At 40.5% G+C, this 57,671-nt stretch carries 53 protein-coding genes, 2 pseudogenes and 1 riboswitch (1 of these 56 running past the window's edge); of the genes and pseudogenes, 28 read left to right on the top strand and 27 right to left on the bottom strand.

Features of this window, described 5'->3' with window-relative positions; all coding sequences use genetic code 11:
• The 9 genes from FQ085_RS15970 to FQ085_RS15930 form a co-directional block, all read left to right on the top strand.
• Window positions 1-237: the final stretch of an FAD-dependent oxidoreductase gene (locus FQ085_RS15970; RefSeq protein ID WP_149457131.1), read on the top strand. It extends 1,647 nt beyond the left edge of the window; 237 of the gene's 1,884 nt are visible here — the last part of the coding sequence; its start codon lies beyond the left edge, outside the window; its stop codon occupies window positions 235-237.
• Window positions 234-893 (top strand): TVP38/TMEM64 family protein, encoded by a 660-nt coding sequence (locus tag FQ085_RS15965; protein WP_071153380.1) that lies wholly within the window; start codon window positions 234-236, stop codon window positions 891-893. Before FQ085_RS15970 ends, FQ085_RS15965 begins: the two co-directional genes overlap by 4 nt.
• Before the next feature lie 36 nt (window positions 894-929).
• Window positions 930-2,177 carry an ABC transporter substrate-binding protein gene (locus tag FQ085_RS15960; protein WP_058385382.1) on the top strand — a complete coding sequence of 416 codons (1,248 nt, stop codon included), beginning with the start codon at window positions 930-932 and terminating at the stop codon, window positions 2,175-2,177.
• Window positions 2,161-3,045: an ABC transporter permease gene (locus FQ085_RS15955; RefSeq protein ID WP_149457130.1), complete on the top strand. Its 885-nt coding sequence runs from the start codon at window positions 2,161-2,163 to the stop codon at window positions 3,043-3,045. The genes FQ085_RS15960 and FQ085_RS15955 overlap by 17 nt, the downstream gene beginning before the upstream one ends.
• Window positions 3,045-3,860, top strand: a complete 816-nt coding sequence (locus FQ085_RS15950; protein WP_149457129.1) for an ABC transporter permease — start codon at window positions 3,045-3,047, stop codon at window positions 3,858-3,860. The genes FQ085_RS15955 and FQ085_RS15950 overlap by 1 nt, the downstream gene beginning before the upstream one ends.
• Window positions 3,861-3,872: 12 nt before the next feature.
• Complete coding sequence (locus FQ085_RS15945) at window positions 3,873-4,949, top strand: ABC transporter ATP-binding protein (protein WP_149457128.1); 1,077 nt, start codon at window positions 3,873-3,875, stop codon at window positions 4,947-4,949.
• A 323-nt stretch (window positions 4,950-5,272) separates the two neighbouring features.
• Window positions 5,273-5,620, top strand: a complete 348-nt coding sequence (locus tag FQ085_RS15940) for an ArsR/SmtB family transcription factor (RefSeq protein WP_058385378.1) — start codon at window positions 5,273-5,275, stop codon at window positions 5,618-5,620.
• A 53-nt stretch (window positions 5,621-5,673) separates the two neighbouring features.
• Complete coding sequence (gene arsC / locus FQ085_RS15935) at window positions 5,674-6,090, top strand: arsenate reductase (thioredoxin) (RefSeq protein ID WP_262499827.1); 417 nt, start codon at window positions 5,674-5,676, stop codon at window positions 6,088-6,090.
• A 161-nt stretch (window positions 6,091-6,251) separates the two neighbouring features.
• The gene (locus FQ085_RS15930; RefSeq protein ID WP_149457127.1) at window positions 6,252-7,847 is read left to right on the top strand and encodes a long-chain-fatty-acid--CoA ligase; all 1,596 of its coding nucleotides are present in this window, start codon (window positions 6,252-6,254) and stop codon (window positions 7,845-7,847) included.
• Window positions 7,848-8,096: 249 nt separating this feature from the next.
• On the opposite strand, the gene FQ085_RS15925 is transcribed toward FQ085_RS15930, so the two are convergent.
• Both FQ085_RS15925 and FQ085_RS18500 read right to left on the bottom strand, forming a co-directional pair.
• Window positions 8,097-8,303 carry a DUF1572 family protein gene (locus FQ085_RS15925; RefSeq protein WP_149457126.1) on the bottom strand — a complete coding sequence of 69 codons (207 nt, stop codon included), beginning with the start codon at window positions 8,301-8,303 and terminating at the stop codon, window positions 8,097-8,099.
• Window positions 8,275-8,361 carry a DUF1572 family protein gene (locus FQ085_RS18500; RefSeq protein ID WP_410477414.1) on the bottom strand — a complete coding sequence of 29 codons (87 nt, stop codon included), beginning with the start codon at window positions 8,359-8,361 and terminating at the stop codon, window positions 8,275-8,277. Before FQ085_RS18500 ends, FQ085_RS15925 begins: the two co-directional genes overlap by 29 nt.
• Window positions 8,362-9,275: 914 nt before the next feature.
• On the opposite strand from FQ085_RS18500, the gene FQ085_RS15915 reads away from it, so the two are divergent.
• The 9 genes and pseudogenes from FQ085_RS15915 (at window position 9,276) to FQ085_RS15875 (ending at window position 18,690) form a co-directional block, all read left to right on the top strand.
• Window positions 9,276-9,524, top strand: coding sequence for an acyl carrier protein (locus FQ085_RS15915; protein WP_149457125.1), 249 nt, complete (start codon window positions 9,276-9,278; stop codon window positions 9,522-9,524).
• Window positions 9,517-10,911 carry an AMP-binding protein gene (locus FQ085_RS15910; protein WP_149457124.1) on the top strand — a complete coding sequence of 465 codons (1,395 nt, stop codon included), beginning with the start codon at window positions 9,517-9,519 and terminating at the stop codon, window positions 10,909-10,911. Before FQ085_RS15915 ends, FQ085_RS15910 begins: the two co-directional genes overlap by 8 nt.
• Window positions 10,912-11,055: 144 nt before the next feature.
• On the top strand, window positions 11,056-12,507 hold the full coding sequence (locus FQ085_RS15905; RefSeq protein WP_262499826.1) for an MBOAT family O-acyltransferase: 1,452 nt from the start codon (window positions 11,056-11,058) through the stop codon (window positions 12,505-12,507).
• Between the two features lie 60 nt (window positions 12,508-12,567).
• The gene (locus FQ085_RS15900; protein ID WP_262499825.1) at window positions 12,568-13,494 is read left to right on the top strand and encodes a hypothetical protein; all 927 of its coding nucleotides are present in this window, start codon (window positions 12,568-12,570) and stop codon (window positions 13,492-13,494) included.
• Between the two features lie 234 nt (window positions 13,495-13,728).
• Window positions 13,729-14,646, top strand: coding sequence for a DMT family transporter (locus tag FQ085_RS15895; protein ID WP_149457123.1), 918 nt, complete (start codon window positions 13,729-13,731; stop codon window positions 14,644-14,646).
• Window positions 14,647-14,687: 41 nt separating this feature from the next.
• Window positions 14,688-14,873 (top strand): annotated as a pseudogene (locus tag FQ085_RS15890) (shikimate kinase); the annotation flags it as partial.
• A gap of 62 nt (window positions 14,874-14,935) precedes the next feature.
• Window positions 14,936-15,397: an NUDIX domain-containing protein gene (locus FQ085_RS15885; protein WP_149457122.1), complete on the top strand. Its 462-nt coding sequence runs from the start codon at window positions 14,936-14,938 to the stop codon at window positions 15,395-15,397.
• A gap of 277 nt (window positions 15,398-15,674) precedes the next feature.
• On the top strand, window positions 15,675-16,883 hold the full coding sequence (locus tag FQ085_RS15880; RefSeq protein WP_149457121.1) for a Bcr/CflA family efflux MFS transporter: 1,209 nt from the start codon (window positions 15,675-15,677) through the stop codon (window positions 16,881-16,883).
• A 205-nt stretch (window positions 16,884-17,088) separates the two neighbouring features.
• Window positions 17,089-18,690, top strand: a complete 1,602-nt coding sequence (locus tag FQ085_RS15875) for a pyruvate oxidase (RefSeq protein WP_149457120.1) — start codon at window positions 17,089-17,091, stop codon at window positions 18,688-18,690.
• A 51-nt stretch (window positions 18,691-18,741) separates the two neighbouring features.
• Here FQ085_RS15875 and FQ085_RS15870 read toward each other — a convergent pair whose 3' ends face one another.
• Entirely contained in the window at window positions 18,742-20,844 is a 2,103-nt protein-coding gene (locus tag FQ085_RS15870; protein ID WP_149457119.1) for a sensor domain-containing protein, read from the bottom strand.
• 150 nt (window positions 20,845-20,994) lie between these two features.
• Complete coding sequence (locus FQ085_RS15865; protein WP_149457118.1) at window positions 20,995-21,786, bottom strand: helix-turn-helix domain-containing protein; 792 nt, start codon at window positions 21,784-21,786, stop codon at window positions 20,995-20,997.
• A 237-nt stretch (window positions 21,787-22,023) separates the two neighbouring features.
• Between FQ085_RS15865 and FQ085_RS15860 the strand changes: the two genes are divergently transcribed.
• Window positions 22,024-22,446, top strand: a complete 423-nt coding sequence (locus FQ085_RS15860) for a VOC family protein (protein WP_316834777.1) — start codon at window positions 22,024-22,026, stop codon at window positions 22,444-22,446.
• Window positions 22,447-23,190: 744 nt separating this feature from the next.
• Here the strand turns inward: FQ085_RS15860 and FQ085_RS15855 are convergent.
• The 5 genes from FQ085_RS15855 to FQ085_RS15835 all read right to left on the bottom strand — a co-directional run bounded on the left by FQ085_RS15855 (window position 23,191) and on the right by FQ085_RS15835 (window position 28,176).
• On the bottom strand, window positions 23,191-25,194 hold the full coding sequence (locus FQ085_RS15855) for an ABC1 kinase family protein (protein WP_149457117.1): 2,004 nt from the start codon (window positions 25,192-25,194) through the stop codon (window positions 23,191-23,193).
• A gap of 102 nt (window positions 25,195-25,296) precedes the next feature.
• Complete coding sequence (locus FQ085_RS18165; RefSeq protein ID WP_188074768.1) at window positions 25,297-26,556, bottom strand: MBL fold metallo-hydrolase; 1,260 nt, start codon at window positions 26,554-26,556, stop codon at window positions 25,297-25,299.
• Window positions 26,557-26,746: 190 nt separating this feature from the next.
• Complete coding sequence (locus FQ085_RS15845; RefSeq protein WP_149457116.1) at window positions 26,747-27,262, bottom strand: AAA family ATPase; 516 nt, start codon at window positions 27,260-27,262, stop codon at window positions 26,747-26,749.
• Complete coding sequence (locus tag FQ085_RS15840; RefSeq protein WP_149457115.1) at window positions 27,259-27,708, bottom strand: SRPBCC family protein; 450 nt, start codon at window positions 27,706-27,708, stop codon at window positions 27,259-27,261. Before FQ085_RS15840 ends, FQ085_RS15845 begins: the two co-directional genes overlap by 4 nt.
• A gap of 15 nt (window positions 27,709-27,723) precedes the next feature.
• Window positions 27,724-28,176 (bottom strand): SRPBCC family protein, encoded by a 453-nt coding sequence (locus FQ085_RS15835; RefSeq protein ID WP_058385365.1) that lies wholly within the window; start codon window positions 28,174-28,176, stop codon window positions 27,724-27,726.
• A 149-nt stretch (window positions 28,177-28,325) separates the two neighbouring features.
• On the opposite strand from FQ085_RS15835, the gene FQ085_RS15830 reads away from it, so the two are divergent.
• A complete protein-coding gene (locus FQ085_RS15830; protein ID WP_058385364.1) occupies window positions 28,326-28,508 on the top strand; it encodes a hypothetical protein in 183 nt (60 codons plus the stop codon).
• Between the two features lie 37 nt (window positions 28,509-28,545).
• Here the strand turns inward: FQ085_RS15830 and FQ085_RS15825 are convergent, their stop codons facing one another.
• The 6 genes from FQ085_RS15825 to FQ085_RS15800 all read right to left on the bottom strand — a co-directional run bounded on the left by FQ085_RS15825 (window position 28,546) and on the right by FQ085_RS15800 (window position 34,186).
• Entirely contained in the window at window positions 28,546-29,133 is a 588-nt protein-coding gene (locus FQ085_RS15825) for a histidine phosphatase family protein (RefSeq protein WP_058385363.1), read from the bottom strand.
• Between the two features lie 96 nt (window positions 29,134-29,229).
• The gene (locus FQ085_RS15820; protein WP_149457114.1) at window positions 29,230-29,562 is read right to left on the bottom strand and encodes a hypothetical protein; all 333 of its coding nucleotides are present in this window, start codon (window positions 29,560-29,562) and stop codon (window positions 29,230-29,232) included.
• Between the two features lie 468 nt (window positions 29,563-30,030).
• Complete coding sequence (locus FQ085_RS15815) at window positions 30,031-30,390, bottom strand: nuclear transport factor 2 family protein (RefSeq protein WP_058385361.1); 360 nt, start codon at window positions 30,388-30,390, stop codon at window positions 30,031-30,033.
• 207 nt (window positions 30,391-30,597) lie between these two features.
• A complete protein-coding gene (locus FQ085_RS15810) occupies window positions 30,598-32,508 on the bottom strand; it encodes a PTS fructose transporter subunit IIABC (protein WP_149457113.1) in 1,911 nt (636 codons plus the stop codon).
• Complete coding sequence (gene pfkB / locus FQ085_RS15805; protein ID WP_058385359.1) at window positions 32,505-33,437, bottom strand: 1-phosphofructokinase; 933 nt, start codon at window positions 33,435-33,437, stop codon at window positions 32,505-32,507. Before pfkB ends, FQ085_RS15810 begins: the two co-directional genes overlap by 4 nt.
• Complete coding sequence (locus tag FQ085_RS15800; protein WP_149457112.1) at window positions 33,434-34,186, bottom strand: DeoR/GlpR family DNA-binding transcription regulator; 753 nt, start codon at window positions 34,184-34,186, stop codon at window positions 33,434-33,436. Before FQ085_RS15800 ends, pfkB begins: the two co-directional genes overlap by 4 nt.
• A gap of 188 nt (window positions 34,187-34,374) precedes the next feature.
• Here FQ085_RS15800 and FQ085_RS15795 point away from each other — a divergent pair, with 188 nt between their 5' ends.
• Window positions 34,375-34,644 (top strand): phosphocarrier protein HPr, encoded by a 270-nt coding sequence (locus FQ085_RS15795; protein ID WP_058385357.1) that lies wholly within the window; start codon window positions 34,375-34,377, stop codon window positions 34,642-34,644.
• Window positions 34,641-36,359, top strand: coding sequence for a phosphoenolpyruvate--protein phosphotransferase (ptsP, locus tag FQ085_RS15790; RefSeq protein ID WP_058385356.1), 1,719 nt, complete (start codon window positions 34,641-34,643; stop codon window positions 36,357-36,359). The genes FQ085_RS15795 and ptsP overlap by 4 nt, the downstream gene beginning before the upstream one ends.
• Before the next feature lie 41 nt (window positions 36,360-36,400).
• Here ptsP and FQ085_RS15785 read toward each other — a convergent pair whose 3' ends face one another.
• Complete coding sequence (locus tag FQ085_RS15785; protein ID WP_058385355.1) at window positions 36,401-37,120, bottom strand: 3-ketoacyl-ACP reductase; 720 nt, start codon at window positions 37,118-37,120, stop codon at window positions 36,401-36,403.
• Window positions 37,121-37,455: 335 nt separating this feature from the next.
• Window positions 37,456-38,409, bottom strand: a complete 954-nt coding sequence (locus FQ085_RS15780; protein WP_058385354.1) for an MBL fold metallo-hydrolase — start codon at window positions 38,407-38,409, stop codon at window positions 37,456-37,458.
• A 215-nt stretch (window positions 38,410-38,624) separates the two neighbouring features.
• On the opposite strand from FQ085_RS15780, the gene FQ085_RS15775 reads away from it, so the two are divergent.
• Window positions 38,625-39,479, top strand: a complete 855-nt coding sequence (locus tag FQ085_RS15775; RefSeq protein ID WP_149457111.1) for an NAD(P)H-hydrate dehydratase — start codon at window positions 38,625-38,627, stop codon at window positions 39,477-39,479.
• A gap of 42 nt (window positions 39,480-39,521) precedes the next feature.
• Here the strand turns inward: FQ085_RS15775 and FQ085_RS15770 are convergent, their stop codons facing one another.
• The 3 genes from FQ085_RS15770 to FQ085_RS15760 form a co-directional block, all read right to left on the bottom strand.
• A complete protein-coding gene (locus tag FQ085_RS15770) occupies window positions 39,522-39,986 on the bottom strand; it encodes a low molecular weight protein-tyrosine-phosphatase (RefSeq protein WP_058385352.1) in 465 nt (154 codons plus the stop codon).
• Between the two features lie 526 nt (window positions 39,987-40,512).
• Window positions 40,513-41,943 (bottom strand): carbon starvation CstA family protein, encoded by a 1,431-nt coding sequence (locus FQ085_RS15765; protein ID WP_058385351.1) that lies wholly within the window; start codon window positions 41,941-41,943, stop codon window positions 40,513-40,515.
• 312 nt (window positions 41,944-42,255) lie between these two features.
• Window positions 42,256-42,717, bottom strand: a complete 462-nt coding sequence (locus tag FQ085_RS15760) for a putative immunity protein (protein ID WP_058385350.1) — start codon at window positions 42,715-42,717, stop codon at window positions 42,256-42,258.
• Window positions 42,718-42,942: 225 nt separating this feature from the next.
• On the opposite strand from FQ085_RS15760, the gene FQ085_RS15755 reads away from it, so the two are divergent.
• The 3 genes from FQ085_RS15755 to FQ085_RS15745 all read left to right on the top strand — a co-directional run bounded on the left by FQ085_RS15755 (window position 42,943) and on the right by FQ085_RS15745 (window position 46,759).
• Entirely contained in the window at window positions 42,943-43,944 is a 1,002-nt protein-coding gene (locus FQ085_RS15755) for a potassium channel family protein (RefSeq protein ID WP_058385349.1), read from the top strand.
• Window positions 43,945-44,246: 302 nt separating this feature from the next.
• Window positions 44,247-45,917 (top strand): DUF2207 domain-containing protein, encoded by a 1,671-nt coding sequence (locus tag FQ085_RS15750; RefSeq protein ID WP_058385348.1) that lies wholly within the window; start codon window positions 44,247-44,249, stop codon window positions 45,915-45,917.
• 107 nt (window positions 45,918-46,024) lie between these two features.
• Window positions 46,025-46,759, top strand: a complete 735-nt coding sequence (locus tag FQ085_RS15745; protein ID WP_058385347.1) for a YqcI/YcgG family protein — start codon at window positions 46,025-46,027, stop codon at window positions 46,757-46,759.
• 128 nt (window positions 46,760-46,887) lie between these two features.
• Here FQ085_RS15745 and FQ085_RS15740 read toward each other — a convergent pair whose 3' ends face one another.
• Window positions 46,888-47,904, bottom strand: coding sequence for a LacI family DNA-binding transcriptional regulator (locus FQ085_RS15740; RefSeq protein ID WP_262499833.1), 1,017 nt, complete (start codon window positions 47,902-47,904; stop codon window positions 46,888-46,890).
• Between the two features lie 160 nt (window positions 47,905-48,064).
• Between FQ085_RS15740 and FQ085_RS15735 the strand changes: the two genes are divergently transcribed.
• Window positions 48,065-48,823: an arylamine N-acetyltransferase family protein gene (locus tag FQ085_RS15735; RefSeq protein WP_262499824.1), complete on the top strand. Its 759-nt coding sequence runs from the start codon at window positions 48,065-48,067 to the stop codon at window positions 48,821-48,823.
• Between the two features lie 70 nt (window positions 48,824-48,893).
• On the opposite strand, the gene FQ085_RS15730 is transcribed toward FQ085_RS15735, so the two are convergent.
• The 6 genes and pseudogenes from FQ085_RS15730 to FQ085_RS15705 form a co-directional block, all read right to left on the bottom strand.
• Window positions 48,894-49,838, bottom strand: coding sequence for an ABC transporter substrate-binding protein (locus FQ085_RS15730; RefSeq protein WP_058385346.1), 945 nt, complete (start codon window positions 49,836-49,838; stop codon window positions 48,894-48,896).
• The gene (locus FQ085_RS15725; RefSeq protein ID WP_149457110.1) at window positions 49,835-50,383 is read right to left on the bottom strand and encodes an ATP:cob(I)alamin adenosyltransferase; all 549 of its coding nucleotides are present in this window, start codon (window positions 50,381-50,383) and stop codon (window positions 49,835-49,837) included. The genes FQ085_RS15730 and FQ085_RS15725 overlap by 4 nt, the downstream gene beginning before the upstream one ends.
• A gap of 163 nt (window positions 50,384-50,546) precedes the next feature.
• Window positions 50,547-50,740, bottom strand: a riboswitch (cobalamin riboswitch).
• Window positions 50,741-50,795: 55 nt separating this feature from the next.
• Window positions 50,796-51,749, bottom strand: a complete 954-nt coding sequence (locus tag FQ085_RS15720; protein ID WP_149457109.1) for an HNH endonuclease — start codon at window positions 51,747-51,749, stop codon at window positions 50,796-50,798.
• 296 nt (window positions 51,750-52,045) lie between these two features.
• Window positions 52,046-53,161 carry a GGDEF domain-containing protein gene (locus tag FQ085_RS15715; protein ID WP_149457108.1) on the bottom strand — a complete coding sequence of 372 codons (1,116 nt, stop codon included), beginning with the start codon at window positions 53,159-53,161 and terminating at the stop codon, window positions 52,046-52,048.
• Window positions 53,162-53,365: 204 nt separating this feature from the next.
• Entirely contained in the window at window positions 53,366-53,860 is a 495-nt protein-coding gene (locus FQ085_RS15710; protein ID WP_237150149.1) for a GNAT family N-acetyltransferase, read from the bottom strand.
• Window positions 53,861-53,885: 25 nt separating this feature from the next.
• Window positions 53,886-55,136 (bottom strand): annotated as a pseudogene (locus FQ085_RS15705) (MDR family MFS transporter).
• A 97-nt stretch (window positions 55,137-55,233) separates the two neighbouring features.
• On the opposite strand from FQ085_RS15705, the gene FQ085_RS15700 reads away from it, so the two are divergent.
• Window positions 55,234-56,892, top strand: a complete 1,659-nt coding sequence (locus FQ085_RS15700) for an ABC transporter substrate-binding protein (RefSeq protein WP_149457107.1) — start codon at window positions 55,234-55,236, stop codon at window positions 56,890-56,892.
• The last annotated feature ends 779 nt before the right edge of the window (window positions 56,893-57,671 follow it).

Genomic DNA, 57,671 nt, shown 5'->3' with positions numbered 1-57,671 from the left:
GGTTATGAAGGTGCAGAAATTCGACAAAATGATGAAAATTACGTTTACGTTGTTGTTACGTCTAAAGCGCTTAAATTTAAAGATGATATTGAATTCTTGTTTAACGATGCTACTCAGCGAATTGAGTTCCGATCTGCTTCACGTGTAGGCTACTCAGATTGGGGCGTCAACCGAAAACGGTACGATGATATGAGAAATCGCTACTATAGCATCTCGACCCATCGCCTTAACTCATGAGTAAGAGTAGAGCGTTACAAATAGCTAAGTGGCTACTGATTGCTGTTGCAGTGGGACTGGTGATTTGGCTTAGCCGTTCTGTATTTCAAGTAGATGCCAACGACCTCCGTAAATGGATCCTGTCATTTGGATTGTGGTCACCGGTAATCTATATCTTAATCTATACAGTTCGACCATTGATCTTTTTTCCGGCATCGATCTTGTCAATCGCCGGCGGCTTAGCCTTTGGCGCCTGGCTGGGAACGCTTTATACCATTATCGGCGCGACACTCGGCGCGATGCTGTCATTTTATGTTGCCAAAACACTAGGCAACAAGCTAGTTCGCAAAACTTGGACTGGAAACGTTAGAAAAATTCAATCTCAAATGGAACAGAATGGCTTTTTTTACGTGTTGCTGTTTCGTTTTATTCCAGTCATTAATTTTGATTTGATTAGCTATGTTGCCGCATTTGCAAAGGTTCGTTTCACTTCCTTTGCTCTGGCTACTTTTATTGGTATCATTCCGGGCACTTTCGCTTACAATTTTTTAGGAAGTAGTTTTGTTAGCGGAAACCCGAAAATTATCATTCTCGCCGTTGTCGTTTTCGTTATTATGACAGTAGTGCCGATTACGTTGCGAAATCGCTGGAACAAAAAACAGCTGCTCGATAAATAATCACAAATTCATCAACGGATTTAGGAAGTGAAAATCATGAAGAACTACTTAGTGGTGACCTCAGGGATACTCGCTCTGTCTTTAGCTGCATGTGCTCAACAAGATCCAACTAGTAATGCAGAAGACGCGGATAACTTACTGGTAGACGACTGGCAACAAGTTTCGGAACTGGCCGCTGGACAAAAAGTCAACATTTACATGTGGGGAGGTAGCGAAAACATCAATCGCTACCTTGACGAGTGGGTCGCTCCTCGTTTGAAAGAAGACCATAATGTTGAGTTGAATCGTGTACCGATGAGTGATTCACAGGACATCATCAATCAGTTGCTTGATGAAAAATCAGCCGCTAAAACCGCAGGCAGTATGGACATTATTTGGATCAATGGCGAAAACTTTAAAACCGCTAAAGACAACGATTTGTTGTGGCAAGAATTTAGTGGGCAATTGCCGAATTTTAATGATTATGTCGACCAAAATGCACCTGATATTGCCAGTGATTTTGGTGAACCTGTAGAGGGATTAGAAGCACCGTGGGGCAAAGCGCAATTTGTTTTTGTTCACGATAAAAATAAGTCGGAAAATCCTCCGAAATCGATGGAAGAACTGGCCCAGTGGGTAGAAGCTAATCCCGGACAGTTTACGTATCCTGCGTTACCTGACTTCACAGGAAGTGCATTCGTCCGTCACGTGTTATACGAAACGACTGGCGGATATGAGCAATACCAAAAACCTGCTGCCGATATTGATGATTTAGCTACTCAATTAGAGCCAATGTGGGATTACTTAAACGCGCTTGAGCCGTATTTATGGCGTGAAGGCGAAACGTATCCAGAAAGTTTAGTTAAACAAGATCAATTGTTTGCAACTGGTGAAATCGGGATGACCATGAGCTACGATCCGATACTTGCTGCGAGCGAAGTATTGAAGGGGCGTTTTCCTGAATCGACACGAACATTCGTGTTAGATGCAGGCACGCTTGCTAATACACATTTTTTATCCATTCCATTTAATTCTTCTGCAAAAGCAGGGGCTATGGTCGCCATCAATGAAATGATGTCACCTGAAGCTCAAACTGCTAAATTGTCTCCTGAAAACTGGGGCAATTTAACAGCACTCGACTTAGATAAATTGTCTGCTGAGCAGCAACAAGCCATGAACGATGTCGAGTTAGGTGCGGCAACATTGTCACTTGATGAGTTGGAAGAACATCAAATTCCAGAACTGTCAGCGGATTATATCGAAATTATCGAAAAAGGATGGATGGAAAATGTGGCAAAAGAATAAACCCTATCTTTTGTTGCTGCCAGCCATCAGTGTCATTGTCCTCCTTTTTTTTGGAGGACTTTTTGACGGCTTGTTGAAAAGCTTCGGCTATTTTCCTGCAATCGGAGAAACGCGCTTTACACTGACCGCCTATACTGTGTTGCTGCGGTCGTCTGAATTTTGGGAATCACTTGAATTGACGCTACGTGTTGCTACGCTGTCTTCACTTTTAGCTGCAATATTAGGTGCTGGCATTGCCATTTCTTTATTCATGTTGAATAAATCAGCGAATTCTGGTGGTACGCAAATTTGGCACCGTCTGTTTCAATTGCCGTTAACGATTCCACATCTCGTGGGTGGTTATATTATCGTGTTGTTGTTTATGCAAAGTGGCTTTATTTCGAGGATTTTTGCGAATCTTGGCATGATTGATGCCATAACAGAGTTCCCGGTGCTGGTGAACGATTCGTTTGGCTGGGGCATCATTTTGACTTATGCATGGAAAGAAGCGCCTTTTGTGTCATTACTGATTTATCCAGTGCTGTCGCGTATTCATAGGTCTTGGCGCGACGTTGCTCGTGTTTTTGGAGCAAGCAACTGGAATTTCATTCGTGAAATTGTCCTGCCGGTTATCTTGCCAGCGTGGACTATTGCAACGTTTATCGTCTTTGTTTTCACCTTTTCGGCATTTGAAGTACCATTTTTACTAGGCGTTACATATCCTACTGTGTTGCCCGTGTATTCGTATCAACTTTATACCAGCGGCACATTAGCTGATCGACCAGAAGCGCTTGCCGTCAACATCGTGTTAGCTGTGTTAACCGTTTTACTCGGACTGGTCGTCTATTATTTCAGCAAACGCTGGAATGTCTTAAAGGGGTGGGATTGATGAAAAAGCCCCGCTCGTTAATGAAGCCTATTGCATATAGTTTATTGTTCATTTTTATCGTTCTGCCTTTTATTCCTTTACTATTATCGAGTGTTTCTTTCGGATGGCAGTGGCCCGCTATTGTGCCAGAATCAGTTAATCTTCGCGCGTGGGAATATGTGGTTAATGGGAATTCTGGTACTTGGCAAGCGGTCGGCGTTAGTCTAGTGATTGCGTTTATCGTCACAGCTGTGAATGTTCTGTTGGCAGTTCCTGCAGCAAATGCATTGGTGCGTTATCCGCTCCGCGGCAAGTGGCTCTTCGAAGCAATTATTCTTGCGCCGATTGTGATTCCACCTTTTGTCGCCGTGATGGGCATTCATTTGACGTTTTTGCGGCTTGGTTTGACTGAAACTATTTTCGGCGTCGTGTTAGCGCATATTGCACCGACTTTGCCGTACATGGTGCGCGCGGTTATGATCAGCTATCATACCTTATCAACCGACTGGGAAGATCAAGCGCGAATGCTGGGTGCGGGATCTGTTTCTCGCTTTACTTTTGTGGTGATTCCTCATTTATTGCCAGGCATTGCAGCAGGGGCGAGCTTGAGTATCTTGATTTCACTAAGTCAATACTTAATCACGTTCATTATCGGTTCAGGGCAAGTCGTAACCTTGCCCATTCTATTATTTCCGTTTATAAGCGGAGGTGACCCAGCTGTTGCATCTGCGTATTCCTTACTGTTCGCAGGAGTCGCCATTTTGACGTTGTTCGGTATGGACCTAGCCTTAAAGCGCTATTATCAAAACAAGAAAAATACTGCAGGGAAAATTTAAAGGAGTGTAACGATGGGTGATTTGCACATTGTAAATATCGAAAAGCATTACACATACAGTCATCAGAAAAGTGAGTCGGTCTTTTCCCTGCAACCCATTCAACTGACAATCCATGAGGGGGAATTCTTCTCGTTACTGGGTCCTTCCGGTTGTGGCAAGACGACGCTGTTAAAGTTAGTAGCGGGGTTATTGCCTGCAGATAACGGGGAGATTTGGATAGGAGATAACAATTTAACGACCGTTCCATCAGAAGCACGAAAGTTTGCCATGGTGTTTCAACAATCGTTGTTGTTTCCTCATATGACCGTAGAAGACAATGTGGCGTTCGGTTTAAAAATGCAAAAAGTTGGTAAAAAGATTCGGTTAGACCAGGCACGAAACATGTTAGCGCATGTCGGCTTAGCAGGTTATGGCAGTCGTTTTCCGAACGAACTCAGCGGTGGCCAGCAACAGCGAGTGGCATTAGCGAGAGCTCTTGTAGCTAATCCTCACGTGTTGTTAATGGATGAGCCGTTTAGTGCGTTAGATCCGAGCCTGCGAGAAGAAATGAGAGAATTGCTCCTGCAGATTCAGCAACAATTCCGAGTGACGGTGTTGTTTGTGACGCATGACCGGGAAGAAGCTTTCTATTTATCCGATCGAATTGGTGTTATAAGCGAGGGAACTTTGCTTCAAGTTGGCAAAGCCAAGGACTTGTATGAACGTCCTGAAAACGCAAAAGTCGCTTCGTTTTTAGGATTAAAAAATATCATTGAAGGCAAAATTTCAGGTGGACGTTTTTATTCAATTGCCTATAGTGGAATCGAATTCTCTGTGAATAGTACGGAAGTAGGCCCATGTTTTCTGATTCTGCGTCCAGAAGTACTGCAACTTGCAACAAAAAACATTCACTTGGCCTCAGACGCCATTCAGTTTACTGGGAAGGTCGATGGGCTTAGATTTAATCATGGGTTTTATTCAGCTAATATACAAGTAGGTAATTATTTAGTAGACTGTGCAGTCTCAAGTCAACAAGCTGACACAATAGCGGTTGGTGATGTGGTTGAATTGTTTGTGAATAATGAAGACTTGTGGTTTGTAAAGGAGTAATATAATATTCAAGATATGCGAGTCTGCATGAGTGTTGAATTTTTATTTTTTGAATAAAATATATCATTCAAAAGTTATTCACTCATTCGCCGGGTGCCTATTATGAATATATACAATATTTAGTCATTCACATTTTATTCATTCACTCATAATTCATATGAAGGGTGTTATTTTATTATTCATAATTTAACACTTTGCGTGCCTGAAACTTTGAGTTGATCGCTATGGAGTCTGAAACCCATTGTTAATCTGAAGAGCACGTTTATAAGCTTTGACTTATATAACGAAATTGTAATACACTAATTACAAAGGAGTGGGTTTTAGTGGAGACGTTAGCAAAACAAACGGCTGCTGAGGTCACAGCCTGCTTGAAAGCTGTCAGTGATCCAACACGCCTCATGATGATGAAATTGATGGAGACGAATGAATATTGTGTCTGTCAGTTTGTTGAGATGTTTGGTATGAGCCAGCCGGCCATTAGTCAGCATTTACGCAAGCTAAAACAAGTAGGACTGGTAAAAGAAAGTAGAAGAGGACAGTGGCGATTTTCTTCTATGAATCATGAATCAGTTCATGCTTCTTTGCTACTAAGTATAGTAAGTCACATCGGAGATACTGATGTGCGCCTTCAAGATTTGCGTGCTAAAGAAAAACCAGTAGATTGCTGTTAAATAAGCACAAATTGGATGAATTCGCGATGTTTTGTCGCAAAGGAGAACTGACTGTGAAAAAAACCATTTACTTTTTATGTACCGGAAATTCTTGCCGAAGCCAAATGGCTGAAGGCTGGGCAAAACAACATTTAGCAGCAGAGTGGGATGTTTACAGCGCTGGAATTGAAGCGCATGGGTTGAATCCGAATGCTGTGAAAGCAATGGAAGAAGTGGCAATAGATATTTCCACTCAAACATCAGATGTTATTGACGAAGATTTACTTCATCGTGCGGATTTTATCGTAACTTTATGTGGTGATGCAGCGGATAAATGTCCGGTCACACCTAGTCATATCCGACGTGAACATTGGGGCTTTGAAGACCCAGCAAAAGCACAAGGAACAGAAGAAGAAAAGTGGGCTGTGTTCCAAACGGTTCGTGACGCTATTGGAACACGCATCGAATCATTTGCGAAAACGGGCATTTAATAAAAGTACTTTTACAAAAACCACAAGCAGATCAAAAGCTTGTGGTTTTTCATTACTCTGAAATGTTGAACGATTCCAAAAACTGTATTGACACAGTTCAAGGGGCTATTTATACTTGCTATACAACAGTTCAGCTATCTTCACATGAGAGGGGTTCTATTATGCTGGCAACGTTAACACCACTTGATTGGAAACGACGTGCGGTCAAATACTATCCGGAGAAAGTTGCGGTAATTGACGGCGATAAGAAGTTTACATACAAAGAGTTTGGCAAACGAGTAGATCGACTCTCTATCGCGTTACATCATGCGGGGATTGGCAACAAAGATCATGTGGCGGTTATGCTGCCGAATAATCACGCGATGCTTGAATGCTTTTATGGCATTACGCCACTCGGAGCGGTTATTGTGCCACTCAATTACCGGTTATCGACAAAAGATTTAACGTATATTTTAAAACATAGTGACGCAAAAATGCTGATTGTCGATGCTGAGTTTGGCAAAATGCTTGAAGAGGTACAAGACGAGCTACCGATCGAAAAATACATTGTTGTCGCTGTAGATGGCTTTGATTCAACCATTAATGGGGAAGATTACGAAGATTTTATCGGAAATGTAGCAGATGATGCGAAAGTGCCTTACGTTGAGTTAGATGAAAACCAAATGCTGTCGTTAAATTATACGAGTGGGACAACTTCTAGCCCTAAAGGCGTAATGCAAACGCATCGTACCAATTACATGAATGCCGCAAACTTTTTGCATCATTTGGAGATCAAATTTGATGATGTGTATTTGCATACCTTGCCCATGTTTCATACAAACGGTTGGGGCGGTGTATGGGCCATTACTGCAGCGGGAGCGACGCATGTGTGCTTACGTAAAGTAGACCCACCGCTAATTTTAGATTTATTTGAAAGTCATGGCATTACGTCACTTTGCGGGGCGCCAACTGTAGTCAATATGCTCGTTAATGAACCTAAAGCAAAAGAACTGCAGTTAACGCACACGATCCGCATGGGAACTGCGGGCGCTCCACCTGCAGCGGCATTGATTGCCAAAGCGCAAAGTATCCTCGGATTGAATATGATGCATGTATACGGCTTAACAGAAACGTCTCCGTTTATTTTGTACTGTGAATGGAAAAATGAGTTCAACGATTTAGACGCTGAACATCAAGCATCTATAAAAGCACGCCAAGGAATAGAACTCGCTTTTAACGGAGAGACCAAAGTGGTTAACCAAGAAGACGGGGAAGAAGTGGCTTGGAACGGCAAAGAACTGGGGGAAATCGTCACGCGGGGCAATGTCGTGATGGCTGGCTACTATAAAGATCCTGAAAAAACAGCAGAAGCAATTCGTGACGGTTGGTTTTACACAGGCGATTTGGCGGTGACGCATCCAGATGGCTTTATCGAAATTCAAGATCGCATGAAAGACATGATCATTTCTGGTGGCGAAAACATTTCCTCTACAGAAATTGAAGGTGTTTTGTATAAGCATCCGGCCATTGCTGAAGTGGCTGTGATTGCTGTGCCGGATGAAAAATGGGGAGAAGTGCCAAAAGCTATTGTTGTGCTACATCAAGGAGTACAAGCGACCGAACAAGAAATTCTGGATTATACGCGTGAACACATGTCACGTTTCAAAGTGCCAAAATCTGTAGACTTTGTTGAAGCGTTACCTAAAACTGCAACCGGTAAACTGCAGAAGTTCCAGTTACGAGAAATATATTGGGGTCGTGGAAAAAAAGTAAATTAACGTTAAAAACCGTCTATTCATGAATAGACGGTTTTTGTAATTCATCATGGTGATAAAACGGCTATAAAGATTAAGGTGAACACCAAACTAATAACAGTTGATATCACCCAGTAATTTCTGTCGCGAATATTGAGTAAAAGAAATCCTACGATAAAATTAATGAGTAACATAGCGATAAGCACAATAACAATGATAAGCGGTACATATAACATCAAGAGCTCCTCCGATCGTTTTATTGGCTATGTTAAATTAAGAATGGTGTTTCTTGAACTCTGACTGTAAATACGTTTCCGATTCACCACGAATGGTGATACTTTTTAATGAATCCCGGCTTTCTAAACTTCTCAATGTAGTCCAGCCTCTTCCCCAAACGATGATCAATTCTTGTATGGAGAGAATGTCATCTACAAATTCCTGATTACGATTTCTAGAAGATTCTAAATACCATGTTTCCATTTACATGCTTGACGATAATTCCTACGCTATTAGAAGCCTCGTTTAAACTCCAGTGTATATCCGTCTGAGATAATTGATTGATGGTTCGATCCCCAGATCCTTAACACTTTGACACCTCTCTTGAATCACCTTCACCTAGTCTTTTCCGAGTTCCATACGTACACACTCCTTCATTTTTATAAATGCCGAGTTGTAAAAAAGTGTTTTGCATACATATATATCGCATTTGATCATGAAAAAGAAGAGCGGAAGAGTAAAACCTACAAAAATCCCAATTATTCTTTCGCTCCTTCCATTTTCCGTCTTCATTATTGAAGTGTTTTATCGTCCAGAATCTATTACGGCACTTGTATGGTCTTCTATAGAAACTAAATATCCATCATTATATCTAATCCCGCCGTGAGACAAGTTGTTGCTTTCGTGATAGTTAGTTACGATAAAATCTTTTGCGTAATGAAAGGCAGCCATTTCGTTTGCTTTATGTTCGCTATACACATAAACTGCACCCACGATTATTCCAATAATCAAAAGAGAGATGAAAATACGGTTATGATTTTTTTATGAAATTCGCTCCTAACTTTCATTATATGTTAAAAATGTAAAGGCATATGACATTTACTGTTCTGCTTAGAATAACTGAACGGTCGGATTTTTTCCTGATTCTAACAAGAAAGATTCCTATTTTTTGACGCCATCCTAAATCGGGTGATTTACAGTACTCAATCCATGGTTATTAGAGGCAAATTTCGATACATTAAAGACGCACAATTCAGTTATAAAGATGAAAAAAACACCTGTTGTTACGATATTGACTTTTCTCTTCATATATTTATAATTGATTATGAGAATCATTTTCAATAAGATTATTGAAAGATACTTCCTAGGAAGAGTTAAAGGGAGTAACAGTTTATAAAAGCCATCGTTCCGCTAAAGCAGACGCTAGTGGACATAACTATTGAAAGGGTGTAAATGATGAAAAATATCGAAAAATATAGAAGTGCATTTATGGATGCGTTGGAATTGGAAGAAGACCAGGTAAGTGAAGAGTTAGCATTAGGAAAAACAAGAGAATGGGATTCACTTGGACATATGATTCTGATTTCTACGATGGAAGAGGTTTTTGAAGTGTCAATAGATGCTGAATGGATGACAGAATTCGATTCGTATAAGGCAGGAAAAGAGCTTTTGAATCGTTTAGGAGTAGACTTTGTAAATGAATAGGTTCCAAAAGCTTGAGGAGTTTGGCAACCGCACCGCTATCTATGCAGAGCGAGAATACTCTTACGCTGAAATGGTAGAGGTTGCTGACGCTATTTGCAGTCATGTAGGTGAAAGAACGCTTGTTTTTTGTTTATCTTCAAATAACAAAGAGTCTTTATTTGGCTACGTGGGCTTTATGAGAGGGTATGTTGTCCCTGTCTTGTTAGATGCATCTATCCAGGTAGAGCGGTTGCAAAAACTAATCGAGCTTTATAAACCTGCGTACATTTGGGCGAGTAGTGAAAATCAAGAGCTCTTAAATACAATGGAACAATCTTTTGTGTTTGAAGATTACACATTATTCAAATGTTCGACAGCTATTCAACATGATTTTGATGAACATCTTGCGCTCCTTTTAACGACCTCAGGAAGTACTGGCAGCCCCAAATATGTACGCTTAAGTTATGAAAATATCTTCAAAAACGCTGAATCGATCGTGAAGTACCTTGATATTAAGGCGGACGATAAACCGATCACCACACTTCCTATGAATTACTCTTATGGGCTGTCGATCATCAACAGTCACTTCATTAGTGGAGCGACCATAATTGTCACGGATGCATCGATCATGAAAAAAGAGTTTTGGGAAGTATGCAAAGAGCAGGGAGCCACAACTTTTGGAGGCGTTCCTTTTGTCTATGAGATGCTCGATCGGCTGAAGTTTGAAGAGATGGATCTTCCAAGTTTGAAAAAACTAACGCAAGCAGGCGGTAAATTAAGTCCAGAGCTATTCGCTAAATTTTCAGATATGTGTAGTCAAAAAGGGATTCAATTTTTTACTATGTACGGGCAAACAGAAGCAACGGCACGGATGAGCTATTTACCGGTCGAAAAAACCCTGGTTAAAGCCGGAAGCATTGGAATCGCCATACCAGGTGGCGAACTGATGCTGCAAGATGACAACGGCCACAACATTACAACGCCTCATGAAATCGGCGAATTGGTATACAAAGGAGCCAATGTTTCTTTAGGGTATGCCGAGTCATTAGTCGATTTATCGAAAAGAGATGACAACAATGGGTCGCTGCACACAGGTGATTTGGCTTACTTTGATCAGGACGGTTATTTTTACATCACTGGACGAATCAAAAGAGTCATTAAAGTCGCTGGAAGCCGCATCAGTTTAGATGAAGTGGAAGAACTTTTAACTGAGCATGGTCATGACTGTGTTTGCGCGGGGACAGATGACCAACTGATCGTTTACACGTTAAAAGAAGATCTGCTTCACATTAAAAAAATAATTAAGGAAAAATTAAACTTAAGGGGCGTTAAGATTATCAGAATTGAGGAATTCCCACGTACCCCTTTTGGGAAGATCCTTTATTCCGAGTTACTTACATCTAAATAATTTATGATCACCTTAACCCGTAACAGGAGATGTAATAGATGTGACAAAAGCTTATCTACTGAAAGTTGAAATTGAGTGTAGGTAAAGTACTTGTTTATCTCGTTTTGTGTAAAATCTTAAGTTTATTTTTGATCAGGTGATTGGATGACTTTTATATCAATTGAGTTTCTGTTATTTTTTGCAGGAATCGTTTTTACGTATTATTTTATTCCACACAAGTGGAGATGGATTCTTTTACTAGCTGCCAGCTACAGTTTTTACGCTACGTTGAGCAGCTACTTTGTCTTGTTACTACTTACGAGCACAGTGTTTACTTATTTTACGGGAATCGTCATTGAAAAACAGGAAACCAAACAACAGAAGAAAAGAGCCATGCTAGTTGGAATTTGCGTATTGCTGTTTTTTCTCGGCTGGTTTAAATACTTTAATTTTGTAAATGACTCGATTCGAGCCATTTCAACATACATGAATTGGAATTATGCCATACCCTATCAAGAAATTATCCTGCCTTTAGCTATTTCTTTTTATACCTTTCAGGCAGTCAGTTATCTTGTCGACATCTCCAGAGGCAAGCAAAAAGCAGAAAGACATTACGGCTATTTCTCCATCTATTTTGCATTTTTCCCGCAATTGGTTGCTGGACCGATTGAACGTGCTAAGAAATTGCTTCCTCAATTCAAAGTTGAACAAACCTTAAACTATAACAACATAAGCTACGGAATGAAGCGAATCGCATGGGGATTTTTTAAGAAAACATTGATTGCGGATCGACTCGCTCCAATTGTAGCGAGTGTTTACGATAGTCCTGACCCAACCGGTTCTCAAATTGTCCTAGCGACGATTCTGTTCTCGGTTCAATTGTATGCTGATTTTTCAGCACTCAGCGACATTGCCATTGGTTGCGCACGAATGCTTGGTATTAGACTTACCGAAAACTTTAAGCAACCGCATTTTGCCACGTCAATCGGAGATTTCTGGAATAGATGGCACATTACGCTTTCGACATGGCTTAGAGACTATATCTTTATGCCTTTATGTAAAGGGAAAAAGAAAAGAAGCGAAATTTATGTAGCTATCATCATTACGTTTTTAATAAGTGGCGTTTGGCACGGAGCGGCATGGACTTTTGTTTTATGGGGGCTCATTCATGGGTTTTACCGTGCTTTTGGAGATCACACAAAACATTTTCGTGGAAAAATGGCGACGTTTATTCATTTGGATCAGAGTCCATCGCTGCATAAATGGATGAAAATCACCACCACTTTTTTGCTTGTGTGTTTTTCGCGCGTGTTCTTCCGATCGGATTCCGTTACCGCCGCATTTGAACATGCGCAACAGTTCTTATCGCCTAGCTCGTGGAGCCCATCTGGAATCATTGGGGCGTTTGAGATGTTTTCACTACTCGACTTAATGATTTTTAGCTTTTTCTTTATCGTTATGCAACTGTTTCATTATATCGAAAGAAACAATACCTCAACGTGGAACTGGCTATCGCAACGCCCAGCAGTTGCTCGTTTTGCCGTGTATGTATTAATCGTTGTATCAGTTCTGGTGTTCGGTGCTACAGGTCAAGGATTTGTTTACGGTGGGTTTTAATCATAAACAAACGGACTCATGTGCGTGCCAGACTATCAGTTTAGTAAAAAGAGGACAAGATTGAAAGGATTTGCCATGGGCCGTTTATTCATTAAGTTAACTAGTATCATCACTGTGGCTTTACTGCTGTTTATACCAGTGAATAACTTTGTCAAGCAGTCTCGGAGTTACAACATCAACGAGGACATCCTGACGTTTAAGAAAGATCCTTATCCCGTTGACGTCATCAATTTAGGTGCCTCTCATTCCATGTATGGTTATTATTTTAAGCCAACGGGTTTGGCTCATTTGGATTTAGCTCTTCCTGGTCAGGCGCTCGAATACGATTTTAAATTATTGAAAGAGTATGGTGAGTATTTGAAATCGGATGGAGTTGTCATAGTATCCATTTCTCAAATGACGTTCATAAATAGTGAGAACGAGGATGTAGACGAAGGACGTTATTATGAAATTTTAGATCGTACGCAAATTGAATCGTTTCGATTGTTGGATTATTATAAGTACATGTATTTTCCAGGCACAAATAGTGACAATTTTACTTCTGCGCTCTCAAGCAAATGGAAAGGCCTTAAATGGACTTCTCATCAATCTTGGGCAAATAATGGGGAAAATTATGCAGAAAGAAAAACCGAATACGTAGAAGAGCAATATAGAAAAGCAATTGAGCATAATTACATGGAACAAAACCTAGAGCAGTTAAAAGAAATATTGGAATATTGTCAAGAGCAGGGTTACGAGGTCATTTTAACTATGGAGCCCGTACACAAGACGTACCAAGAACATTTCGATGAAGAAGTCATGAATCGACTTGTTTTTCAGTATTTAAACACGCTTGAAACAAATGTCCCTTTTTTAAATTATATGAACGATGAACGTTTCACAGACAACAAAGCGTATTTTATTGATTCCGACCATTTGAATAGTGAAGGAAGAAAAAAATATTCTTGGATTGTTTACGAAGAACTCAAGCGTTTAGGGTATTTCTGAGCTATTTATTATTAAAAAACAGCACCTCCATTGGTAGACACAACTACAATGGAGGTGCTGTTTTTATATGGAGAAATTTATGGTTAAAGCCACGATACCTTCTAGTCGGAACTATTTAATGCTAAAAAGGTATCTGACCAGAACAAAAATAAAATGTATTTTCATCCAAATATGTCTTTGATGAGGTAACAAGTCCTGTGGTAGGATAAATGGATTATAGTTAGGAGGGATAGGGTGGAAAATAAATCAGCGTGGCTACTTATTGCAATCGGTGCTTCACTATGGGGCGTTATCGGGGTTTTTGTCACTTACCTTTATGAAGTAGGGTTTACGCCACTAGAAGTTGTCGCTGTGCGTGTGTTAACGGCATCCATCTTTATGGTTCCTTATGTTTTGATGAAAAATCGGAAGTTGTTCAAAATAAAGGTGAAGGATTCTAGGTATTTCATAGGTACCGGTATTATTAGTATTGTTCTCTTTAATTGGTGTTTGTTTAGTTCAATGAAAGAGTCTTCCATTTCGGCTGCCTTTATTTTGCTGTATACAGCCCCGGCGTTCGTGACGATTTTATCGCGAATCTTCTTTAAAGAAGCATTAACCGCTCGCAAACTTACGGCCCTCCTCGTTACGTTAATAGGGTGCTCGCTTGTTATTGGAATCTTTTCTAGTTCTACCACATCCATTTCACTTTATGGATTAATTCTTGGACTAGGATCAGGATTTTTCTATGCCCTCTACAGCATATTTGGAAAAGCAGCCTTATCAAAATATGACTCGTTAACCGTTACGGTATACACGTTTCTTTTCGCGACCGTGGCTATCGTTCCTTTTAGTGGATTGGGTTCGAAACTTTCTACTTTGACGGATTTAAAAGTACTTGGACTGGTAATTGGACTTGGCTTTCTTTCGACCATGTTGCCATTTATTTTCTACACAAAAGGTCTTCAATATGTCGAGTCAAGCCGCGCCTCCATTATCGCAACGATTGAACCAGTCGTCGCTTCAGTCGTAGGGTTCTTTATCTTTAATGAAACGTTATCAACGTGGCAATACGTAGGTATGATTATGGTGATCAGCTCGGTCATCATTGTGCAGGAATCCAAGAAACAAAAAGCCAATCGCTCCCAGCAATTTGACCAAGCTGGCGCGTGATTTAGTTAAACAACCTCTTTACTACTCGATAGGAGGATATGATGAAGTTTATCATGCTATTTGGTCCACAAGCTGTCGGCATGATGACGATCGGACATGAACTTGAAAAAAACACTTTGTTAAAACTGTTTCACAATCATATGACCATTGAACTGTTGCCTCCTTTATTTGAGTTTGGTGATGAAACGTGGCGGCTTTCGACCCTGTTTCGTCAAGAAATCTTCAAATTTAGTTTAAAGCAGAAAATGAATTTTGATAATAAGTATTTCAAAACGGAGGAGCTTGTAACATGCATATACGAAATTCAGCCAAAGCCGTGATACAAAAAGAAGGTCACGTGCTACTGACGAAAAATAAAGACGCAGAAGGCATCTTTTATTTGTTTCCTGGTGGGGGACAAGAGCACGGAGAAGTACTAGTCCAAACCATTAAACGAGAATGCTTAGAAGAAATAGGGTACCAAGTTACAGTGGGAGAACTGTTACATATACGCGAATACGTAGGAAAAAACCATGAACATGCGCATGATCGAGACGTTCACCAAATTGAATTTTATTTTGTTTGTACAATCGATGCTCAACCGGTAGAAATGATTGTGCCGTCTAATCCTGATTCTCATCAAATCGGTAGTGAGTGGATAGCAATTGCTAAATTACAGGAGTACCGTATATATCCGAAAGGGATTCGGTTACCGATCCAGCAGTTTGCAGAGAATCAGAAAAATGTTGTGTATTTAGGAGATATAAACTAAACGAAAAAGAAAGTATGGGTTTTTATTATAAATGTAGTTATCTACTTAAGGATATACTATTAAATTCACAACATAGCATCTAAAGAACTACTCAAGTGGCTGAACAAAAGTGCAATCAATACACAAAGACCGCAGTTCCAGTTGAACTGCGGTCTTTGAATTTTAGAAAAAAATAGATGGAAACAGCAAATATCTTCTACGTAGCTACTGCCATCTTGTGAAAAAATGCTGTATAGTAATGAAGGATATAGAGAGAAGTGAAAGGGGTTTTCAAAAGATGATGCAAAACCCAACAGGAAGAAAACGGCTCGGGCTGGCATTGATTTTAAGCATGCTCGGCATATTAGCGCCATTGAACATTGATATGTACTTACCGGCGTTTCCAGCGATTGCAGATGAACTAGACGCGCACGTGTCGTTAGTTCAACTTAGTTTGACTGCGTGTTTAATTGGACTCGCGGTTGGGCAAATCGTCGTTGGGCCTTTTAGTGACGCGGTAGGGAGACGAAAGCCACTCATTGTTTCCGTCATTTTGTTTGCACTCGCCTCCGTGCTCTGTGCCCTTGCTCCGAACATTGAAACATTGGTTGCGGCTCGTTTTGTTCAAGGATTTACTGCATCGGGTGGTGTTGTGTTGTCGAGAGCGGTCGTTAGCGATGTGTTCACAGGACGAGAAATGACCAAGTTTTTTGCGTTATTGATGGTGATTAATGCAGTTGCTCCTATGGCTGCTCCTATTGCAGGAGGTGCCATTTTGGCGTTGCCGTTTGCTGGCTGGGAAACAATATTTTATTTCCTTGGTTTACTAGGTGTAATCATGGTGATTGTGGTGATTTTGCGCTTACCGGAAACTTTGCCGCCTGAACAACGCGTGCCAAGTTCCATCGGTCATTCGGTTCGGACAATGGCCAGTTTGTTTAAGGAACGTCCCTTTATTGGCTACGCGCTTGTGGTCGGACTAATTCACGGGGGAAGCTTTGCCTATGTTGCCGGGACGCCTTTTGTCTACCAAGAAATTTACGGTGTGTCGCCTCAAACGTTTAGTGTGTTGTTTGGCATTAACGGCATTGCTATGATTCTGGGCAGTTTCATTATCGGAAAGTTTGGTGGCAGTGTTTCTGAGCACCGTTTGTTGCAAGGAGCTGTCGTGGTCGCCGTGAGTGCTACGTTTGTGCTGCTGATGATGACACTCATCCAAGGGCCACTCGCAACACTTGTGATTTCCATTTTTATTTACATGATTGCGATTGGCATGATCTTTACGAGTTCGTTTACGCTGGCGATGAAAGGACAAGGACACCGAGCAGGGAGTGCAAGTGCCGTTGTGGGCATGTTGCCTTTAGTTATTGGGTCGCTTGTGTCACCGCTCGTCGGAATCAATGAAACCTCTGCGGTTCCAATGGGCGCTATTTTATTTGGAACGTCTGTACTCGGAACGATTGCCTTTTTCTTTTTAACTGGGCATCGACAGCAAGTCAAACAATAATGAGAAACAAGAGCAGAGGAAAGTTAATCTCGCTCTTGTTTTTTATTTTCATAAATAAAATGAGTATTCAAATATCTTGGGTGTTAATTGGAAGACTCTTTTGTTGCTACTCGCAATTTAAAGCGTCTTTTTTGTTTACCGTTTCCTAACGCGAGGTATAAGGAACAAAAAAGCTTGTGTCAACAGTAGAGAGCGAGGGATATTCATGTTCGACAAAACAGCTGGGAGTTACGTCACCGAGTTGCTGAAAGAGTGGAAAGTAAATCACATTTACGGGATGCCCGGAGACTCGATCAATGAATTGATGGAAGAATTGCGAAAAGAAGAAAGCATTCGTTTTATCCAAGTTCGGCACGAAGAAACCGGTGCATTAGCAGCAGCCTCTCTTTCCAAATTGACGGGAAACATCGGCGTTTGCTTGTCTATTGCAGGTCCCGGAGCGGTTCATCTGTTAAACGGGCTATACGATGCGCAAAAAGACAAAACACCCATGCTAGCCATCGTTGGACAGGTCGATAGTCAGTTGGTCGGAACAGATACGTTTCAAGAGCTTAAAATGGATTCTCTGTTTGAGGAAGTTGCTGTTTATAATCGGCACGTTCAGCGCGCAGAACAACTACCGGATATGCTGAATCAAGCGATTCGTACTGCCTACGCTGAAAAAGGACCTGCAGTATTGATTGTTTCAAGTGATTTGTTTAGCACAAAAATCAAACATGAAAAACCACTTACGTCTGCTATTTTTTCTAAACCGAATATACGAGCTTCTGAAGAAGACTTACAAGACGCATTAAAATTGCTAAATGCTGCGAAAAAACCCGTGATATTGGCTGGTAAAGGGGCAAAAGGGGGAACAGCGGAAGTATTGGCATTGGCAGAAAAGCTGAAAGCGCCATTGATAGCTTCTTTTCCAGCGAAAGGCATCATACCGGACAACCACCCACATAATCTCGGTCAATTGGGGAAGTTGGGGACTGATCCGGCTGAACAGGCTATGCAAGAAACAGACTTACTGATCCTAGCAGGTACTGCTTTTCCATACCGAGATTATTTGCCTGCAGATGTAGCTGCTATTCAAATTGATACAGATCCGAAAGTAATCGGCAAGTATTATCCGGTGTTGCTTGGACTAGTGGGCGAACTGGCACCAACTGCTACTTGGTTGACTGCCAGACTAATGGAAAAAGAAGATGCCTTTCTTTTAGCGTACCAGCAAAAGCGTGAACGGTGGCATGACACGTTGCAACAAGACATGAATACAGAAACTCACCAATTGCAGCCGCAGCAAGTCATAGCGGAGGTGCAACGCATTTTACAAGAGGACGCCATCGTCTCACTCGATGTTGGCAGTATTACGTTGTGGGCAGCACGCTATTTGCAACTAAACAATCAACAACTCGTGGTGTCGGCGTGGCTCGGGACGATGGGGTGCGGCCTTCCAGGTGCCATTGCAGGGAAGCTGGCGTATCCCGACAAGCAAGTTGTGGCTTTACTCGGGGATGGCGGCTTTTCAATGGGCATGCAAGACTTCGTCACGGCAGTTAAATACGACTTACCGATGATTCTCGTCGTTTTTAATAACCAAAAACTCCAATTGATTGAACATGAACAACAAGAAATGGGCAACAAATCAACCCAAGTAGATTTAGCAAATATCGACTTTGCCGTCTTTGCTCATGCATGCGGCGGAGAAGGGTATGCCGCTAAAAACCGGGATGAGCTGAGACAAGCACTGACAAAAGCGAAAGTTAGTCGGAAACCGGTGATCATCGACGTGTTTGTAGAAGACAGCACACCACCTTCTTAAATTCAAAATAAAAAAGCAGAACGAAGATAATCGTTCGCTTTTTTATTTTTGTTATTTTTTATATACCGTGGTCAAATCGTGCAACGCTGCAGGCAAGGGACGTCCAAAATAATATCCTTGGCCTTCATCGCATTTTTTGCCTTGTAAAAAGGCTAATTGCGTATCGTCTTCAATGCCTTCTGCAACGACCGTCATATTTAAAGTATGTGCTAACGAAATGATGGTGGCTGTAATGGCTTTACCATTAAGGTCTTTGCTAATGTCCCCAACAAAACTGCGATCAATTTTGATGCGGTCAAATGAAAATTGCCTCAAATAACTAAGGGACGTAAAGCCTGTACCAAAATCATCAATCGACATCGATACACCCAGTTCTTTTAACTGGTGTAAACTGCTTTTCAGCAGTTCTGTATCAACCAACAAAATGCTTTCCGTTACTTCAAGTTCCAGCCATTTGGCGTTTAGTCCGGTTTCTTCCAGAATCTCAATAACGGTCTGCACAAAATCGAGTTGTTGCAATTGGATCGTCGAGATGTTGACACAGATTTTAATCGGCGGGTGACCTTGATCTTGCCATGCTTTATTTTGTGCGCATGCTGTATAGAGAACCCATCTGCCCAGTGATACGATTTGGCCAGTTTCTTCAGAAATCGGAATAAAGAAATCCGGTGGGATAAAGCCAAGTTCTGGGTGGTTCCAGCGGATTAATGCTTCCATGGCACTTAATCGATTATTTTTCAAATCGATGATGGGCTGATAATGAAGTGACATTTCTTGTTTGGTGAGAGCTGATTTCAACTCTCTTTCAATGGTTAGTCGATAAACTGACTGTTGGTCCAGTTCTTCAGAATAAACCGTATACTGTGCGATTTTATGTTTTTTCGTGTAGTTCATCGCGGAGTCCGCTTTCTTGATTAGCTCATCTACACTTTCATCGGGACCGCTGCTAAAGGCTATCCCAATACTCCCAGTAATAGAGACCGAATGTCCAAAGGCTTCAAAAGGTTTGGCTAATGCGTCATTAAATCGCGCTGCTAGTTGGAAAACTTGAGGTTGTTCCAATCCTTTTAACAGAACTGCAAATTCATCGCCCGCAAATCGTCCCACCGTACAACTTGGATCAATACTTTCGGATAACCGGTGCGCAACATCTTTTAAAAATTCGTCGCCGAACTGATGGCCGAACGAATCGTTGATCAACTTAAATCGATCTAAGTTAATGAAAAACACAGCAAGTTTCTTTTTGTTGTAGTCTTTGCTTTCTAACGCCCGTTTTACATGATCTTCAAACAAAGTACGGTTTGGTAAACGCGTCAGGGGATCGAAAAAACCCATTCCTTCCATCAGCTTTTTATAGTCTGTTTCAACAGTGATGTCTTTCGCAATTCCATAAGCACCTACAATGTGGCCACCTGACTTCATGGGAAAATTGGTTACCAGCAGGGTTCTAGTTTCTCCATCTTTTCGAATCATGCTAATTTCATAAGTACTCGCGTTTCCATTTAACGCGTTATGAAAGTGAAAAAAGGCTTTTGGTAAATCTTCTGAAACGATAAAGGGAGTGAAAGACAGTTGCAATATTTCTTCCTTGGTGTAACCCGAAATTATTTCGCACCCCGGGTTGGCTGATTGAAAATTTCCTTCCATATCAAAAGTAAATATCGCATCTGGATTATAGGTAAAGAGCGAATCAAGTCGTTCTTCTTTTTCTTTTAATTTTAGATTGGCTGTTACTTCAGCTGTAATGTCGATCACCGTGCCAAACAGCACGTTTTTACCTTGCCATTTCTTTTTAGTGGAATGGATTTCAACATGAAGCAATTGACCGTCACTTCTGTAAATTCTTACACGGTAACGTGCAAAAGCGTCTTTACTATCATACTCAGTAAATATTCGCTTTTGAATAATTGATAAATCTTCTGGGTGAATTAAGTTTTCTAAAGTAACTGTGCCATTTAAAATTTCCTTTTCCTCATAGCCTACTAATTTGCAGAAATATGGATTTACGTAGGAGTAAGTTGAACCATTCAGTACATACAGACTGATGGGAATTTGTTGAACAATGTCATCAAACAAATCCTCGTACAACCATTCAGTTGATAATGGCATTTTTTTGTGTATGGAGGTGTCCGCGTTGTTATTGTCATTCTTCACCAATCTGGCCTCCTTGTCATCCGAAATTTTCTACCATCTTCTCGTAGCATCGCACATCAATATGTATTTATGTTAAGTATAATAAAGGAATTTTCAAACTAATACCATTTATATTTTAAATTAACTAATTTTTATCAACAACAAACTAAGTTATTTGTTGTTTACCCGATATTGCCTTGGTGTAACGCCCACAACTTTCTTAAATGCCGCTTGAAACTGCGTATCGCTTTTGTATCCAATTTTACTAGCTATCTTGGAGACGGAACTATTACTCGTAGATAGTAAGTATTTCGCTGTATTGATACGACAAGAGATGATGTACTGGAGCGGACTCACACCGGTAACTTGCTTAAAAAGACGTGCTAATTGATATTTATTCAACTCAAATCGCGTAGCAAGTTCTTCTAATGACAGCGATTTTGAGTAGTTTTCCTCCATATAATGCTTGATTTCTTGAATTGTTTTATCCAAATTTGAGTAACTGATTGATTCTTGATTATTCGCAGAGCGAATTACGTGTAGCAAGATCAAATTTATCAAGTGATGTGCCATTTGGTTAGAGTCCGGTCGTGGATGTTCTGTTTCTTGCTTCAATTGCATCAAGAGTGAATTGAAGCTATCAATCTCACTAATAGGAATAATAGGAGGCAATTCCGCGTAACTTTTAACGTTTTCGGTACAAAAAGTGAGTCGATAACCACTCTGCATGTCAGAAGCAGCATACAGTTGCTCATGCCATTTTCCTGCTTGTATGAAAAGAACCGTTCCAGCGGGGGCTAAGTAGGTTTGTCTGTCAATTTTGCAGTGAACCGTTCCAGCTACCACTAACAGCAATTCCACTGTTGCGGGGTGGTGGTGGAGCGGGTGATATTCCGACGTACCATATGGAATAGAAAAAGATTGAATGCTATGAAATAAGGTTGGATCCGTGGCTGCAGACAATTAAATCGCTCATTTCTTTTTCTTTAATTTTAGCAAGAATTGATAAGAAAATCTGTATAATACCGGTAAATTTAAAGATAATTTCAATAGTAAATACAAGAATTGATAGGAAATCTATTAAAGATAAAGATTTTCAAGTGGAATAGCTATAAAAACTTATTTTAGATATGAATATTCTGATAATTAAACTAAAATAAACGTAAGATGATCTAACAAAAAAACGAAAGAAGGTTGAATATGATGAAGCAATTATGGATTAATTTACCTGTTAGCGATTTAAAAAGATCGAAAGAGTTTTTCAGCAACATTGGTGTGCCAATCATGGAAAGTCGCAGTGAGTCAGATCAAATGCTAGGTTTATTAATCGGCAATCCACCCGTACAAATTATGTTATTTACAGACGAGCAATTTAAAGGGTTTACACAAAATGAGTTAACAGACACAAACGAGTCGACAGAAGTATTATTTTCCATCTCAGTAGAGACTAAAGAAGAACTTGATGAGACGATTGGAAAAGTGAAACAAGCAGGTGGATTTGTATTTGGCGAGCCGACACAGCGAAATGGATTGTACGGCGCAGGATTTGCAGATTTGGATGGACATCGGTGGAATTTGCTGGTGATGCAGTTTAGCGAAGTTTGTAAATTAAAAGCTACTTAAAATATGAATATGAAGATTCGTATTTATTTAGAAAGGAATTTTTAAAAAGAAATTTCACAGAAGAATTTTTAAAACTAAAATTCTTCAATTACTAAATTTGCTGATCAATTGTAAAATTATAAATAACGTTACACAGAATATGCTACAAAAATAGTTATGCTATAAATTAGCTTAAAACGACGAAAAAATCGATTACGTCTCACTGTCTTAAGTATACTTAATTAGTGAAACACTACTTCCGATAATTTATATTATGTAAACTTAAAAAGAATTTAACGATTAGGCACGGTTTCTGCCTTCCCACCTTTGTTCCTTGTTATCCAGCTAATTCGACGTTAGTTTCTTTGCAATCTAGCCACTGTCTTATATTTTGTTCCCTCTGACTTCATTAAGTTCACTGTTGTTTACTTATTGGGTTTTTTAATCTCATCCTATAGCTATAAACTTCCTATATGTTTTTTCTTAGTCCCAACGACAAATTCATAGACTACTAATTCGTAGTCTATAGTAACGCATCCTGTCAGTCACTTCATAAAAAAAACAAACAAATAAATAAATCCCTTCTATTAACTCCTAGTTTATCCAGTTATGAAGTCTATTGAGTTAGTAGTTCCTTATCAAAAAAATTACTACAAGACCATTAATTTCATAGAAGTGAAACCTCCCCCTTCATCTAGCTAAGATTTACCAAAAACACATTAGGTAAACACAAAAAACCTGCACCCAGATTGGATGCAGGTTTTCTCACGTATTGCTGCGTTTCATATCACGTATCGCTTGAATCGATAGCCGAACTAGCAATATGACACAAAGAAACAGTCCTGTATAAGCGGCTGTATTCAAGTAAACAGCGTAAGCATTATTAATAAATTGCGCGATGGCTAGCAATGCGGCTGAAATCAGTCCAAATGTTATACCTGAGAACAATAACACAAACCGCGAGAACAACTGCAAGATAAAATTGGCATTATGCTTATCAGAAAAGACATCATGATGGAGAATCATTTTGCCACCTTCTATGCGCTGGATCAGCTGATCGGCACGTTTAGGCAACTTCATCAATTCTGGGATTAATAACGCTAATTCTTCTTCTACTCTTTGTTTCGTTTCACGCGGTTCTTTAAAAGGTTTTTTCAAGACAGCCGTTTTGTATTTTTTCGCAAACACTTTAGCTTCCGTGAACATATCAAATTTCGGATCTATCGTGTGTAAAGTGCCGTCCAGGCTGATTAATGACCGAAGTGCCATTCCGACTGATGGATAAAACGATAACCCGAATTCACGGACAATATCAAACATCGCATGAATCAGTTCCTCAGTTTGGATCTTATCGACATAGGCAATCTTCAACAACAATTGACCAACTGATTGTTCAAGTTTTTGACGATCAATATGACTATTGTCTTCTACAAGCACGTTAATCGCGTCACAAATGACTTCTGCATCGTTTTGTTGCACACCGATGATAAAGAGGTTTAGTCCATCTTGCTGTTGCGCTGCAAGACGTCCAACAGCTCCAAAATCGAGTAATATGGGTTTTCCATCTTGTTCATCAATAAAAATATTGCCAGGATGCGGATCGGCATGAAAAATACCTGAAAACAGCATTTGCTCAAAAAACGAAAACAACACGGTACGTCCAAACTCTTTTGGATCGATAGCAAAATGATCAAAAACAGCTTGTCCGCGCGAAATGCTTTTTCCTTTAAAATACTGCATGACGATTAAATTATCATTGCAATACTCCTGAAAAATATGCGGAATTTTCACAGGATAATCACTTTTTCTTAAGGCATTGGCGACTTGAATGGTATTACGTGTTTCAATTTCAAAGTTGATTTCTTCACGCAAACCGTTCGCAAAGCCAATCGCTAACTCACGAAAACCGATGTTCTCAGCCCAAGTAGATTTACTCGTCACCCATTCTGCAAACTCAACAAGAATATCCAAATCGTTACGCATAACGCCTTTTACTTCGGGACGTAGTAGCTTAACGACAACTTTTTCTTGCGTTGATTTCAACACAGCCTGATGGACTTGTCCGATTGAACCTGCAGCTAATGGATCCATGTTGAATTCCGAGAAAACATCTTCCACTCCAGCAGCTAATGATTTCTTTAAAATCGCTGTTACTTGCTCACTCGTTAACGGTTTAACATCTTGCTGCAAGGTCTCTAGTTCTTCGATAAAAACCGGTGAAAACAACTCTGTGCGCGTCGATAACACTTGACCGAATTTGATGAAAATCCCGCCACTTTGTTCTAATGTGTCTCGAAAAGCAATAGCGAAATCACGATTATTCTCTCGGTGACGCGCATATCGAATCGTGCGTGAAAAGCCATTTCTGACGGCGATTTCCAATACTTGACTCAATCGTTTTTGACGTCTCCACCGATGTCTGATGCGCTGTAAGATAAATTTCTGACCGGTGATCCGTTCTCCACGCTCACCGAGTTCAATTGGATCAAACAGTTCAAAAAACAGATAAAAGAGCATGGAAATTAGCAACATACTGCCGACCCAAATAATGGCACTAGCATCTGCAACCGCAAAACCAATATCTTCGCTCATAAAATCGATATAACGTAAATAGGAATACCAATACACGAATGTTGTTAAGCTGACTCCCAATAAGACAGAAAGAATTCTTTTCGTGAAATTGATCTTAGAACCCATTAAACGGCCACTGACATAATAAATAAATAAAGCGATTGCCAATAATTCCAGTAACATAATAACGTAAATCATGGAGGACATTCTCCTTTTCTCATCCATCCTTAACTTGCGGACTTGGTTTCTTCAGTATACCAAAGCTCCGTTTAATGTTCTTGAAACGATAGAAAGTAACTACTAGTTAGTGTTAACAGGGTCCATCATCTTTTTTAAGATTGCAAGCAATCCAACTGGATAAAGAATGGTCTCAGCAAGCGACAGCTCTTGTAAACTAATCCAAGTCGCTTTGGTCTTATTGCTTCCTTCTACCACGTCAAATTCGCGCTGATTGTAAAAACTGCTGTCCGTAAATTCCACTTCATAAATGAGTGAAATTTCATGAAAGACTTGTTCTTTCAGTGTGTAGATGTTTTCCAGTACATCTACATAGCGTATAATCTCAATACTGGCATTGATTTCTTCTTTAAACTCTCTCTGTAAGGTCATTGTAGAGGGCTCGCCAAGTTCAATGGTTCCACCCAGTGGTCGGTAAAACGGACCATTTCCAGCTGAATGATGCGCAAATTGTTGCTCAACTAAAATCAATTGTCCTTTTCTCAGGATTCCCAGTGTATTTGCTCGAGGTCGAAGATGGCGACTTTTTTTATCATGCCAATCATTTATGACTGAGGTGACAATGTGAACGGTATCCCATTCACCGCTTGAAAATTGGATAATTGGGTAAGATTTTGAAAAAAGTTGTTCGTTGATGTCACTTAACTGCAGTCCTTTTTCATAAAGCTCAATGATTGTTTGCTGAAGGGTTTCTAAATACAGCAGTTTTTGCTCTAATAAAGACCGACCATTTTCTAAAACTCCTGCATGACTGCAAAAGACGGTTTGGAATGGCAGTGTTAGTAATTTACGAAGAGAAGCAGCAATGAGCGGCAGCGATTCACTTGTCATCATGACACGAGTTTTCGGAGAGATAAACAAATCTCCAGTGAAAAGACGGCCGGATGGTGCATGGAATAACGAGACATGATCGTCTGCGTGTCCCGGCGTATGGATCACTTGCCAGCTCAGTGATCGCGAACAGATTTGATCATTCAGTGGCAACGCATCGAACGCGAAACGATTTCCCCAAGTAATTTTTCGGTAATCTGGGTATTCCCCATCTTTTTTGGTGATCGCGATTCCCATTGGATGAATAAAAATTGGTTTATGCTGATGCTGCTGGAGCCACGCGGCATTTCCTGTATGATCTTCGTGATGATGCGTTAAAACCACTTGATCAAATGACTGATCCGTAAAAAAATCAATCAATTCAGGCTGAAGCTTTTCAGCACCTGTGTCAACCAACATGCCGTCAACCAAATAGACAAAGACTTTACTTCGTGTTGCTTCTAAAAATCCTTCCACACATAGCACCTGTTCTTTTTCGTAGATCTTTATCACCGGCTATTCCCTCCTCGCAAAATCTAAGCACCCTGTTGCACTTTTTATTTTGGCAGCTCTCTGCTACTTAAAATCGCAGCTTTATGAATTGGTTTTAGTTTTAAGTTGTGCATTTTTTCTTGTTGACGTAGTTGATTTTATGTGGTAAATCCTTATGTAGGATACTACATATTAAGTAAATAAATGATTTTTACCACTCTGTCGTTAATAAATCATTCATTAACCAGTCAATCTCTTGACGATTTTTAATGACAATAAATTGATTGGGTAAGGTTTCACATTGCAGAAGAAACTCAGGCTTTATCGTTTCTTCGAAATACCGGTTCCATTTAAACATTTTGACTAACATACTAAGACTGGGTTTATAATTAGAGCGCTCTACTCTCGCTTTTTGTTTCAAATAGCGAAAAACGAATCGATATGTTCTCACAGCATAAGGCATATCCAAAAAGACCACGACATCTGCAGCATGCATCGCTCGTTCTGTCCAACCCGTGTGTACACCTTCAATAATCCAGTTGATTTGTCTAACAGCGGTAAGCAACTGATCGTCTCTCACTGATTCGGCATTACGCATGTCTCCGTCTCCTTGCCGACTCCAAACAAAATTATCTGTTTCAAAATGAGGAATTGTTAAAACCTTAGACAACTGACGAGCCAATGTGGTCTTGCCGCTTCCAACCGAGCCGATGATGTAAATCTTCACGATTCGGCGATCTTTACTACCCGCGCCAGTAACTCATATACTTGTTGCTTACTGCTGTCATGAGGGTCAATTTTGAGTAAAGTTTTTCCGATTACATTGGCGCCTTTATTAGAACCGCTATAAACAAATAAAGTCCGTTCAGCATCCAGTCGACTTAATGCAAAACTCAAAGTAATTTCGAAAAGTCCGGCTGCCACAAAATGGATGTCTTTTCGTTTTTGTTCGGGTAAATCGGTGTAGGCCGTAATTTCCATGACATAGCTAACCAAACGGCCAGCTATTCGGTTTTGCTGCGCATATTTTGACCCCACTCTGTTTGGTGATCCTTCAATTAATTGATGTTTTTCCAATTGCGGCATGATGCGCTGCAGTTGCTCATCTGAAAACAACGCCCATACTTGATCGATTGGTGCTGCAATAATGCGTTGCTCATTCCACTGAATCACGTCCCACACTCTCCTTTACAGTTTTAATGCTTCGTCTCTTACCCGCTCCATAAACGTCTTAATGGTTTGCTGGCGAGTTTTTTTACTGCCCGACAACAGCATCGCTTTGCCCAACATTCCTTTGCCTTTATTAGATCCTTCGTAGATAAATTTCGTGCGCTTTTCTCCGTCTTTTAATAAGGTAAACGAATAAAACACAACAACTAGCTGATTCATGTCAAACTGAGTTTGTTTGATTTTTTTGTCTGGCAAATCTTCATAACCGACGGTCTCCACTATGTACGTTTGCAATTGCTCCCCTTCGTAATAGCTTTGGGCATGTTTAGCGCCTAGCTGATCGTGATCGTTTTCAAGCAACACATGCTCTTCTACTTTGGGCATTAGTTTTTGTACACAGTCATCCCGGAATAAACTCCAAACTTTATCAATTTCAACAGCTATGATCATTTCTTCTTTCCATTTAACCATAATGACTCCTCCTCGAGGTTAACGACTCTTTTAACTATTATCCCATTAGCACACGAAAGATTCACGTCTCATTGCTCTACTTTTTACAGGCAGCCGCTTGAATTAATGTGCAGCCGCTTTATAATGGATAACAGAACGGAGTTGATTTAATGAAAACTTCAACCGTATTGATTTTATTTATTGTCATGATGCAAGTAATCACTACAGCGAACGCAGTTGTTTTTGATGGTGGGCTGGGCGACGTTGTCTTTTGGTTCAATTCCGCGTTATTCATGGGAGCACTCGCTGTCTATGTGTACCGCATGGACAAAGACAAAGCGGCGGGTAAATAAAAAGCAGCAAAGACTTTTGTCTTTGCTGCTTTTTTGGTTAAATTTTGCTACCCGATTTTTGGAGATGGCTCACTTGGTTATAATTTTTGATTAGCCATTGGTCTCGGTCAAACTGAATGTGACTAAGACAAGTATTCAGGAGTCTTGTTTTTCCAGAACCAATTTCACCATTTGACAATTCACCGAGCAAGGCATTGATGACACCTCCGTGTGAAACAAGCAACACCCGCTGATTTGGGTACCGATCGGCAATCCTTTTCAATCCGATTTCTAATCGCTTGGCGAACAGATCATTGTCTTCTTGATTTGGGTAAAACCTATCCGGAAAAGTAAGTGCTCGCTCTTCATAGGTCATTCCTTCGGCGTCACCAAAATGCTTTTCTGCAAATTCCTCCATTTCAATAAGTGGCAACATTAAAGATTCATTGATAATTTCTGCAGTTGTACGAGCACGTTGGAGTGGACTTGTGATCATTAAATCCCAATTAGAAGCTGACAAATGATGACCACAGCGAGTGGCCTGTTCGACACCCGCTGCATTTAATGGAATATCTGTTTTTCCTTGAATTTTCCCTTGGGCATTCCAATCCGTTTCACCATGGCGAACCAAACAGATGGTGGTCATACTGTTCACCTCTTCTATCTTAACTTGATATTGGGCTATTTTATCACAAAATATTATGGAACTCACCTAAAAAGCACGTACTCCGTCTATACGAAACTAAAATCCAATCAAATCGATTAATTGAAAATCATTTAGCGTGATTCGATTGCCACAACCTCGACACGTAAAACACAATTCAAAATCAATGGTTTCCGAAAATGCATTTTCAGAAATTCCCTCTTCTAAGATTTCTTTTCGTTGTGCATCAGTTGTAGCTTTGCCCAATTGGCGGATAAACGCTTCTTGAAAATTTTCAATCACTTCACTTTTCCAACTAACCCCTACTTGAAAACCAGTTGTAATCGAATGAATTCCAACTTCTCCATTTTTTTGCGGTGAGCTAAACTTACCGGTGATTTTACAATCGTCACATATTACATGGATTTCCATAGTTATTCCTCCTTTAGTCAAGGTTCATGAATGCATATCAACTGCTTATGGGTGCTTCATTTAATCGAAAGTTCATTTGTAGTACTGTATAGTAAAAGTTGAGTTTTATTTTTGAACGTTGTTGTTTTGATTATAAGGCCCAATTGTCGAGAAGTTATCGAGAAAACAAGATTTAACTGATTTTTTTGCCATCTTTTCGTTATCCATAAGATTTAACTATCTGTATTTCGCGGCTAGTATGGCATACATACATATTTCACCATAAGTAAAAGACTACATGGATTCCTTCGATTGATTCCTGTATATTTCTAACGGCATATAAAAAAATCAGGTTACTTTTCCTCCAACAAAAGCAACCTGATTCCGTATGTGAAGAGCATTTGCAGTAACATAAGCTTCGGAAAACACCAAACTCTTTCGGTTTTCCATAACCTGACAAACTTTTATCTATTAATCAAGGCTTTTCGCTTAGTCAGTCGACTCAATGACAAAAGTGATCAATGTCTTTATCTTGCTGTCTTTTGCGTCGTCTACTTCATATAAGTCACAATACGTGTAGACTTTCTCAGTACCATCTTCTCCTTTTCGACTCATTTTACCGGTAAGTGCCGCTCCCTTCTTCCCAACTAACGACAACTCAGTTGAATAATCCATCCCTGTATACCCTTCATTTATTCCGAATGCCGCATCAAGAAACGCTTGCTTCCCTACGATCGATTCGGCTCCTACCATCGTCCAGACAATGTCCTCAGCGATATAGTTTTCAATGAATTGCCGGTCTCCTTGAAAAAAGGCTTGATTAAATTGATGGAAAAATTCTTCATTCATCTCCCGCCACTCCTTTCAATTAGTAAGTTATCGTTTTACTATGATATAGCTATTTCTAGCTGGCTTTAGCATGTAACGACCGGTCCGTTGCTTTTTTCTGCATTATTCAATACCCTATTTCTTTTAAAGTTATCCGTTGGATCTGTCCTTTTTCTGTGTGATGCACACAAAAAACCGCTCCAGGATTTTTCCTGAAACGGTTTTGGATTAGGCAGCTGCAACTACTCTTTTTTTCAAAGCACCGACAACTAATGCCGTTACGACAGCACCTGCTAAAATAGCCAACATATAAAGTAAGATGCTGGGAACGCCGCCGTCGACCAGGCCGATAACAAAAATGCCGCCGTGAGGAGCACGCAGTCCGATATCAAAGAACATGACCAAAGCACCTGTCACTGCCGCTCCCGCCACTGAAGCCGGAATAACGCGCGCTGGGTCTGCTGCTGCGAATGGAATAACACCTTCAGTAATAAAGCAAGCGCCGAGCACGTATGCGGTTTTACCTGCTTCGCGTTCAGGTTTGGTGAATTTGTTTTTAAACAAACTTGTCGCAATGGCTAGACCGAGCGGTGGGACCATTCCTGCTGCCATGACCGTCGCCATGAAATTGAAGTTTTGCGCGTCCAACATCGCTAGACCAAATGTATAAGCTGCTTTGTTTATAGGACCACCCATATCGATGGCCATCATCCCGCCGAGTAACAACCCGACCAACACCAAATTCGTACCACCGAGACTTTCCAGAAATGTAGAAATCGCTGTATAAACTTTCGTTAGTTGTGGATTGACAAGCATCATAATAATGCCGGTAATGGCAATCGCAAACACCGGGAAAAACAACACCGGTTTTAATCCTTCTAATGACTCAGGTAAACGAGAAAATAGTTTTTTTACTAAAAGTGTGACGTACCCGGCGAGAAACCCAGCAATCAAGCCGCCGAGAAATCCAGAACCGCCACTCGCGCCTTCAACACCTGTCACCGTAATCGCAATCAAGCCACCAATCATACCCGGTGCAAATCCAGGACGATCCGCAATACTCATCGCAATAAAGCCGGCGAGAACCGGGACCATTAAGAAGAACGCATTGGCACCACCAATGGTGTTCAGCATAGCCGCAAATTCGTTGTATTCCGGACTGTCGGGATTGCCGGCATTAATACCCCAGAAAAACGAAATAGCAATGAGAATACCACCCCCGACAACAAATGGCAACATATTCGATACGCCATTCATCAAATGCTTATAAAATCCACTTTTTGTGTCGTTTGTCTTCGCTTCGTCTTGCGATGTGTCGTGTTTATATATCGGTGCATCTCCATTTACTGCACGGTTTAATAACTGATCTGTTTCATAAATGGCTTTGCCCACCGCTGTTTGAATAACTGGCTTGCCGTCAAAACGACTCATTTCCACTTTGGTGTCTGCTGCAACAATAATGGCATCCGCTCCCGCAATGTCTTCAGCAGTCAACCCATTTTTCACACCACTCGAGCCGTTGGTTTCTACTGTTAACGAAATATTCAACTCTTTGGCCCGTTCTTTTAACTTTTCAGCCGCCATATACGTGTGCGCAATCCCTGTTGGACAAGCAGTCACTGCAAGAATTTTCTTTTCTGAACGATCGGTGGATGCCATTTCTGCAACTTCCGCTTCGTCTAAAGAAGCTTCTTTTTCTGCGACCACTTGCAGGATTTGCTGTTTCGATTCTGCCGCGAGAATATTCGTACGGAACCGTTCATCCATCAAAAATGTCGCCAAGCGGGACAGCGCTTCTAGGTGATCGTCGTTAGCGCCTTCACTCGCCGCAATCATAAAAAACAAATGCGCAGGCTGACCGTCAAGCGATTCAAAATCAAGCCCTTCAACCGACCGACCCAATGCAATGGCTGGTGACTTGACTGCAGCGGACTTGGCGTGTGGTATAGCAATACCGTCACCGATCCCTGTCGTACTTTGGCTTTCACGTGCTAATATGGCTGTGGTAAAGGCATGTTGATCCGCTAATTTACCAGCACGCTCAAGTTGAGATACCAGTTCTTCTAGTACTTGTTGTTTGGTTGTGGCGGATAAGTTTAAAATGATCGTTTGTTCGGTTAACAGCTGAGTGATGTTCATTTTGTCACATCCTTTTCTTCGTATGGGGAAACTACTACTTGTTCGACTAATCGATCAACTTCTTCTTTTTGGCACAAATCCGACCGAAAAGCAGTGGCACTGCCACTAGCAACCCCGTAGCGGAAAGCTTGTGCCACATCTTGACCCGCTACGTACGACGCGATAAATCCAGATACCAATGAATCCCCAGAGCCGACTGTGTTAACGACAGTTCCTTGCGGGGCTCTCGCGACAAGCGCAAGATCTTTTGTTACAAACAGCGCACCCTCACTTCCCATCGAAACAATCACATGTTGTGTACCTCGTGCCACTAACCTACTGGCATAGTCGTAGGCATCTGACAAATGGGCGATTTCAACACCAAACAAGTCGCCCAACTCCTGTTGATTGGGTTTGATCAAAAAAACCGGTGTCGTCAGTATGTTCTTTAAGGCCGGACCGGATGTGTCTACTACAAAGCGAATGTTTTTGGCTTCACAAATAGTGGCCAGTTCTAAAAAATACGACGGTGCAATCGAACTTGGCAAACTCCCAGCCAGTACAAACCAGTCGCCACTCTTCATACGGCGCACTTTTTCGGTCAATGCAGACAGTTGTGCTTTCGTTAATTCTGGACCGGGACCGTTTAACTCCGTTTCTTCGGCTGATTTGATTTTAACGTTCATGCGGGTGATTTCAGTCGTTTCAATAAAGTCCGTCGTGATGCCTTCGTTTTTTAAAAACGCATCTATATAATGCCCGGTAAAGCCTCCCACATAGCCAAGCGCTCGACTTGTGACGCCTAGCCGCTGCAACACACGAGAAACATTAATGCCTTTGCCGCCTGGATAATAGTAAACGTCGTTGCTACGGTTCAATTTCCCCTGTTCAAAGTCCGGTACATAAACGGTGTAATCAATAGAAGGTGCAATTGTACACGTGTAAATCATCGAGTCACTACCTTTACAATGGTCTTTTTTTCAAGCATAGCATTGGCTTCTTTGGAAATTTCATCTACAATTAAGGTGGCACGTTCTAAGTCCATAATCTTGGCAAAACTGATTTTATTGATTTTGGAATGATCAGCGAGCACGAAGGTTTTTCGCGCTAACGAACTGGCTACTTGTTTGACGGCTGCTTCTTCCGGGTCTGGCGTTGTATAGCCATAGTCCGGGTGACAACCGTTGATGCCGAGGAAACAACTATCAAAGCGGTAGTTCTGCAAGGCTTGAATCGTTTGAGAACCGACAAATGCGCCAGTTCGCGGCTTCATCAATCCACCGGTTAAATAAGTAGTGATACCTTGCTCATTGAGAGCTTCGACAAGCGTTAAACCGTTGGTTACAACGACCAAATCTTTATCTTTGAGAAACGGAATTAGTTGAAAGGTTGTCGTACCGGCATCTAGAAAAACACTATCGCCTTGCTGGATAAGTGAAGATGCAAATTCTGCAATCTTTATTTTTTCATCTAAAAACTGTGTCGATTTGTCGAAAATACTAGGTTCTAGCAGATTCTGCCCGGTTACAGTAGCACCACCAAAAACACGTGTTAACTTCTGCAACTGTTCAAGATCGGTCAAATCTCTTCGAATGGTTGATTCGGATGCGCCGGTGGATTCCACCAGTTGTTGAATTTTGACTGTTTGCTTTTCTTCAAGTAGCTGTAAAATATACGCATGCCGTTCGTTGGTTAGCAAGTATTCACCCTCTTTTCAATAAAGTAAATGTTCTGTTAAAGGGATGATACTTGAAATCGCTTCCAAAATCAATCATAATCGGTCATAAGCACTCAAAAAAGCCGTTTTTTATTTTAATTCACTCGATAACCGTCATAAACGGTCATTGAGTTTAAAATGGCAAAACCCATTAGAGGAGGAAATTAATCATGGTCGAAAAACAATTTACAATTACAGATGAAGCAGGTATGCATGCCCGTCCCGCATCCGCATTAGTTGGAGCGGTATCGAAATTCAAATCGGACATTACGATTGAACACAAAGGCAAAAAAGTAAACTTAAAATCTATTTTAGGTGTTATGTCACTTGGCGTACCAAGTGGTTCGGTGGTAACGATTGCCGCTGACGGTGAAGATGAAAACGAAGCAATTGAACAAGCAACAGCTGTTATGGAAAAAGAAGGGATTTCAAACCAATGACACAAACCATGTCCGGAATAGCAGCCTCCAACGGAATTGCGATCGCGAAAGCTTTTCGCTTGGAAGATCCGAAATTGAATGTTGATAAACGGACAATTTCGGATGCCGATGGCGAAGTCGTACGTTTAACAGCAGCTTTAGACCTATCCATCCAAGAACTAGAAGTGATTCAGAAAAAAACAGCTGCAGCAATTAGTGAAAAAGAAGCGGCGATTTTTGGCGCTCATCTTTTAGTATTGAGTGATCCTGAACTTGTTGGGCCGGTTACAGAGAAAATCAAGACTGAGAACGTTAACGCTGAGTTTGCTTTGCAAGAAGCAACTGATATGTTCATTGCGATGTTTGAAGCTATGGACAATGACTATATGAAAGAACGCGCTGCTGACATTCGTGACGTGAGAAAACGAGTACTTGCTCACCTACTTGGTGTCACGATTCAAAGCCCAAGCATGATTTCAGACGAAGTGATTATCATCGCAGAAGATTTAACGCCATCGGATACGGTTCAACTAGATGCGAAGTTCGTTAAAGGCTTTATTACCGATATTGGTGGACGCACTTCCCACTCGGCGATTTTGGCACGCACACTGGAAATCCCTGCGGTAGTTGGCGCTAAAACAGCGATGGCCGATATTCAAAATGGCACAATCATTATTGTTGACGGCTTAGATGGAAAGATTTTAATCGCGCCAGAAGACAGCGTCATTGAAGAGTATAAAAACAAACAAGCAGACTTTGACAAACAAAAAGCACAATGGGCTGTCTTGAAAAACAAAGCAACCATCACCGCTGACGGTCAAGCGATTGAACTGGGTGCCAACATCGGAACACCTAAAGACATTGCAGGCGTTCTTGATAACGGCGGCGAAGCGATTGGGTTATACCGCACCGAATTTCTTTATATGGGACGTGATCAGTTCCCAACAGAAGCTGAACAAGTCGAAGCTTATTCGTCTGTATTAAAAGGCATGAAAGGCAAACCGACCGTTGTTCGTACGCTAGACATCGGTGGCGACAAAGAATTGTCGTATCTCGAATTACCGAAAGAACTTAATCCATTTCTTGGCTTACGTGCAATCCGTTTGTGCCTAGAAATGCCAGACATGTTCAGAACGCAGCTGCGGGCATTACTGCGTGCCAGCGTTCATGGAAATTTGAAAATTATGTTTCCGATGATTGCAACGCTTGACGAATTCCGCCAAGCAAAAGCATTATTATTAGAAGAAAAAGCGAAGCTTCAAGCTGAAGGCGTGGCAGTAAATGAATCGATCGAAGTCGGCATCATGGTCGAAATTCCTTCTACCGCAGTGATGGCAGATACATTCGCAAAAGAAGTGGATTTTTTCTCGATTGGTACGAATGACTTGATTCAGTACACAATGGCCGCTGATCGCATGAACGAAAGCGTGTCGTATTTGTATCAACCATTTAATCCTGCTATTTTGCGTTTAGTTAAAATGGTCATTGATGCGTCGCATCGTGAAGGCAAATGGACTGGGATGTGTGGAGAAATGGCTGGAGACGAAATCGCCATTCCGATTCTTCTGGGTCTCGGTCTTGATGAATTCTCAATGAGCGCTTCATCGATTTTAAAAGCCCGTTCGCAAATCAGCAAACTGTCCAAAGCAGAAATGGCACAGCACACGGATCACATCCTTGCGCTAAGCAATTCCCAGGAAGTTGAAGATTACGTAACAAAACTAGCCAATAATTAAAAAAACGAGCCAGGAAAATTCTCCCTGGCTCGTTTTTATGTTCAAAATGGATTGGTTGCCCATTGACTAGAAGTTGGAATGAAAATACGTGGATGCAGTTTCAGCTGCGCTACCATGTATTCTGCCAAATCTTCTGGCTGCATAAATTTTTCTTTTTGTTGTTCTGTTTCACCTTCTTTAACTGTTAAATCTGTTACTACGCGACTTGGTGTCAAAGCGAAAACCCGAATATTGTGCTTACGAACTTCTTGAGACAACGATTCTGTCATGCCGAGCACACCAAATTTTGAAGCGCTATAAGCACTCGACCCGATAGTTCCTCGCAATCCCGAGCTTGAGGAAATGTTAATAATGTCCCCCCCGTTCTTGTTGATCAATTGCGGCAAGACTGTTCTAGTAACATAGTACATCCCCATCAAATTGACATCAATCATCTGTTTCCAGTCTTTTGGATCTAGTTCTAAAAACGGTCCATATTTGCCGATTCCTGCATTATTAATCAAAATATCAATCGTTCCAAGTTCGTTCGTTAACTTTTTAACTGCTGCTTCTACTTGCGCCAAATCAGATACATCCGCCACAGCATAGGCCGCACGACCGCGTAATGACTTAATTTCTGCAGTCAGCTTTATTAAATCTGCTTCGGTCCGCGCAATCAATCCGACATTGACACCTTCATTGGCTAAAGCCAGTGCAGTTGCGCGCCCGATGCCTTTTCCCGCTCCTGTAATAATGGCTGTTTTCTCTGTTAATACTTGCATACCTAAAAACTCCACCTCTCACTTGTCTCTTTCGTTTAGTTGTCTGCATCTAGAGGACAGACTAGCAAATTCGAAAGCTGTATGGATTTTATTTACCCCTAAGAGCAGTCAACTTAAACAGTCGACTCACAAATTTAGTAGAGATTAACAAATCACGTCAATTAAATCACATTAGTCAAATCAATTTAAAAATAAATGAATGATTATTTTTATTCATTATTATTCAAAAAGTTTTAATTGCAATCATTTCGATACGTTCCTCTACTTTGTTTCGTTTAGAATAACATTCAAATGAGTGAATAGATAATGAATAGTGAGTTAAGTGCCATTTAATTTTAGGTGTGCTTTGGTTGTTTCGACAACGCATCTAAAATGCCCATGGCGCTCACTTGCATATCCAGTCGAATGTATGGATATACCTGGTGATTGTCTGGCACACCTTGCGTCCGTAAATAATATTGAATCCGCTCATAAAGTCGGTCAGCCAATTGCTCAGCGCCGATCTCATTAGCAAAAGCACGCTGACCTTCTGACACGAATACTGTTAGCCATTCTGCTGCCTGGCGAAGCGCCTTTTCTGGTTGATCCGTTTTTCCAAAATGCCCATAATAGATGGCATCAAGCTTTGACATGGACATCCGTTCAACGGCATGTTGCATCGCTTGTGGATTGAATTGATTGGGCGATGTAGAAGGCAAATACAAGTCGATGCCTTCACTGACCAATTGTTCATAGCGAATTCCAACTGTATCTCCGGCAAATATGCCATTACTGACAGGATCGTAAATACTAAAATGGTGGTTGGCGTGTCCTGGGGTATCCCAAAATTCTAGTGTGCACGTAGGTCCAATGACTAGTTGATCGCCTTCAGTTTTAACAAGTAAGCGATCTGCTGGAATAGCAACGATTGGGTCAAACAATTGATCGAACTGCTCTCCGTAAACCTTTCGAGCGCCCGCTATCAGTCGGCTAGGCTCAATCAGGTGCCTAGCGCCTTTAGGATGAACAACTACTTGAGCGTTTGGACACCCTTGTAACAACAGTCCCGCTCCCCCTGAATGATCCAAATGGACATGGGTAACGATGATGTATTTGACGTCTTCAAGAGTAAATCCTAAAGCCGCTAGTCCTTTTTTGACGTGTTTGACAGAAGGACTTGATCCTGTATCGACTACAGTCAATTCTTTCTCTCCAATCACATAAGTGCCGGTTCTTCTAGTGAGTCCTAAGTCAAATCCGTCAATTAAGTGCAAACGTTCACTAAAGCGAATGGGTTGCGAGTTTATCAATTTATCCATCTCCTTTGTTTTATCAACTACCTATCAATCCGGTGTTTAGTTTTCCGTTGAAAGAATATTCTATCATTTATAATGGAGGCTTTGGCTTTTTCTGCTTCACTTTTTTTGGCATGGAGAAAAAGAATGATGATTTTTGCTATTGATAAAAAGAATGCGTACAGTTAACTAAACGAACTGTACACATTCTGAAAATGGGAGGAATAAAAATGACCTCATCCGTCATCCTGCAATCATGGACAACTGAACAAGTCGCCGCATCACTCCCTAAAAGACAGCCATCGAGTCATAAAGGAAGCTACGGTACAGCGCTATTAGTTGCTGGTACAAAAGAAATGCCAGGCGCTGCGCTACTCGCAGCACTTGGTACGATGAGGAGCGGTGTCGGTAAACTAGTCATTGCGACAGAAGCTGAAGTGGTGGCAATGATCGTCTCTCAATTGCCAGAAGCCACTTACGTACAAAATGGGTTACAGCAGATTGCAGAAAAAAAGACGCCCATCGATTCATACCGCGCGATCGCAATTGGACCCGGCACAAATCCAGATGCGTTAACGGAAGACGCCGTTAGTACACTACTCGACAGCCAGGCACCGGTTATATTGGACGCAGGTGCACTGAGCAAGCGAACTTACGTGAAACGTCACTTACCCGTAATCTTAACACCCCATCCTGCTGAATTTTCTCATATTACTGACGTGGACGTAAATGAATTGCAAAAAAACCGCGCTTTCTATGCGGTGATTTGGGCGAAAAAAATGGGTGTGACAATCGTTTTAAAAGGACAAAATACTATTACTGCCTTTCCTGATGGTGAGGTTTGGTCAAATCCAACCGGCAATAGTGCGCTGGCAAAAGGTGGCACCGGCGACACACTGACGGGTATGCTGCTCGGTATGTTGTGCTGCCACGCTGACTGGAAGCACGCAGTATTAAACGCCGTTTATCTTCACGGAGCCTGCGCAGACGAGTGGGTTAAAACACGCTCGCCTCATACCTTACTTGCCCATGAGTTGACCGTGCTGTTGCCGGAACTGTGGTTTCAGTTAGAAAAGTCCGAATGAATAAAAACCCGACTAGAAAATTCCCAGTCGGGTTTTGTTCATTTATACATTATGTTCTCTTTTAATCTTTCCAATTAATGCTGCACTGCCTTTGCTTATGAGTTCATAGGTTTCTTCGAAATCGCCTGTGAAATAAGGATCAGGTACGTCTTTCGCTTGATCGGTTAAATCTAAAAAACGACAGATTTTCGGATGAGTGGACTGACCGAGTATCAAACGGATATCCATTATATTGTGTTGATCCATTCCAAGAATGTAATCGAATGCAGCAAAATCATCCGGCTGCAACTGACGCCCTTTTAAACCTGTTGCCGAAATGCTGTGATCTTTTAAAATTTTCAAAGTTCCCGGATGCGGATCTTGGCCAATATGCCAATTCCCCGTTCCAGCAGAATCCACTTCTACATAATTGGACATTCCCGCCCTGTTTAATTGCTCACGTAAAACAGCTTCTGCCATCGGTGACCGGCAAATATTTCCGAGACAAACAAGTAACACACGAATCATGGAATCACCCCTCTTTTAATTAGGATACTTAAGCATTATAACTTGATTCACTAATCAACCGCTCCTATCGAATTGACCAGCAAATAATAAAACAGCTTGCTCCATCGGTAAATGGAACAAGCTGTTTTAGCCAGTGATCAGATTTTGAAATGTCTTTTAGCGGTTGGTTTATTGTGTATTTTTTTACCCTTATACATAACCCACAGCACATATAGAATGCCGACGATATTCAATGAAAAGAGCATAACCTGATGAAGAGCCAAACTGTTATGCAGCATTGTTTCTCCGTAACGGATGCAATTCATTGTCAGAATCAGTACCGGCAACCATAACCAGTGATTAGAAATTGACGCTTCCTCCCTTTTGCGAGCGACCGACTTTATCTACGAAAGTTTCTAATCAACTCAACATCTTATTTTAGCAAATTTTTAGGATAAATAAAGAATTTTTTATTTTCTTTATTTGATGATGGTATTTCCCAACTAATTGTCACAGAAAAAAGCAGGCTGTGAAAGCCTGCTTTTTGTCATTCTACTGTAACGACTGTTTGGACATCTTGTTGTCGATTTTTTCTGGCTTTGCCGTAAAATAGTACAATCACTACCGCAGTCAGCACCAACCCAACGATGTATGAAAGATCGAGATCGAGATTAAAACCGATTTTTTGATTGAGTATATAGACAAAAACCATATAGGTGATAAAGACAGCAGGCGCAAGCGACACCAAGTAGTTTTTACCTTGGATATAGAGATACATTGTTGCGATCCATAAAGCGATTCCCGCAGTTGCTTGGTTGGCCCAAGAGAAATAGCGCCACAGAAGATTAAAGTCAATTTGAGTCAAAGCCGCTGAAATAATAAAAAGTGGAATAGCGATAATCAATCGCTTTACTAGCTGAGTCTGATCCATCTTGATGTAATCTGCAATAATAGAACGAGCTGCACGGAATGCTGTGTCTCCTGACGTGATGGGTAAAACAATCGCACCGAGAACTGCTATGGTACCACCCACTGCACCGAGCAAAGTCATGGATACTTCATTAACAACGGCAGATGGCGTTCCTGAATTGATCAGACCACTCAAAGATTGTCCATCAAAAATACTCATAGCCGCAGCTGCCCAAATCATCGCGATGATGGCTTCTGCAATCATCATGCCATAAAATATATAACGGCCCTGCGATTCTTTTTCAACCGTCCGAGAGATAATCGGTGACTGCGTTGCATGAAACCCAGATAACGCGCCACAAGTAATGGTGAAAAACAAAATCGGAAAAATTGGCAAATTGCCTGGGTGCATGTTCGTGAAGTTGAGTTCCGGTATTTTGTAATCAGAGAATAACAGCGCAATGCCCACGCCCAGTGTCCCTATTAATAATACAGCACCGAAATAAGGATAAAATCGCCCAATAATTTTATCGATTGGCAAGATCGTTGATAAGAAATAATAAATAAAGATGACACCAATGATAATACCCGCTGCGATTTTACCATCCACCAAAATCGAAAGCAACGATGCGGGCGTCGTAACAAATACTGTTCCGACTAACAATAGCAGCAGCAACGCAAAGACGTTGACGATGTGCTTTGACGCTGCCCCAAGAAATTTTCCTGCAAGTTCTGGGATATGTGCACCTTTATTGCGTATGGAAATCATGCCGGTCAAATAATCATGAACCGCTCCAGCAAAAATCGAACCGATGACTATCCACAAAAATGCGACGGGTCCGTACAAGGCACCCATGATTGGACCGAAAATTGGACCGGTTCCAGCTATATTTAACAATTGAATCAGTGCATTTTTGTGTTTATTCATTGGGACAAAGTCGACACCATCTGCATTCGCATAAGCTGGTGTTTTCCTTGCTTCAACCGGATCAAATAGTTTTTCGATAAATTTACCATATGTAAAATAGGCTACCACTAAAATGACAATGGAAATTAAAAAAGTATACATTTGACACCCCTATCCTGTAGTGAAAACGCTTTCTTGCTATAACAAAAAAATAGCTTGATTTACTTTAACTTATGTAAAATTTCCAATGCGATTCTTTGTTTTCAATCACTTCAGATTTCTAACAAGCAGAAAACCATTAGCTATTAGCTAATATATTTTATATTAGTATTTTAATTTGGACGAGTCAATCTTTTTTTGTTCAATGGTAACAACTTACTCGGTCAAATCTTTTTACCAAATTAATGCTTGCTAGCAAAAAACAGGTCTTTTTGTTTTGAGAACGCTCTAGCCCCTTGTCTATCTGTAAAAAACCTAATCGCGATACTGTTCTAATTCATTTAATTGCCACTGTCTTTCTTCGGTAATCTTATTCATGTCAGCTTTTGAATCAAGCCCGACTGCTTTAATGGCGTAATCTGAACAAACTACTGCATGTCCCCGCATATGCCCCACACTAACAGCATGTCCAATTGCCCGAGCTGCCGCTTTTGCCGTTTCACTTTCACATCGTCTTGCTAGTTCATGTACGTTGAATCCCGCTTGTCTAACTTCCTGAACAGAAGCTTCGCCTCGTTGCCACAGTTCCCCAACTTGAATCCCATTTTGTAACTGGTCACTATGCGGAAACTCTTTTTCAACGTAACAGAGCACGCGTTTTGCCACACTCAATGCCCACGTTGCCAAATGAACGTGAGTTACCCGTTTTGTCGCTCTTGCTATCTCACTCCGCAACACCGTATTATCTACGATTTTGATTTTTGATTTATCTGTCATGGCTATCTCCTCCTTACCGCAGTAAACTGCAGTAGTTATAAACTTTTTTAAGATTTTCGTTATAAGGGTATGATAATTAAATAAACGACTTACCGTAGTAATTAACAGGATCCACAAAGTGGCCGTTTAAATCAGGTTCTTCGTTTACTCATCCTGATCCAAGTAACAAAGCTGTTGCTGTAGTTTAACGTCATTATTTTATGTTACACCTTCTAAAAGAAAGGAGTGATTATTCTGAATTTACTTTATTTACTTGTTGGCATGGCATTTATTATCCTTTGCATCGTCGATTTTATTTGGACGACTTTGTGGATTGATGGTGGTGCGGGACCCGTTACGAACCGCTTGTCTTCACTTATTTGGAGAATGGCTAGAATGATTGGAGGAAATCATTCCAAATCACTTAGCTTAGCAGGTCCGTTCGTATTGAGTGCAACGTTGTTGATGTGGATTTCTTTATTGTGGATTGGCTGGACTTTGATTTTTGCGGGACTCGGACAAGCGATTTCCCCTTCTCATGGAACTGATGCTATTTCCTGGGTCGACCGCTTTTACTTTGCCGGTTATTTAATCTTTACACTCGGCAACGGTGATTTCAGCCCAAAAGAAGGAAGTGCGCAAATTGTTTCCGTTCTTGCAACAGGTACAGGTATGCTGTTCATCACTTTTGGTGTTACGTATTTAATCTCCATTTTAAGCGCGGTTACGATGAAACGTTCTTTCGCTTCGAGCATTCATGGTCTTGGAGAAACTGCTGAAGAGCTAGTTAGTAGCGCTTGGAACGGCCATGACTTTCATAACCTCGATCTTTTACTAGCTAGCTACTCAGAGCAACTAAGTTCACTTGCTGCCCAACACGCAGCTTACCCTGTTTTACATTACTATCATGCCGTGAGTCATAAGACCGCTATGCCATCAGCAATTGCGATTTTAGATGAAGCAGTGAGTTTGATCAAATTCGCTGTTCCCGTTAGCTATCATCCGAATCAGCTGTTGTTGAAAGAAATGCGCTCTAGTATCGATCAGTATTTAGACACACTGAACAAGTCATTTTATAAGCCATCCAAACAGATTCCACCTATTCCTAATTTCAACATTTTTCAGGAAGCAGAAATTCCAATGATGCCAGAAACAGATTACCTTAACGCATTTGCAACGTTAGAAAATCGCCGCCGAAAATTATTAGGCGGACTCGAAGCAGATGGACGTTCATGGTCTTCAAGTTAACCGTCTCAACCGGATCTCATTCGTCTGCGATCCCTTTAACGTGCAACAAAACGCTGATGAGTGTTTTTTGTGATTTTGCTAAGTTGCTTGCTATAATTAGAATAGTAAATGAAAATTCAGTTAGTTAAAAAGAGGTTAACACATGATCCACTCTATTCCGCTCCAATCAAGCTTTTTCCATACTTCTTTTATTTGAAAGTTTAGACCTTTTTTAACCAGCAGAGATACCATCCGATTAGAAACAATCGACTTTCTGAAACTTATTACCGAGCATTTCGTAACGAACGAAAGGAGTGAGGTAAATGCACAAGAAAAACCAATTTATCGTTTTATGGACCCTGCTCGTTTTCATGTTGTTTCCTCTTCAAGCATTGGCTGTGGACTATTCTATTTCTAAAGTCACCATCGATGCGCAAGTAACTAGCAACGGAACGGTTGCTGTCACAGAAAATCATACGTACAAATTTCAAGATGATTTTAATGGCATTATACGGGAAATCGTTCCAAAAAAAGGAACGTCGATTCATGAGTTTACCGCTTCTGAACAGGGGAAAGAATTAAAAGTCGAACGGGATGAAGAACTATACAACATCTTCCGTTCAGGTGAAAATGAAACCATTACCATCGAATTGCGTTACGAAATTCAAGGAGCTGTCGATACATACGCGGACGGCGCTGAATTTTATTGGCCATTTTTTGATGACCGCAACGACAGTGACTATGAACAAATGACAATAACCATTACACCGCCTGCTGCTTCAGAAAAAACAGCTTTTACCGGTTACGATGGTGCTTACCAAACCGGCAGTTTACAACGTGATGGTGGGGTTCAGTTTGACATGGGCAAGGTATTAGCAGGCTCTAATGGAGACGTCCGCGTCATTTTTGACAAACATCTATTCCCGAGTCTACCTCAGAAAGACGGTTTGGTCCTCGCTGACTTAGCAGCTGACAAAGAGCAAATGGCAAACGACGCTGCAGCTTTGTTAGCTAAACAACAGGCAGGAAAATCTATTGGCAACTGGCTGATTCCAGCTGCCGGAGCAGCGTTACTGGCTTTATTCGCTTGGGCTTTTAGTCATGCGCGCAAAACCAAGCAGCAAGCAAAACCAGACACGCCTCACTTTTTCGTACCGAAGCAAAAAATGAGCATTCCGGCGACTCTCTATTTTACTAAGTCCTCCATTTTAACACCTGCTGTAACAGCAGCCGCCTTAATGGAACTGGTACGTAAACAAAAGATTGAACAGCTATCAGAAGAAAAATTCCGACTGATCGACCGCAATCCTGAATTTATTCACGAGGCTACGTTAATCGAACTGCTTTTTGATAAAGTAGGTGATGGTGAAATTTTTGAAACAAAAGAGTTGGAAAGCTACACAAAACAAGAGCTGAATCATGCTTCTTACACCGACTCTATCACTCTTTGGCAGCAAGGCATTCAAGAAGAGGTCAAACAGTATGAGCTTTACGGCAAACACCCCTTGTTACGTGGGATCGTTGGAACTAGCGGACTGGCATTTGGTGTAGCCTCCATCTTTTTCGGGCTCTTAGAATTGTTTCCAATGATGGTTGTTTCTATAATCATTGCTATTTGCTTTATTGGATTTTGTTTTTACTCTCCGATTACTTATAAAGGCCATGTGATTCGAGAAGAATGGAAACAGCTACGGACTGCGATGAAAAATCTAGAGCCAACAGCTTGGAATCATTTAACGCAAGACGAAAAGATGCGTGCTTTTAGCTACCTACTTGGGGCAGACGAGAAATCCACCAACCTTACAACACTAAGCTTCACCACTGCCTATAGCGATTCGGCATTTGCAGATTTCGGATTGTTTTATAATCCTGTTTTGTTGACTGGACTGTTTGTTGCTGCCTATTCCAGCACCAGCACTTCTGCTAGTGCTTCAGGAGCGATATCTGCGGGCGGGGGTGTTAGCGGTGGCGGTGGTGGATCTGGTGCATTTTAATCGCTTGACCAAAAGGCTGAGAAAATCTCAGCCTTTTTTTGTTTTGCCCGCTGTTTCTTAGGGAACAACAAGTAAAACGCAATTTTATACAACAGGAGGAACTTCTTATGATTACGACAAACTCAGCTTTATTAACGAAAGAAGATTTTACAACACGCACAGACTTGCCTCAATGGCTATTAGCCGAATACACTACTTTTCACAAAACTGTAACGGATAAAACTTTTCCATGCTACTTCGGCATGAACGGCGAGATGAAGGGAGAATTACGCTATGCGTATATCACACAAGAAGACTGGCGCAATTTACCTGCAGCTGTTGATGCATTCTTAACGTTATTTGATGATCCAAAGCATAAACGCCACGGGTTATTTGTCTTTGTTGAGCCTTTCAAGAAAGAAGCTTCACTTGAAACTTATCGGCAACAGTTTTGGGACATTTTGCAATACTTACATGATGAAGATGACACAGAATGGCCGAAAGAAGCCCCGCGCGATCCAGACCATTATTTATGGGATTTTACTTTTAAAGGGGAACCCATCTTTATTTTTGGCAATACACCCGCTTATAAACAGCGCAAAACTCGTGACCTCGGCAATGCGATGGTTTTAGGATTCCAGCCCCGCCGTATTTTTAAAGGATTAACAGGAACTGAAAAAGGCGGCATAATGTCACGTGATAAAGTTCGGCAACGTGTAGAAGCATGGGATCATTTGCCAACTCATCCCGACATTAGCCACTTTGGTGACCCACAACATAACGAATGGAAGCAATTTTTCATCGGTGACGACAGCGAACCTATTCAAGGGAAATGTCCATTTACCCACAAAGAAATGAAATGATCAGTAGATTTACCATTAATGAAAAATTTTTTGTAAATAAATCTGAAAGACCAAAAAGAGCCGCGCCGGTATGTTTGCCGGCACGGCTTCTTAAATTGACTAGGTGAATTTTCAGCCACTATGGCTTGTTAACGCAGAGCAGTCGTTTTCCGTTCGTAAAACTGCACATCTCTAGTCACATTAAAGGCTTCGTCTTGATTGTAAAGAAGCATATCAAATAGTCTTTTTACCGCTTCTTGACCTAAATTTTCCAGGCTATCGGACGTTCCGACAGAAGTTAAGTTCAGAGATGAATGTTGGCCAATCTCTGAATTGCCAATTCCAACGATGCTGATGTCTTGTGGAATTTGATAGCCTTCCTGTTGATAAAAATCCAGTAATTGGATGGCAATTTCATCAGTAGCAGCAACAATAGCTGTCGGCTTTTTCTTTAATGCTTGTAAATTCTTAAAAGCTTTAAATAACGAGTTTTTATCTGTCTCCGTAACCACTAACCGCTTTTTACGAACTTTGATTTTCTGTTCTTGAATAGCTTGAATAAATCCTAGAAGACGATTATTATAAGAGGGATTATTCAATGTACCTCCTACCCAAGCAATTTCTTGATGGTTCATTTCTATTAAATGATGGGCAGCTAAATACCCAGCTTCAGTGTCATTCAAGCCAATTGAATGATGACTACCTGAATAATTAGAGTTCAGCAAAATCACCGGTGTGTTCGATTCACTTATTTTATCATACTCTTCTTTATTCAGTAACACAGAAATCAAAACGATGCCTTGTGCTTTGCTAGACAATACCGCATCGAATACATCCGATTCATTTTCTTTTGCAATAAAATGACTAATTACTTCATAGCCTTGCTGCTTTGCATAATTTATAATAGCCGGGGTGGCTTCAGTAAAGATTGGATCATCTAATGATCCAACTACCAAATGAATTGTTTTCACTTGGTTCGCATTCGCAGTAAATGGAACAGTCTCCTCTACTCCACCCAATGAATAATTTAGCTCATTCACTGCAGCCATTACTTTATCGTACGTATCTTTCCTTACTTGATCTGGTTTATTCAGTACGCGTGAAACAGTCGTTTGTGATACACCTGCATGTTTTGCTACATCAGTCGTTGATACCAAATCGATCACCCTACCTTCTTTTTTCATCTAATTGAATTCACTATTCAACTTATTTTTTACCTAAATTTATTTACTCATTCATTGTATCACGTCTGCAAAAATAACTACACTTAAAAATGAATAGCATCTATAAAAAAACCATTTAAAGTAACAGGAGGAATGACTAGTCATGATGAATAAAGAAAAATACTTAGCTCGTTTTAACGCTTCTGCGATTCAAGAATATTATTTGCAAGATTTGACTGAATTGCAATCTTTGCATATGCAAAATATCCCATTCGAAAATTTAGACGTTATGCAACATGTTCCAATTTACTTAAACTTAGAGAAAATTTATGAAAAAATTGTTAATCAACGGCGAGGTGGATATTGTTACGAATTGAATGGGTTGTTTCACTGGCTTCTCAGTCAGTTAGGATATCAAGCAAAACTAATATCGGCAACCGTTCAAAGACCAAATGGCACTTGGGCGAAAGCTGATACGCATGCGGCGATTCTCGTGGAGTTTGATACGCTTTACTTAGTAGATGCCGGTTTTGGAGACTCGACGGTGAGTCCAATTCCGCTTGGTGGTGAACGCCATACTGATCACAGTGGTACTTACCGCATCGAAAAAGTGGATGACGTTTATTATGATCTGATTCGTGAAAATGAAGAGAACGAAAAAGTGCTTTATAGATTTTCAACAGATGAAAAGCAGCTGGTTGACTTTCATGAAGGATGTGTCTTTAATCAAGTATCTAAAGACTCTTCTTTTACACACAATGACTTAGTCACTCGGGCAACTCAAAACGGACGAATTACTTTGTCAGATCATCAGTTAACACGCTCAGAAAATGGACAAAAAACAAAAATCGAGCTGTCTCCAGCCGATAAGAGGAACGTATTAAAAAGGGAGTTCGGAATAGATCCAGATAGCTTGAAATAACGCTATGATTTCAGGCATGTTTTACTGCATAAAAAAACTCCTCGCTTTTAAGGCGAGGAGTTTTTGTGTTTTAGTTAAATAAATCTGGGTAAATTGTTTTAGCTACTAATTCCACAGCGTCACCAATGCGCGGTCCAGGGCGTGATGTGATATCAGAATCCAAGAAAAAGACTTGATCGTTTTGAATCGCTTCGATATCGCTCCAGCCTTCACGTGCTTTGATCTCCCCGATTGGATCTTCCGTATAAGAAACCGTTGTTGTGATAATTTCTGGATTTCGTGTAATGACTTCTTCTTCTGAAATTTTTGGCCATCCTTCGAGGTCACCAAAGATATTTTCGACATTGGCATGGTTCAGTATTTCTTGTTGGAACGTTTTTTGACCTGCTGTATAAATTTCGGGCGAAGGACTGATTTCGAAAAACACTTGTTTTTTCGCTTCTACCCCTTCTATTTTTTCTTGTACTTCTTCAATTTGCTGCTGAATTGAGCTATTTAACGTATCCCCTTTGTCTTCAAGACCCATGACGGTCGAAATTTGTTCGATGTCGCCATACACATCTTCAAAAGATTGCGCTGATTCAATAACAAATACTTGGATACCTGCAGCTTCTAACTCTTCATAACCGGTTGGCGCACCTGTAGAATAACCGATGACGACATCTGGATCCATTTCAATGATGCGTTCTGCGTTAAAAACGACTGAATCTGAAACACGTTCAACTTCAGCTGCTTCTGCTGGATAATTATCATAATCAGTCGCGCCAATCACTTTTTCTCCTGCTCCAATGCCATACAAAATTTCAGTATTACTTGGAATAAGTGAGACAACTGTTTCAGGTACTTTTTCAAACGTCAACTCGTTGTCTAAATCATCTGTAACGGTATAGTTTGCTTGCTCCTCTCCTTTATTCGTTGGTTCTGCATCTGTTTTTTCTGTTGTTTCTGATTGACAAGCACCTAGAGTTAAAACAACTGCTCCGATAGCTACGTATTTGAATGAGGAAATTTTCATTGTTGATTGGTCACTTCTTTCTTTTTAGGTCTAGTTGGATAGGACTTGCTGACGAACGGGATTTCTTCCACTCCGTGATGCTGATTAACATAAACAGCCATCGTAAACAGCACGTTGGCTAACAAATTGGCGTAATCAAAGAGAATGTTCGGTATTTCTTTTTCTAAACTCACTTTGTGCAAGGCCCTTACTGATTTTTTCGCTTCACTGCGACAAACATGCAGGACGCATGCAGCGTGTGTTCCTTGCGGCAAAACAAAATTACCGATTTTATCCTTTGTGAAGTTTACATAATAATCATACATGTTACTTAGCTCAATCAAGTCTTCCTCATGAATGGCTATTTTACCGCGAACTGAGCCGTTCAAATGATAAGCCATAGGTTGTAAAATCTGCAGATCTCGTTGTATAGCTTCTATATCTTGTGTCAATGACAGGGCTTCTCCGATTCGGGTAGTCAACGAATCAGTCCTAATTTCAAAATCCACAGTAACTGCGGATTCCCGCATAAATGGATAACAAAGATAACGCATGTCTTTTTTCATCATTCCACCTCACTTCCGTTTGGTGAAAATCACGGCATTGAACGCTCTCTAAACAGCAAAAAGCCGCCCTCAAAAGAGGACGGCGGCATAGCTATTTAGAGACATACTTCAGCAGTCAAAATAGAAACGTTGCCGTATGATTCCCTTATCTTCCGAAGAGTAAAAATACGTTCAAAAAAAGGTAGGTCTCCTGGCTTGTGCATCGCTTTACTTTAAGAACCTTCCCGTTTAGTTGGTAACACTAAACAGTGGCATTTTCTTATTTCATACGCACTTACAGTTGCGGAAACAGCCCCGGAATCTAACCGAGTTCCCTGTTATGCTGACGAATCAGCACCTTTTTTCTGCATGATTATTCACTTGTTTCTAGTGTAGCATATGTCGTACGACAAAAGACATACTTATCGAACGATTATTGTTGATTGACCAGCAGTTTCACTTTAGGCAGTTCGGCAAAAACGATTCGTTTATGCCATCTTAAATAAAGAGCATGCTCTGGCGAAACGGGTATTTTTATCCCTCTTTTTAATTGGTAGGTGGGATAATGTTCTTCTGGAATTTGACTCGAAATACGGAGACTTCCGCCTCCGGTAAATGCGATGAACCCCGCTGAATACAAAGCAGCATGGTTGGCACAAAGTAAGATGCCATTAAAAGCATCTAGCCGTTCTTCAGCTGAGCTGTCTTTCCAAGGCTTGGCATGCGTCGCTTTCAACACAGCGTCAATACCAATTCCACAAAGTGGACATTCTCCGTTCCAAAGCGGCAATAAACTTTCTCTGAATTGTTCTTTACCTCTACGCATTTTCGTTTTGATTTGTAGTTCTGCTTCTGCAATCAAGCTGATTAATGGATCATGCTCTGTTTTTTTAATCACTTCCATTGACAACTCCAATTGTTCGACTTCCAAGGTGAAAATATTTAAGGCGCTAATTAGTTCTAAAAATTTCATCGCCAGTTCTTCATTGCATGGATACAAATAACCTGAATTGCCACTAGCATCTTCTTGAAATGCCGCGTATTTTACGGGCAGTAAAGGCTCTATTTCTCTAAAAAACGCCTTAATGGATAACGGATTGTCCAATTCGCGATAAACAGCCCGTGCGATAAATGCCTCTTCAGTACTGTCCTGCTGCTCGTCTGTACTTTTAGGTTTGGTTCCATGTTTACAATCTTCTCGTACATGACTAATAGCTACTAAAAATCCTTTTACATAATGAAAAACGATATCGCCTTTTTTTAACTCCTGCATTCGTTTCCAAGAGTGTGGAATCATCCCCGATTTATCAACCCTCGGTGACCAAAGAACCTCTGCGTTGCGTTCTTCTTGATAGGTCTCTCCTTGCATAACAATAAAACTATTCATGAATATCCTCCTAATAATAACATTGCTGAAATCCAATGACTCCTATGTAATAAATCAAGTTAGATAAAGAAAAACCTTTCCTTTTATTTTAACTCAAATCCAAAGCTTTTGTTGGGATTAAGAAAAGCATAAGCGTCCGTGTAGGTCCGACAAGCGCTGGAAGTCTTACCAGTTATGATGGTTTTCAGCTACAGTAAGGCTAAGGACCTGGGCGCTGAAGCTGGACACCGAAAAGCATAAGCGCCGCAACAAAAAAAGCCACTATACGCAGTGACTGTTTCATCATTTTTTTTCGATTAAGATTTTACCAATTCACGTGCGTTTATTTCAGAATGAGCTGTCACACAATTTCTTCCATTATGCTTTGATTCATACATGGCACTATCGGCTTCACCAATCAATTCATCTAAGCTTTTGTCTCCTATACTCACGCTGACACCCATTGACACTGTTAGTTTTCCTGCAGGTTGCAACTCTTCTCCGACAAACGGATAAAGCTCTATTTGTTTTCTGACAATTTCAGCAAGCATCAAAGCTTCACGTTGGTCTTGAGGGTCCGTAATGCAAAAAATGAATTCTTCTCCTCCATAACGAGCTACATGATCTTTGCTACGCGTATTGTCTTTCATTAATTGGCCAAGTGAGCGAAGAACGGCATCTCCCTTTTGATGCCCATGTGTATCATTGTAAATTTTGAAATAATCCACATCCATCATAACAATGGCGAGTGGAATTTGTTGCACAATCAACGGCGCTAGTGTCTTTTTGAAAAAACGGATATTGGGCAACTGCGTCATCGGATCTTGATTTGAGTAATATTCCAGTTCTGTTCGCAGCAATAGTTGACGACTTTCTCCATTGGTGATTAAACCCATCGCCAATACAGCAACACCAGCAAAAAAAAACATGGCAATAATAATAGAAATAGTTGCTGGTGTAAATAAAAACATCCAGACTGATTTCAACATTTCGAAAATCAAAAAACCAGCCATCATTTTTTTGAGATTCAATAAATTGAAAAACTTATTTGATGATTTTTGATTATGAAACAAGCTGCCAATAACGACTGGCAGTACAATCGATTGCAAAATACCCAATACAACCGTCGGACCTTCGAAAGAGTACCGGAAGTATGCCGGGAATATAGCAGATAGCAGTCCAACTTTCCAACCAGCAATGTATGAAATAAAATAAAGTGGAACTTCACGCAAATCCAGTCTCATGCCCATATAAAAATACGGGTTATACATGACGGAAAAGGTTAAAAAACTTATGAAGACAACACTTAATAGATATAAGAACTTTGATTCAGTCAAGTTTGGGAATAATAATTCTTTTGCTTTTAACGCCAAATACAATAAGGCGATAATTAATGCCATGTTTTCAAGAAAGAAAAAAAGCAATGTTGCCATCTATACATCTCCTATTCATAAGATATTCTTTAATAGTCTACAGCTAATAAGTCTAAAAATATAGATTAAATACAATATTGTACAAAATTATAGTTGATTTGTGCTTTTCCTTTTCATATCCATGTATTTTTTTATAAAGACAAAAAACACTTTAGCAATCTCAGTTCAAGACTGCCTAAAGTGCATGTATTGACTAAAAAAATTCTAGAGTAATTTCGACATTAACCATTCATTCATGTAGTTACCACCAATACCAATCGACTCTCTTTTGAGTCCCTCTACTACAAAACCTCTTTTTTTATACAACGCAATGGCAGCGTGATTGTGTTCTAATACGGTCAATTCAATGCGGCGAATTTCTTTGTCTTTTGCCCACTCTTCCATGGCCACGAACAATTGACACCCTATACCTTTTCCCCGCTCTCGCCGCGAAACGCCTATTGCGATGTGAATCGAGTGTTGCTTACGTTGGATTTCTTCTCCTATCGCAAACAAATATCCCATTAATTGTTGACCTTCTTCTGCAACGAACACAATTGACTCTTGCCCCATTGAAAAAAGGCGTTGTTGTAATTGCTCAGGAGTCGTCTTTCGTTCACCAGGATCAAATAGCATCAACCCGGATTGTTCAACTTGTTTCATTAGGCTAGCCAATTGTTCGGCATCCTTTGGAACTGCTTTTCTAATCAACACAGCCATTCTCCTACCTTTTTAAACGAAATTTTCAGATGATTTCGGGTCTATTCGCTAGTTTTCTTTTGGGCTTTCTGACAAATAATCCTGTATATACAAGAAGCGTACCAATCATAAGCAACACGCCCATATAGACAGACATCATCGTTGGAATTAAAAAAGCACCAATAATAATGGTCGAGCGCGCTAAAAGATCTGCCCCACTAAATGAAATGTTAGAAAACGCCGAATACGATCCCCGTTTGTCTTCTGGTATCATATTGGCCATTTCCGCATTTCGGACAGGTGAATATACCAACTCCCCAATCGTGCCAATAAAATTAAACAAAATCAATAAATACCAGCTATTCGCTGATGTAATCGTGACATAGCCGATGCTGTAAAGCAATAATCCTGTCAATAAAACATGCTTTTTAGAAAAGCGATCCGTGAATCGATTGACAACAAAAGTAAAGCAGACAACTAGCAACATATTTTAGATATTTAGCAAACTAAGCATTCGTACACCTGCGACATCAAAGTCTGCAATTGTGAATGTCTGAAAGCTTTCCGCTAACCGGACACCAATATAGCTATTCAATGAAAATTCCGCTGAAAATATAAACATCGATCCAATGACTACTTTAACAAATGGACGGTCCTGAAAAGCCAATCGATAGTTTTGCAGTAAGTCAATCAGAACATTGTGATGCTGTTTTTTCAAGCTCACAACACGCTCATCTTTCAACCAAATGTGATAGGCAATTGGCAAGCTTGCAGATGTCACTGTCAACAACATAAATAGTTCAATTTGATGATTAAGATACAACAAACCACCAAGTGCAGCGCCAATAGCCATCGACAAATTGACCATCCAGTAATCGATGGCATAAATAGCTTTGCGATTTTCTGGAGTCGTTGAATCAATGATGATGGCATGCATCGCGGGGCGTCCTAAACTACTCGCAATTATGAAGAACACATAGGCTAATGCAAACAAGCCAATCCATCTATCCGTAGGTAGCAAGCTTACTGCCATTAGCAAGAACATACAGGCACTCAAGAAAGATGTCATGACCAATACTTTTTTTCTAGGAAAGCGGTCTGAAATGTATCCACCGATCATATTCACAAAAAAACCGATGAACACGGTGATAATCAAAAAAGACCCCGCCCAAACTTTGCTCATTTCCTGTGCAAAGAAAAGAGCCATGAATGGCATCACAGCTGAAGCCACAGCTCGATTAAAAAAAGAAGTAATTAAACGCACTTTAATATTCTGTGGATAGTCTTTCCATTTCATCTTGTCAGCCTCCTTTGTCTTATGTATATTAAACTAGACGGAAAATACTAAAAATAGACAATTTTTATAGTTATGTCCACTTTTAACAGGAGGCATTATGGAAAAAATTCTTTTAGCGTTATGGCGAACTGTCCCATCTGGCAATATTAAACAAACTCAATTAGCAAACAAACTCGGTTTAAGCACAAAACAAACGGCACGTCTTCTCCGCAAATGGTCTGATGAGGGTTGGTTTACGTTTATTTCAGGCCAAGGTAGAGGGAACGCCTCGCATCTTCAGTGGCACCTACATGTAGAAGAAGTATATGAACAACAACTTCTACAACTGATAGAAGAAAAATCAATCGAAACTGTCAGCAAATATCTTTTATTTGATTGGTCACCCGAAGTCAAACAGCGTATCTTGCATCAAATTCGTGCTAATTTCGGTTATGTTCAAAATAGTATAGGCAACACGGACAAACTGATTATCCCAAGACAATATCCGTTACTAACACTTCACCCTCTCGAAGCTGCAGATATTCAAAGTGCCAATATGGTAGCCACTATATACAACAGACTAGTATTTGTTGATGCTAGTGGTGTCGTATATCCTGAACTAGCTCATAGTTGGGATTTAACAGCTACCGACCTTCGGCTATACCTAAGAAAAGAAGTCCGCTTTCATGACGGTTCGTATTTGTCTGCAAATGATGTAATCGACTGTTTGAACCGGTTGCGCACAGATTCTTCCTATGTGGATTTGTGGCAACCCATTACAGAGATTGTAGCGATTAGTCCCTATATTATTGATATTTCTTTTCCAAGCGGCTGCAGCTATTGTTTACAGATGCTCGGCATGATTAATGCCAGTATTTACAAAGAAAATGCACAGCAACTTACCGGTTCTGGAAGTTTTTTTATCGTAGAAAATCATGAACTTAAAACGACATTGCAAGCATTTGGAGATTATTTCCAAGAACGACCTTTGATCGATATCGTAGAATTTATTCAGGTTTCTGAGGATTTCGATTTTACGTATCGCTCTACTGTGCAACATTTGGAGGAAAAAACCTTTCAAGTAGAAAGCGATTCGGGATTTGGAGTGGTAATTTTAAATGCATTTAGAAATTCCCCCATTAACCAACAAGAAGTGCGTGATTATGTTCATTATGCTATTGCTAAACACCGCCATAAAATTGAACTATTTCATACACGGGCACTAGCTAATCAGACGAGTTGTTTAATTGGTCAGCAACAACAAATTGTTTCCTTCAGCTGCCCAGTACGGCCCCAAATCGATCAGCCTTTAATCATAAAAGCGGCAAACTATACAAGCGGCGCTACATTGTGGCTGAAAGAGGCTCTAGAAAGTGAAGGAATTGCAGTCGAAATTCAGTGGATGTCTTTTCAAGATAAACTATTGGATACAACAGAAGACCAGACAGCGGACCTTTTCGTTCACGGAGAAGTATTTGAACTAGATCAAAACTTTTCCTTTTTTTACTTTTTATCAAACGGCTCATCCCCAATAGCAACGATTATGAAATCTCAACCACAGTTCGCTAATTATCTGCAGCAATATGCTCAGACACCTTTTGAAGAGTGGACGGCATTAAATGTAAAAATCGAACAACAATTGATGGCATTGTCGATTATGATTCCTCTTTATTACGAAAAGCGACAATTTCCTTTCGCAATGGATTTAATGAACATCACGCTCAGTCATTTCGGATACATCAATTTTTCTAAGTTATGGGTACGTCCAACTAGTTAGGGATAAACAAAAAAATGAGACATAACGTCACTCTACGTTATGTCTCATTTTTTTTGGTTTAACTGACTTTTGATATCGATTTAAAGGGAATTGAGGTGGGCGGTCAAAATGACATAAAGACTCAAGCTCAGCATATTGAACAGTACGAGATTGAATTTTAAATCTCCTTTTTTACCAATCAACGCTGTTACAACTCCTAGCCCACTTAGTAAATTTGGCAAATGAAGGTGAAGGTTCAGCAGAAACTCGAGCGGTCCCTCGAACCAATGAATCACTTAATGTCAGTGGCAACAAAGTCAGGAGACAGAGACTTGCTGAAATGCACGTGAAACATTTCTCATTCGTAAACACCCCCTTTTACTGTTATCGGCCTCGACGCATCAAAGATAGCTACAAAATTGAGGAGTTGTGTTTCGCTGAGATCGAGAAAAACATCTCAGTCTAAGGTTAGAGAACGAACTAGTATAAAATTAAATAGAAAAAAATTTGGCTATAAAAATTAGTAGCTTGTTCACTAGAAAGACTTCTAGACTACTAAAATTTATTTCCCAATGCATTTAAAGATCTCTTTTGTCCCTATTAGACTACAGCCGATGATACAATATGCAAACAAAAATATACTATTTCATTATTTTTATGTAATGATTTTTTGGGCTAGTTGTATAATCAAATGCAACAGCTAACTTGCTAGAAAAACAGAAAAAGCCACAGATAAACCGTGTATGATTAAGTCGACGAAACATCAATCGATACGGAGGTTTATCTATGGCTCAAACTCA

The organism is Planococcus sp. ANT_H30 (assembly GCF_008369335.1).
Classification (GTDB): domain Bacteria; phylum Bacillota; class Bacilli; order Bacillales_A; family Planococcaceae; genus Planococcus; species Planococcus kocurii.
This window is presented reverse-complemented; position numbering and strand designations above follow the sequence as displayed.

Excerpts from the sequence above, each read along its gene's own strand:
- FQ085_RS15735 (WP_262499824.1), top strand. The coding sequence starts at position 48,065 with ATGATGAATAAAGAAAAATACTTAGCTCGTTTTAACGCTTCTGCGATT.
- FQ085_RS15905 (WP_262499826.1), top strand. The coding sequence starts at position 11,056 with ATGACTTTTATATCAATTGAGTTTCTGTTATTTTTTGCAGGAATCGTT.
- FQ085_RS15910 (WP_149457124.1), top strand. The coding sequence starts at position 9,517 with ATGAATAGGTTCCAAAAGCTTGAGGAGTTTGGCAACCGCACCGCTATC.
- FQ085_RS15860 (WP_316834777.1), top strand. The coding sequence starts at position 22,024 with ATGATGAAGCAATTATGGATTAATTTACCTGTTAGCGATTTAAAAAGA.
- FQ085_RS15825 (WP_058385363.1), bottom strand. The coding sequence starts at position 29,133 with ATGACCACCATCTGTTTGGTTCGCCATGGTGAAACGGATTGGAATGCC.
- FQ085_RS15960 (WP_058385382.1), top strand. The coding sequence starts at position 930 with ATGAAGAACTACTTAGTGGTGACCTCAGGGATACTCGCTCTGTCTTTA.
- FQ085_RS15785 (WP_058385355.1), bottom strand. The coding sequence starts at position 37,120 with ATGCAAGTATTAACAGAGAAAACAGCCATTATTACAGGAGCGGGAAAA.
- FQ085_RS15700 (WP_149457107.1), top strand. The coding sequence starts at position 55,234 with ATGGAAAAAATTCTTTTAGCGTTATGGCGAACTGTCCCATCTGGCAAT.
- FQ085_RS15810 (WP_149457113.1), bottom strand. The coding sequence starts at position 32,508 with ATGAACATCACTCAGCTGTTAACCGAACAAACGATCATTTTAAACTTA.
- FQ085_RS15855 (WP_149457117.1), bottom strand. The coding sequence starts at position 25,194 with ATGATTTACGTTATTATGTTACTGGAATTATTGGCAATCGCTTTATTT.
- FQ085_RS15875 (WP_149457120.1), top strand. The coding sequence starts at position 17,089 with ATGTTCGACAAAACAGCTGGGAGTTACGTCACCGAGTTGCTGAAAGAG.
- FQ085_RS15965 (WP_071153380.1), top strand. The coding sequence starts at position 234 with ATGAGTAAGAGTAGAGCGTTACAAATAGCTAAGTGGCTACTGATTGCT.
- FQ085_RS15945 (WP_149457128.1), top strand. The coding sequence starts at position 3,873 with ATGGGTGATTTGCACATTGTAAATATCGAAAAGCATTACACATACAGT.
- ptsP (WP_058385356.1), top strand. The coding sequence starts at position 34,641 with ATGACACAAACCATGTCCGGAATAGCAGCCTCCAACGGAATTGCGATC.
- FQ085_RS15925 (WP_149457126.1), bottom strand. The coding sequence starts at position 8,303 with ATGGAAACATGGTATTTAGAATCTTCTAGAAATCGTAATCAGGAATTT.
- FQ085_RS15730 (WP_058385346.1), bottom strand. The coding sequence starts at position 49,838 with ATGAAAATTTCCTCATTCAAATACGTAGCTATCGGAGCAGTTGTTTTA.
- FQ085_RS15750 (WP_058385348.1), top strand. The coding sequence starts at position 44,247 with ATGCACAAGAAAAACCAATTTATCGTTTTATGGACCCTGCTCGTTTTC.
- FQ085_RS15710 (WP_237150149.1), bottom strand. The coding sequence starts at position 53,860 with ATGGCTGTGTTGATTAGAAAAGCAGTTCCAAAGGATGCCGAACAATTG.
- FQ085_RS15815 (WP_058385361.1), bottom strand. The coding sequence starts at position 30,390 with ATGAATGAAGAATTTTTCCATCAATTTAATCAAGCCTTTTTTCAAGGA.
- FQ085_RS15955 (WP_149457130.1), top strand. The coding sequence starts at position 2,161 with ATGTGGCAAAAGAATAAACCCTATCTTTTGTTGCTGCCAGCCATCAGT.
- FQ085_RS15775 (WP_149457111.1), top strand. The coding sequence starts at position 38,625 with ATGACCTCATCCGTCATCCTGCAATCATGGACAACTGAACAAGTCGCC.
- FQ085_RS15820 (WP_149457114.1), bottom strand. The coding sequence starts at position 29,562 with ATGGAAATCCATGTAATATGTGACGATTGTAAAATCACCGGTAAGTTT.
- FQ085_RS15765 (WP_058385351.1), bottom strand. The coding sequence starts at position 41,943 with ATGTATACTTTTTTAATTTCCATTGTCATTTTAGTGGTAGCCTATTTT.
- FQ085_RS15880 (WP_149457121.1), top strand. The coding sequence starts at position 15,675 with ATGATGCAAAACCCAACAGGAAGAAAACGGCTCGGGCTGGCATTGATT.
- FQ085_RS15915 (WP_149457125.1), top strand. The coding sequence starts at position 9,276 with ATGAAAAATATCGAAAAATATAGAAGTGCATTTATGGATGCGTTGGAA.
- FQ085_RS15720 (WP_149457109.1), bottom strand. The coding sequence starts at position 51,749 with ATGAATAGTTTTATTGTTATGCAAGGAGAGACCTATCAAGAAGAACGC.
- FQ085_RS15715 (WP_149457108.1), bottom strand. The coding sequence starts at position 53,161 with ATGGCAACATTGCTTTTTTTCTTTCTTGAAAACATGGCATTAATTATC.
- FQ085_RS15830 (WP_058385364.1), top strand. The coding sequence starts at position 28,326 with ATGAAAACTTCAACCGTATTGATTTTATTTATTGTCATGATGCAAGTA.
- FQ085_RS15770 (WP_058385352.1), bottom strand. The coding sequence starts at position 39,986 with ATGATTCGTGTGTTACTTGTTTGTCTCGGAAATATTTGCCGGTCACCG.
- FQ085_RS15795 (WP_058385357.1), top strand. The coding sequence starts at position 34,375 with ATGGTCGAAAAACAATTTACAATTACAGATGAAGCAGGTATGCATGCC.
- FQ085_RS15885 (WP_149457122.1), top strand. The coding sequence starts at position 14,936 with ATGCATATACGAAATTCAGCCAAAGCCGTGATACAAAAAGAAGGTCAC.
- FQ085_RS15760 (WP_058385350.1), bottom strand. The coding sequence starts at position 42,717 with ATGACAGATAAATCAAAAATCAAAATCGTAGATAATACGGTGTTGCGG.
- FQ085_RS15745 (WP_058385347.1), top strand. The coding sequence starts at position 46,025 with ATGATTACGACAAACTCAGCTTTATTAACGAAAGAAGATTTTACAACA.
- pfkB (WP_058385359.1), bottom strand. The coding sequence starts at position 33,437 with ATGATTTACACGTGTACAATTGCACCTTCTATTGATTACACCGTTTAT.
- FQ085_RS15725 (WP_149457110.1), bottom strand. The coding sequence starts at position 50,383 with ATGAAAAAAGACATGCGTTATCTTTGTTATCCATTTATGCGGGAATCC.
- FQ085_RS15950 (WP_149457129.1), top strand. The coding sequence starts at position 3,045 with ATGAAAAAGCCCCGCTCGTTAATGAAGCCTATTGCATATAGTTTATTG.
- FQ085_RS15835 (WP_058385365.1), bottom strand. The coding sequence starts at position 28,176 with ATGGTTAAATGGAAAGAAGAAATGATCATAGCTGTTGAAATTGATAAA.
- FQ085_RS15930 (WP_149457127.1), top strand. The coding sequence starts at position 6,252 with ATGCTGGCAACGTTAACACCACTTGATTGGAAACGACGTGCGGTCAAA.